Origin of the sequence: Nostoc sp. UHCC 0252, assembly GCF_034931145.1 — a bacterium.
GTDB lineage: Bacteria > Cyanobacteriota > Cyanobacteriia > Cyanobacteriales > Nostocaceae > Nostoc.
The window spans coordinates 1-44,175 of record NZ_JAYGHE010000003.1 but is presented as its reverse complement, the minus strand read 5'-3'; the positions used below and the strand labels follow the sequence as shown (position 1 = coordinate 44,175).

Sequence of the window (44,175 nt, the reverse complement as noted above, 5' to 3'; positions counted from 1 at the left end):
CCCCTGCTCCCTGCTCCCTGCCCCCTGCTCCCTGCTCCCTGCCCCCTGCTCCCTGCTCCCCCTCCATTCTACGGGCAACGAGGATGAATCCCCCCTTGAGTACAAATGTATGCTAATTGCTTGGGATCTAAATTTTTGGCTTGAGAAAAATCAACCCCTTGAACTACGGCAGATACTGAGCCTAAATCTGGAGTTTTGACAAATTGATCTGCTGGATCTTCTTTGCTAGGAGCGAGAATTGCCCCCTTAAAATCTGCTCCTGCTACATTTGCCCCCCGTAAATCTGCAAGACTTAGGTCAGCGTTTTGTAAGTTAACGTTTTCCATCTGGGCAGAACGCAAAACGGCACCAGCTAAACGAGTGGCGCTCAGGTTAGCATTGCTGAGATTAGCACGATCCAAATAGGCTCCTGATAAATCTGCTCCTTGCCAATCAGTGTTAGTTAAGTTGGCAAAGGATAATTGTGTTCCTATAGCAGTGACACGACCTAATCGGGCCGCGTACAGATTGGCTTCGTTCAATTTAGCATCGCCTAAATCAGCCCCAGTTAGGCTGGCTTTTTCCAAAACTGCGTTTCGCAGATCGGCTCCTACTAGTTGGGTGCTGTTGAGTTTAGCATCATATAGACGGGCGTTGGATAAGTTGGCTCTGTTGAGAGTGGCGCGGCTTAAATCGATCCGGTTCATCAAGACGCGACTAAGGTTAGCATCAGTCAGATTAGCTTGCTGCAACTGAGCTTGGCTTAAATCAGCCATCACATCGTCGTAGGTATCCCAGCGTCCATCTTCACCCACACCCCGAAAGCGGGTACCCTTAAAGCTGGCTTGGTTAAGATTTGCAGATTTAAACTTAACTCCTGATAAATCAAGGTTGTCTAGCACCAAGTTAAAGAATGAGCTTCCTGGAGTACCGCTTTGACCTAATTGGGTGCTACTAAGGTCAACGCCTTCCATTTTTCCGCTATACACAGAGAGAATTTTGTTGATCGTTCTCTGGTTTCTTTGTAGCCGCCCTTGTCGCAAATCCCGTTCTTGGGTTGCAGTGCTGCCCACAGATTCCAGTTCGCTAACCAAAAACTGATTCTTATTTTTTAATTCGGGGATGGCTTGAGGCCCGACAGTTGTCAAAGCTTGTTGAATCGTATCCAGGAGGCTGGGGTTGGTTTCACTAACCAATAAATCCGCCAGATATTTAATAGATTGTGGATCGTTAAGACCACCCATAGCCAAAATTGCACTTTGGCGTTGCTCATTAGTCGCCCCAGAGTTGGAATCCAATTGGTTGCGAAGTTCGCTGAACTGTTGGCTATTAATTTGCTTAGTTGCTCGCTGGGATTGTTGAATTTGGATATAAACTTGAGTACCGATTAAAGTTGCCAACACAGCAGTCATACTCGTAAGCCCTACCCCAAACAAAGTTAGGTTAGGATTTTGCTGTATCCGCCGCCACAGGTTGGGTGAATTGTTGGTTTCATCTACCGCTAATTCTTCTCCCTCTTGCCCTTCTGCTTCATCATCACCACCAGCAGATTGATTTAGTCTGTTGTTAGCTAAGAGCGAAGATGGTAAGGGGCGAGTCGCATCTATTGTATAAGTGCTTGCAAGTTGATCGTGTAGTGCGCGACGACCCCGACGCGACGGTAAGCCTATCCCTTCACCCACAATCATTAATAAAGACAAAAATGTGAATAATCCTAAATTTGGGAAAGCAAAGCTGTAGCGCCACAGCAGATAGGCGATGGAAATGGGTACAGTCCAACGTCCAACTCCTTCTCTAATGACAACTGCCCCCAATCCGGGCGGCTTCCCTTGCTCATTCACAACCCGCACTTTGAACCAACGTTTCGGAATTGTCCTACCAGTTTTAGCCAGTAAGTACAATTGCCACCACGAAAGGGTTACAGGCGCTAATAGGGCGATTGTCCACAAAATATTAGTCGGCCATGCTACGTTACGGATGCCATAGCTCACAGGCAGAGCTAGGGGTCTAGCGATCGCTCTTTCCGTAACTACTAGCACGGGGTTAAGGGGCACTCGGTTCAGATCGCTTCTAGAATTGGCATATACACCAATGCCGAAGGGAATCAACCCACTGGCAACCACTAGTGTGATTTCAGCCGCCCAAGCAGCAAAACGTCTACTTGCTAGCAACAACGAACTGGCTCTTTCCGGTTCTTTTGACTGACCAGATTGATTACTACTTCTCCTGACAATTGGTGATGTCATCGAATAATTCCCTTTGATATTATTTCTACGCCGCGATCGGCACAATTAAAATAGACTCAGCTAATCGGCAAAAAGAAAAGCATATTGAAATAGAATTTAGGAGTTATGAGTCAAAAACCTTTTGTATTATGGCTCCTGATTTTCATAACTCCGGGCAAATTGCCAAGTAATGCATATCAACTTATTGCTTACGTTGAAAGCTACTAGACACAAAAAATTTGTATCCAACATACACTAACGCTGCCAAAAGTGCCAGAGTTATTATAGATGCAACTAGTTTAAACACTGTTTGCAGCATCGCCAAGCCGACTAGCAGCGTCACACCCGAAACTACCAGCTTTTTTGTCCCAGATAAGCCGTTGAACCAAATCTTAAATCGCTCCAGTTGCAAGTTCAAGTTAGCAAAAACAGACTGAGGCATCTGTTTTTGTCCTTGTGGTTGAGAAACAACCCCAGGTGGTGAATTAATTTCTGCCTCTAGCTTATCGAGGCGACGCTGTAATTCTTCTTCTGGTTGAGGATTCATAAATCTTTATCTACCTCAGCTAGGTAACTTATTTAGACAACAAACCAACTAAATTCTATTTTTGATGGTTGTCTTAGGATTTTAGCTAATGTCTGTGTATGCAACACCTTTGTAACAGGTAAAAATTATGTTTTTTTGTTGTTTTCTACTAATAGATATTTTTTATGCGGGATTTTGACTACTTAAAGATGTAAATAATACTACTGTACTTAAGCTGATTTGTTAGATATGAAGTACAGAAAAAACTAAAATTGCAAAAGAAAGCACGTATAAAGCCAGGATAATTAGTGTGATTTACGTAAGTGAATTATCGAAACAGTGATGCTTCTAATACTTGCTAAAGATTTTGTTAGACAAGCGATCGCCAGCAATCATCATACATAAGTTAATTTGCATGACAGATGTAGAGTCTTTACTTGGCAACATATCTACATCTCGTCTTCACAAACAATTTTTAATTTGATGGTATCAGGTTATACGGTAGCTTTTGGAACCAATATCAATTTGTATCGTCAATTAAATTAGACCATATAACAATATTGCTCTAAAAATCTGGAGCATTAATTAAAATGAAAACGCTTCGGCTACTTGCAATTGTTCCCACAGCTTTGGTGATGAGCTTGTTTTTTGCTGAGGCTAATTTGGCAGAAACACCAAAAGTCCAAATAAATCGGGCTTTCCAACCAGATCCACTGGTTTTGAACGGAAAGTCTGGGGGAACTGTCAAAAGTAATTGTGGCAATATTACCACTGAACCCAGCCAAGTTATCCAAGTTACAGAGTCGCTACCTTATTTACGATTAACAGTAGAAAGTCAAGGGAAGCCAACGCTGTTGATCGACGGGCCGGGGGGACGTTTTTGTGTAATGGCAGATAGTTCCTCTGGAGGCAAGGCAGAGCTTCCTGGTTACTGGCAAGCAGGAAGATACACGGTGCATGTGGGCGAACTATCCCAGCAGCAGTTTAACTACACCCTCTCAATCTCGCAACAAAACAAATAGTCATTAGTCATTTGTCTTTTACTAATAACCAATGACTAATGACCAATGACTAATCTTCAAGTGATTTGGCTGGAACTTCGACAGCAGTGACATCAATTGTGCCTTCTGGTGTGAAGCGCTGAAAATGACTATTTTGTACTAACAGCGACTCACCGCAGTTAGGACACTGTAACTGACTGTTGTTTAAACCCGTAAATTCATAACTACAGACGGGACACTGATCGGCAACCAAGTTGCGTTGCAGCCACCAACGAAAACCAAAAAAAGCCACAACGGGTGCTAAAAAAAGCAACCCGACAATAATTAATAACGAATTAACCAACCAACCCAAGCCCAGTGATGCCAGCAACCAAGCAACTGCTAGCAGGGTGAGCCAAGGGCGGAGATTTAAAAGATTCAATTGAAATGACTTAAAGCTCATTTTTTAAATGTCGTCCTGCTCTCCTTCTAGGATAGCGATTTTAGTTATTGGTCATTTGTTATTTTGACTTAATGACTGAGGATAGGAGCATTTTTTGCAGGTGCTGTTGGAAGGCATCTATGCCAAACAGAGCGATCGCTTGTTCTCGCAACCACTCTCCATCACATCGTTGGTCATCCCCTTGAAGCATTTCTATACAAGCTGCTGCTACAGCATCAGGATTGCGGTGTGGTACTCGCCATCCTAGTTTACCATCCTGTAAGGGGTCAGCCGAGCCATCGTCATCACCGGATAAGACCGGCACTCCACAAGCCATTGCTTCTAGATAAACAATGCCAAAGCCTTCCTGTGAAGGCATGATATAGGCATCAGCAAGACGGTAATGTTCCATTAATTCTTCTGTGGCAACGAAACCAGCAAAGATGACGCGATCGCTCACACCTAAATCGTTTGCTAGCTGCGCTAATCGCGGTTGATCATCACCACGACCAATTACTAAATATTTCACTTCTGGGAAAACCTGAGCAATTTGTGGTAATGCCCGAATTGTGACATCTACACCTTTGTAAATATCCCCTGACCATAAGCGTGCTACTGTCATTAACACCTTAGAACCAGTTAAGCCATATTTTTGAACTAATTCTGGCTGCTTGGAACCTGGAGTAAATTTATCCCCATCAATTGCACAAGGCATCATCTCTACCATTTTGGGGTTTAGACCATTGGCAAGGCAAGCGCGATCGCGGCTGTAGCGGCTAATTGTCCAAATTCTATCTGCTGATTTCAGGGCGCGGTGTTCTTGATTTTTTAGAGGTTCCCAGACTTCTTTGCCGTAAGTTAGCACGGTGTAAGGAATTCCCAAGGGCTGGCAAAGAGTTTGGACTAATACTGCTAAGTTAATATGACCGCAAAAAACTTGCTGCGGACGATTTTGCAATAGACACTTAAGTAAAGCTGCTGCCATTTGCAGCCTCCCCAAATGAGGAGACTGATTTTTAAAGTAATGAAATTTTAAATTCTCAGCTTCAAACGGATTTAACCTATCAGGGCTATCTCGCAGCAAAAAAACTTCCGCCTTGTAAGCTTGGCTCAATCCCAGATAGGCGCGGAAAATATCTTTTATATATGATTGAATACCACCTTCGTGAGCAAAAATTTCTAAAAACACGAAGACATGGTTAGTTTTTTTGTTAACTTTATTACCTAACTTGAGGTTTTCCGTCACTGTACTGGTGTGCATATTAGGTTATGAGAAAAGGCAAGAGGCAAAGGAAAAGAAGTATGGATGAAACCCAGTTCCAAAAAGATACTGTTACGAGACACGTTATAACATGATACAAAGTGTTCACATTTTAACTCCCACTTCCATTTTTAAGCGTGAGTAATTCCTCTTGCCTTCTGTCTGCTGCCTTCTGCCTCTGCCTTCTCAATTACACTTGCGATAAGGGCGCGATCGCACCGCTTTGTAACCGCTCTAAATCTGTTTTTACCATTTTTTCTAAGAGTTCCGCAAAGCTTACTTGAGGTTCCCAGCCAAGATTCCTTTTAGCTTTACTGGGGTTAGCTACTAGTTGAAAATGCTCATCTTGTCTCAATAAACTAGTATTTAAAACTATATGATTCGTCCAATCCAATCCTACAGAGTCAAAAGCTGTGGCAACTAAATCTCTAACACTGTGCAGTTTCCCAGTACCAATCACATATTCTTCTGGCTCATCGACTTGCAACATGAGCCACATAGCTTCTACATAATCTCCTGCAAAGCCCCAATCGCGTTTGGCATCTAGATTACCCATTTCTAAGGTGTCAGTTAAACCCAATTTAATCGATGCGGCTGCTAAAGAAACTTTTCGGGTGACAAACTGAGGTGCGCGTAGGGGAGACTCATGGTTATATAAAATTCCACTACAGGCAAATAATCCATAGCGCTGTCTATGATGCACCATTGTCCAGTGGGCGTGCATCTTCGCCGCAGCATAGGGGTTTTTGGGACGAAAAGGCGTTTCTTCGTCTTGAGGCGAAATAAATACATCGCCAAACATTTCTGAACTGCTGGCTTGATAAAATCTAGTAGACAAACCAACCTGTCGTACTGCTTCCAAAAGTCTGGTAGCAGTACCAGTAATCAAATCTAGGGTTCCCAACGGATCGTTCCAAGAGTCGGGTACAAAACTGGGAGCCGCCAAATTGTAAATTTCTTGGGGACGCAGTTGTGCAACTGCGGTCAACAGTGCCGCACTATCCCTTAAGTCAACCGTAAAAATCTCTACCTGATTTGCCAGTGTCCCCAGCTTTGTCAAATTAGGTTGGCGATGGGGCGGCACTAATCCTACAACTCTGTAACCACGGTTGAGAAGCAAATGGCTGAGATAGTAGCCATCTTGACCAGTTATTCCTGTAATTAGGGCTGTTTTAGTCATATCTGTCCCCTATTCTCCCTATCTCTTTTAAGCACTAAATCACACTTGTTATGAGAACAAAAATTCAGGCTCTCAACGCTGCTGACAAATCTTAACAAGGGAGCTAGTGTAACTCGAATGCTATCTTTACTGTATTCACTAAATTCTTTTTATACAAAATTATTTTTTGATATTTTACAAAAAAATCATAATAACTAAGCAATTTCACCTAAAAAACACATTCCTTCACTTGAAATACTATTGAAGTAAAGTATACTTTTATCAATCAAGTAACTATATATTAGAGCAGAAACCCCTTCTGCTTATGCTTTTGTTTTAAAGTGAGTGGCTTAACTTCACTTTTACTTTTGTGCTTCTACAGAGTATTTAACAATGAGGAGGCAATTTCTACCATCTGCACCGCGTTCGTAGACAACACGATCTGCCAACCGTCGCAGGAGAAACCATCCATACCCGCCTACTTGTAGAGTACCTGGGGCTGGCTCTGCGATCGCATCGGGATTAAAAGGTTTTCCATAATCCCAAATTCTAATCTCTAGCCGATCAATCCACAGATCAACGTTAATGTCAATGGTTGTTTCTGGGGGTAAAGCATGATGAGCGTGGCGAACAGCGTTGGTAAAGCCTTCTGCTAATGCTAAATTGAGGCGATCGAGTTGAGTTTTTGACCAGCCAAGTTGAGACAAATGTTGCAGACAAAATTGCTCAAACCATTCTTGCACCTGGTTTAGGAGAGTGAGTTCGCTCTTAACCTTCAGATGGTCTTGCTGCACTATAGTAAACATTAACTGTGACTTAAATATAAATAAACCTAAGTTGCTAGTTATTAAATTTTGCACTATTCGCCAAACTTCTTTGATATAGAAAAATCTAAATTGGGATATTTTGTGTACCAAAATACAAAACGTTAACGATTTTGGCATTTCAGGGGTTGTAACTAGCAACTTACATTAATTAAGTAAAAAATGTTTATATTTGATGACTTTAGCATCAGTCATGAGGCGTTAGCCTTCCCATTAGATATTCTTAGTCGGAAACTAGGAACTCGTAGTCAAGAGACTGGGCTAAGTATAATGAATTTTATAATTGTTAAACGCGAAAATTGTCAATGCAATGAGGCTTAATCCCGGATTTCTCACCACACCTCGAATGGAGGAGTAATGAGTAGTGAGTAAGGAGTAATGAGTAAAATTCTTAACTTATTACTCATTACTTATTACTTATACGCAAAGCAGCTTGTGAGAAATGCGGGTTAATGTCCTATTGATTGAAGACTATTAATCCCCACCTGACAAAAAGTTGTTCGCGTCGCGTCTTGTCAAGAGGGTGGGGACTTCCGCAATCCCGTTAAAATTGACGCCTGTAGATTTTTTTCAAAAGCACATCATCATACACTCTTGAAACTTACAGGCGTCAAAGCACTTTGTGGTGACTAATTTAGAATAGTCCCAAGGTCAAAGATTTATCCAATGGCAAAGCAGCACCAACACCCAGCCAGATGGTGACAAGAGTACCAACGAGGAAGACTGTGGTTGCAACTGGACGGCGGAAGGGGTTTTGGAACTTGTTAACGTTCTCAATAAAAGGAACGAGAATTAGCCCAACTGGTACAGAACCCATTGCTAACACTCCTAAAAGTTTGTTAGGAAGCGATCGCAAAATTTGGAAGACTGGATATAAATACCACTCTGGTAAAATTTCCAATGGTGTGGCGAAAGGATTTGCTGGTTCACCGGTCATTGCGGGATCTAGCACAGCTAGAGCCACAATTGCAGCGAAGGAACCCATGATCACGATTGGAAAGACATAAAGTAAGTCATTAGGCCAAGCGGGTTCACCATAGTAATTGTGACCCATGCCTTTAGCGAGTTTAGCTCTTAACTGAGGATCGCTCAGGTCAGGTTTTTTTTGTGTTGCCATTTTGAAATGTGCTCTCCTGCTTAAGTTAAATTAAAGCATTTGTGAAGGCTATCAGCTACTAGGCAACCCTAGCAGGCGGGAAGCAACGTTTTGTTTTTCTACGGTCAGCCGCCTGGAGGGAATTTACAGCTTTAGACTTCAGATACAAGTGTTTGTTTGTTGAAACTTATGTGTGTGCAATTAAATTTATTGTGTTTCATAAGTTTAAAACAAACAACTTCATCTGAAAACAGACAAATCTTGCCTTTCGCTAATAACTGAAATTACAAAGGCCCGGAAATACCTTGCTTGCGGATCATCAAGAAGTGGAACAGCATGAAGACTGCAATTAACCAAGGCAGTACAAAGGTGTGTGCGCTGTAGTAACGAGTTAGTGTTGCTTGACCAACACTTGAACCGCCGCGCAGCAGGTCGGAGATCAGAACGCCAACTACAGGAATTGCTTCTGGTACGCCACTAACAATTTTTACAGCCCAGTAGCCAACTTGATCCCAAGGTAGGGAATAGCCGGTGACTCCAAAGGAAACTGTAATCACAGCCAGGATGACACCACTTATCCAGGTCAGTTCGCGGGGCTTTTTGAAACCACCAGTCAAATAAACGCGGAAGGTGTGCAAAATCATCATCAATACCATCATGCTGGCAGACCAGCGATGGATGGAGCGAATTAGCCAACCGAAGTTGACTTCATTCATGATGTACTCCACTGAAGAGAAAGCTTCAGTGACTGTTGGCCTGTAGTAAAACGTCATGGCAAATCCAGTGGCAAACTGGATGAGAAAGCAAACCAGGGTAATTCCACCCAGACAGTAGAAGATGTTGACGTGGGGAGGGACGTACTTACTAGTAACGTCTTCAGCGAGTGCCTGAATCTCCAGGCGTTCCTCAAACCAGTCGGAAACGTTGGCCATACAATCTCAAGTTCCTAAAAGTCGGTTGCGGTTGATAAATCCCGAAGTTCTAAATTGGCGACTAAAATTCTGCTGGTTCCCAGCCTCGGCATCCTGCGGGTTCGCCCAAGGGGTTGCCGCAGGCTAGGGTGACAACAGAATTGTCTAAGGACTTCTCATAAGCCGCCTCTTAATGACTTCTCTCCCAATTAGCAATTTTGGGATTTTAGTAAAGGCGAGTTTTTTCTTTTGCTTGTTAGCTTTCAGCGTGCGAAGAATCTTCAGAAACTTTACACTCTGTAAAGAAGGAATATATTGCGATCTCTTTACGCCCCTGCACAGAAAATGGTGGACACAAAGTAGATTTTATCCTTTCGTGAGTGGATACAACGCATCAGTTGACTGAACAACTTGATGAGAAGAATGCACCACTTCTATAAAAAAAGTAACATAATCGAGAGATAGATTTCATCAACAACAGGGCAACTGAGCATTTATAGGCAATTTCGGTTGAGGTGGAATTGATAATGGGGTTCATGAACAAACAAGTCTTTCGGGTTGGATTTTCATTGTTAATGGCGTTTTGGTTGGCGTTTGGTACGCTTACCCAGCCTGCGGCGGCTTTAACGGGCGAACAAAAGCTGGTTTCGGAAGTTTGGCGAATTGTTAATCGCACTTATCTAGATGAGACTTTTAATCATCAAAACTGGGCGGCTGTGCGGCAAAAGGTTCTAGAGAAGCCGCTCCCAGACTCAAATGCCAGTTATGCGGCAATTGGGAAGATGCTTAAGAGTCTTGATGACCCTTTTACCCGCTTTTTAGACCCGGAGCAGTACCGCAGCTTACAAGTCAATACTTCTGGGGAACTGACCGGGGTAGGATTGCAAATTGTCCTGAATCCTGAGAGTGGGAAGTTGGAAGTAGTGGCTCCCATAGCAGGTTCACCGGCAGATAAAGCGGGGATTAGACCACGCGATCGCATTCTCAAAATTGAAGGCGTTTCTACAAAAAATCTGACCCTAGATGAAGCTGCGACTAAAATGCGCGGCCCTAGTGGCAGCCTTGTTACTCTCCTGATTGAACGGGACGGAGAGCCAGAAACGGAAATTAGACTAACGCGCGATCGCATTGCTCTTAACCCCGTGGTTTCAGATTTGCGTGTTTCCACGGAGGGAACGCCCATTGGCTACCTACGTCTTACTCAATTTAATGCCAACGCTTCAACGGAATTGGCACACGCTATTTCTAGTCTAGAAAAAAAAGGCGCTGCTGCCTACATTCTCGATTTACGAAATAATCCTGGGGGGTTATTGCAATCAGGAATTGAAATTGCCCGTCTGTGGTTAGATTCTGGTACTATCGTCTACACTGTTAACCGACAAGGTATTCAGGGTAGTTTTGAAGCCTTTGGCCCAGCCCTAACGGACGATCCTCTGGTGATCTTGGTGAATCAAGGAACTGCCAGTGCTAGCGAAATTCTGGCAGGCGCACTCCAAGATAACGATCGCGCCCAGTTGGTAGGCGAAACGACCTTTGGAAAGGGTTTAATTCAATCCTTGTTTGAATTATCAGATGGTTCGGGCTTGGCAGTGACAATTGCTAAGTATGAAACTCCTGAACACCGAGATATTAACAAACTAGGTATTAAGCCGGATAAAGTTATTTCCCAACCAGCTATTAACCGCGAACAGATTGGCACCGAAGCGGATCTGCAATATCAAGCAGCAGTCGAACTTTTGGTGAAAAACTCGGTGGTGGCAGGAAAAGCATGAAGAGTGCTGAGTTCTGAGTGCTGAGTTCTGAGTGCTGAGTGCTGAGTAGGGAATCTCACTTATTACTCAGCATTCACAAAGGCATAGTTAGGGCAGCGACAATTTATTTTTATCCTAGAGTAACTGCGATTTTCTCGTTTATACCAACAATGGTAGCTGAATCACAAATTCTGCTCCTTCGCCAAGTTGAGAATTCACCTCGATCGCTCCGCCATGTTTTTCTACAATAATTTGACGGGCGATCGCTAACCCTAATCCTGTTCCTTTCCCAACAGCTTTTGTCGTAAATAAATGGTCAAATATTTGTGATTTGACTTGTTCAGTCATCCCTTTACCATTATCAGCAATGGCAATTTTAACTAGATTATTTTCGACTGAGGTTGTAATTGTAATGCAGTTAGGATGAGCTTTATTTTCTTCAAAAGAGCGTCCCTGATTAGATTCATCTAATGCATCAATAGCATTTGCAAGCAAGTTCATAAATACTTGATTTAATTGACCAGGAAAACATTCAACCTGGGGCAAATTACCGTAATTGGTGACAATTTCAATAGCGGGACGTTGTTCGTTAGCTTTTAGACGATGTTTGAGAATGAGAATGGTGCTATCAATGCCTTGATGGATGTTAAATGGTACTTTGTAATCTCGATCGGCACGAGAGAAAGTACGTAAACTGGTGCTGATGTTTTTCAGGCGATCGCACGCCATAGACATAGAATCAATCATCTTGGGAAAATCTTCTAAACTATAATCCAAGTCGATTGATTCGGCGTGGTCAATGATTTCATCATTTTTGTTGGGTAAACTTTCTTGATAAAGCTTTAAGTGTTCGATAATATCAGTAAACGTTGGTTTAGCTTGTTTTAAACTGGCAGCAATAAACCCAAGAGGATTATTCATTTCGTGAGCAACGCCAGCAACTAAGTTACCCAATGCAGACATTTTCTCGCTTTGCACCATTTGTAATTGAGCTTGTTGTAAATCTTGCAATGCTTGTTGCAAATCTTCTGATTTTTGCTGCGATTCGGCGAATGACTCCTCTAGCTGTTGGGCATAGTTCTGCGATCGCTCATACAATTGAGCATTTTCCAAAGAAATCGCCGCCTGAGCGCAAAGTAAATTGAGCAGTTCGACGCGATCGCTTGTAAATGCTCCCGTAACTAAACTATTTTCTAGGTACAACACCCCCAGCAACTTCCCTTGATGCAAAATCGGGCTACACAAGATACTCTTGGGCTGCTGACGCATGATATAGGGGTCATTGGCTAAGGTTGGATCGACTGTTGCATTAAGTAGCACAGTAGTCTGCCTGTTGTGCTTGACTTTGTAAATCAGCTTCAAAGGAATATCCTGACTTTCTTCAACCGGAAGGCGCTGCAACACGACTGGCTCTGACCCCAGGGTAATTGACCCTTTAATTAGCAGGCGATCGTCTCGCAACAGCATGAGTACGCATTTATTAGCCCCGGCATTTTTGATGACGATAGAAAGCAACGATGAAAGTAGTTTATCGAGTTCGATTTCACCGGAGATAGCTTGGGAAGCTTCGAGAATAGCTTTTAAATCTAGGGTATCCGAGACACTGCTAGAGGTAGATGTGACACTCTCCAATGCAAAGATAGTTTCCCTAGTGGAGAACAAAGAACGGGTTTGTTGTAATATGGGAGCAAGTAGTTGAGGATAGCGTCGTTCCAAGTCAGCAACCTTAGCTTTAGCACCCCAGCGAGAATATGCGTAATAAGCTTCAATCATGTAGTCCCCAGCTATGCGCTGTCTGCCCCAGTCGAGGTAAAATTTTGCTGCTAATTCGTTGGCTAAACCTTCTTCTTGAATATAGTCATTTTCTTTAGCACCTGCGATCGCGCGATCGTAGCTATCTCCTGCTTCATAATTCTTGCCTAAAACCCGATGTTGTTCAGCTTCTACTAGGTCGTATTTATGTTGAAAGTTCATCGGTGCGGAAACTGCACGATGGTGGAGTATGGCTTGATTTTTGGAAACCCGCTCCAGCAGTTCGGTTTTGTCTGTGGCTTCGGTATGGGTAGCCAGTGCTGTCAGGGAATCGTAAAAGTAAAAAACTAATTCGCTAATCCCGCTTCCTGCAACTGCTAGGGTTTGACGCACTTCTATTGCATCTTGAATTGCCTGTGGATATTGATTGAGGAGATAGGAAGTAGTCAGGCTATAGACCCAATAATAATGCAATCCAATTAAATCATTAGTAGCGGTGAGTTCGGCGTGTATTTGCTCTGTTTTATTTGTCAAAGTTGACTGGTTTTGACTATTTTGGAGCCGCTCAACTGCTTGTAAAACAATGTAAGAGTAGTTTAAAGATGTTTTGAGATTGAGCTTGGATAGGGTATTTAAATAAGGTTCTGTTTCTGTCACCAAAGTATTTAAATCCTTACCAGTTATATAAACGCACTGACACATATGGTGGACGTGATAGCCTGCAAACTCTGAATCGCCGACTTCCTGGGCTGTCTGGAAACCTTCCCTGTATAAAGCTAAACTGTTGCAAAAATGAGATTTATAATGGATAAAAAATGCGGCCAGGAGAAGATTAACTTTTGGCTGCATAAAACGTGCATTGAGTTTTGCCACTAATTGTGATGACATCTGAGCAAAGTCATAAGCTGTATCCAAATCCCCTAACATCTTGCTCAATAAAACCGCATAGTTAGTGTAACTAAAGGCTGATAGGGAGTTATTGCCTTTCTGAATCGCCAATATAACTTGAGTCAGAACAATAAATGAAAATAGTTGGGAAGCAGAAAGATAGGCTGCACCGGTAACACTAGAAAGTAACTGCATAATTGCCAATGCTTCTGGTTCTGTCATCACCGGCAAATCGAGTAAATCTTCAGCAGTTCTACCATTAAGCAATTCCGTTACCTTTTCTACAGCCGATGTTATATCTGTCGGTGTCGGTTGCTCTGGAAGATAAGTATTAAATTTGGTTAAAGCAGTCTGGGCAATCGCGATCGCCTCTTGAAATCTCCCCTGGGTTGTATAGGCTTGAATCTGGATTTCGTAGGCTTTGACGTATTCGGTCGCTTGGAGATTTGCAGCTAAAATTACCTTTACTCCCTGCTCAATTTGCTCGTAATTACCGCATAAATACGCCGCTTCTGTTGCTCCTTCCTGCAATCCTAATATCAGGCTGGTTTGGGTCTGCCAAGCACCATCAGACAGTAAATTTATACCTGTAGTGAAATATTTGAAAGCTGGTTCGTAAGCATTCGAGGCTTTAGCTTTGCGTCCAGCAATTAGATTAAGTTGGGCAAGATTATCTTTTTCCGATTGGTCAAGGATAATTGCGATCGCCCTGTTCCAATGGTTGACAATCTCGAAAATCTTGGCTTCTAGTTCGGTGTCTGGGGTGCTTTGTCGCAGCAACCGAGCGATCGCTAAATGAGTGGACTGTTGTTGATCTTCTGGAATCAAGGAATAGGCCGCTTGTTGAACGCGATCGTGTAAAAATTTATAGGTAACAGGTTGTTGATTTTCTTGTGTAACTACTTGGTTTTCTTGCCCAACATAAAACTTATAAACATCGCTAATTGGTAAAATCAACCCTTCTTGTAATGCTTTCCACAAAGCAGTAGCCGTTTCGGCTTGGCATTGTTGTGAAACAATTGCCAAAGTTGCTAAATCAAAAGAGTTGCCAATACAAGCAGATAACTGCAAGACATTTTGAGTTGATGGTGGCAGTTTTTGCAATTGAAAACTCATAAAAGCCACAACATCATCTGTAACCGATTGAGTCGTTACTTGTGCAATGTCACATTGCCAAAAACCTGAAGTAAAATCAAATTGAATGAGATTTTCTTGATGCAATGCTTTCAGAAACTGGGTTGCAAAAAACGGATTACCTTGAGTTTTTTGATATACCAGTTGAGAAAGAGTCCATGCCAAATGTTCTGGACATTTGAGTGTGTCAGCAACTAGCTGATTGACTTTTATTTGACTCAATGGTGCTAACGTAATTGTATTAATCGTTGCTTGGTTTTTTTGACTTTCATTCAAAGTCAACATTAATGGATGTCCCGGATCTACTTCATTATCACGGTACGCACCAATTAAGAAAAGATGATTTGTATGAGCCATTAATAGCTGGATTAACTTCAGTGATGCTGAATCTGCCCATTGCAAATCATCAAGGAACATTACTAAGGGATGTTCTGCACTGGTAAAGACTTGAGTAAATTTTTGAAATAATAAATTAAATCTATTTTGTGCTGCTGTTCCTGATAATTCTATGGCGGGTGGTTGTTCACCAATAATTTTTGATAATTCGGGGATGACTTCAATAATTACCTGTCCATTTTCGCCAACGGCTGATAATACTTTATTTTTCCATTCCAGAACTTGAACGTCACTTTCTGTTAGCAATTGCTCCATCAAATCCCGGAAGGCTTGGACAAATGCAGAGAAGGGAATATTGCGTTGAAATTGATCATATTTTCCTTTGATAAAATAACCGCGTTGCCGCACAATTGGTTTATGAACTTCGTTAACAACTGCTGTTTTTCCAATCCCTGAAAAACCAGCTACCAGAATCATTTCTGTTGCACCGAGACAAACTCTCTCAAAGGCTTGCAGTAGGGTTTCAACTTCGGTTTCTCGTCCATAGAGTTTATCAGGGATGATGAAGCGATCGCACACATCCCTTTGTGCAATTTCAAAAGCGTTTATTACACCATTAAGTTGTAGCTGATGTAAACAATTTTCTAAATCAAACTTCAGTCCCAACGCACTCTGATATCTATCTTCCGCATTCTTTGCCATCAATTTCATCACGATATCTGAAATCACCTGCGGTATCTCATCTCTGATAACTAAAGGAGGTTGTTTTGCAATATGAGAATGTACCAACTCCATTGGATCGTTTGATTGAAATGGCAAAACTCCAGTAAGTAACTCGTAGAAAGTCACACCCAGAGAATAAAAATCAGTTCGGTAATCAATCCCCCGATTCATTCTGCCCGTTTGTTCTGGGGAAATATAAGCAAGTGTCCCTTCTAAGACATTGGGGTTGATGAGTGTCTGCGTTTCTCGTGGTAGTAAGGAGGCGATACTAAAGTCGATTAATTTAACTTGTTTGGTTTCTGGATTAATTAAAATATTGGCAGGTTTGATGTCTTTATGAATAATTCGCTCCCGATACAATATATCTAAGGTGTTGCAGAGAGCGATCGCAATTCGCAAAAACTCTTCACTAGACGCGATATATAGCGTCTGGTCAGAGGTGAAATAATCTTTAAGAGAAATTCCCCCAAAGTCTTCCATCACCAGCGCATAGCCATTTTGGTACGCTTCCAGGCTATGAGTTTGAACGATCAGGGGTGAGTTAAGATTTTTGGCAATGGTGTACTGATTACGAAACGACAAGAGTTCAGAGAAGCTGGGATAAGGATTTTTCAGCAGTTTAATCACTACTGGTAATGAGTCAGTCTCTCGATACCCTCGATAAACTAGGGTTCTGGAACCATTGTAGAGTTCCTCGCTGATGCGATATCCGGGAATATTGACAAGAGTGCTAATCATGCTGCTAAATCTTTAAGACTTCCAGATTTAGTATTCCCAGATATCTGAAGTTGTTTACCAAAAATCACTAAAAATCATACCGGAATTTCAATGATAAATTCGGTTCCTTCACCCAAAACCGAGTTAAAATTCAATTTTCCGCAGTGGGTTTCTTCAACAATTTGACGCGCGATCGCCAATCCTAATCCTGTGCCTTTTCCGACAGCTTTTGTCGTAAATAAATGGTCAAATATTTTTTGTTTTACTTCTTGAGACATTCCCTTTCCATTGTCAGCAATTGTAATTTTTACACCTTTAATTTCTAGCCATGTTTTAATTATTATGCGGTTAGGATTAATCTGAATTTCCTCAAAGCTCCGATTTGTATTTGATTCATCCAATGCATCAATAGCATTTGCTAAAATATTCATAAATACTTGATTTAATTGTCCAGGATAACACTCAACTTGAGGTAAAGTGCTGTACTCAGTTATCACTTCAATTGCTGGACGTTGCTCGTTACCCTTGAGACGATGTTTCAAAATTAAAATCGTGCTGTCGATGCCTTGATGAATATTAAACGGCACTTTATAATCTTTGTCGGCACGGGAGAAAGTTCGTAAACTGGTGCTGATATTTTTTAGCCTGTCGCACGCCATAGTCATAGAATCAATCATCTTGGGTAAGTCTTCTAAGCTATAATCCAAGTCGATTTCTTCGGCGTGGTGAAGAATTTGATCATTTTTGTTGGGTAAACTTTTTTGATAAAGCTTTAAGTGTTCAAAAATATCAGCAACAGTGGGTTTAGCTTGCTTGAGACTAGCAGCTATAAAACCAAGGGGATTATTCATTTCGTGAGCCACACCAGCAACTAAATTCCCCAGCGCTGACATTTTTTCACTTTGGACAATTTGTAATTGGGCGTTTTGTAAATCGTTCAATGCTTGTTGCAAATCTTGTGATTTTTGCTGCAAGGCAAGTTCAGCTTGTTTGCGCTCGCTAATATCTCGCATTACAACCACCGCACCGGCTTTGTTACCCGCAGGATCGAAGATCGCTTGTCCACTAGCTAACAAAATTCTCGTAGAACCATGCTTTGGCGCAATTACCATTTCGGCATTTTCGACTATTTCCCCTTGCAAGGCGCGAAACAAAGGAATTTCGGTTTTTAATAGAGGTGTTTGACCATCAGGTTGATAAAGATCGAAGTATTCTGCCCATTCTTCTGCTGGTAATGATTCTAGTGGTAAGCCATGAAATTCACGAGTTGCTTTGTTAAATAGAGTCAATTTACCATTAGCATCGCAAACAACAATTCCATCTGTAATATTGTGAATAATGGCATTCAAAAACTCTCGTTCTTTGGCTAGAGATGCTTCCGCCTGTTTGCGTAAGCGCAGCTCGTTGTAGACATCGCTAATATCAATCATCACCCCATCCCAGACGATTGCGCCATCGACTTGTCGCTCTGGCCGAGCAAGAGATTGAATCCATTTGACGGTTCCTGAAGGCAGCATAATCCGACATTCTATGTCAAATGGTGTCAGATTTTGGGCAGAGTAGGCGATCGCTTGGGCAATAGCTCCTTGATCGTCAGGATGATTCATGTCGTAAAGGCTATGCGTCCCTGCCATCACCAACTCTGGCTCTAATCCATACAAGTCGAAACAGCCAGAGCTAACGTAGGGTGTTGAAGTTGAACCGTCGGCTGCCAGACGGAATTGGTACACCATCCCAGGAATATTATTCGTCAGATTTTGAAAGCGAATTTCACTAGCCTGTAATTTTGCTAGAGATTGTGTTAGCTGTTGAGCATAGTTCTGTGAATTTCGATAAAGTCGCGCATTTTCTAGAGAAATTGCAGCTTGGGCGCAAAGTAAGTTTAGCAGTTCGACGCGATCGCTTGTAAAGGCTCCAGTTGCTAAATTGTTTTCTAAGTACAAGATGCCAAGCAACTTACCCTGATGCAAAATCGGACTGCACAAGATACTCTTGGGCTTTTGTTGTTGAATGTAGGAATCATTGATTAATTGTGGATGCACAGTAGCATCAACAATCACTGCTGGTTGTAAGCTGCGTTTGACAGTATTAATTAAACCAACTGGCAGATCCTGAGAGTCTGCAACAGGCTCTGGGTTGAGCAACATTGAGTCAAAATTCACCTGGGCAATTTGGTTGTTTTTTACAGGACTAAAGGAAAGCTGTGCTAGCGCCTGAATCATTAAACGGCCTGACTCCAAAAGCATGAACACACACTTATCAGCCCCCGCATTTTCAATGACGATATGCAGCAATACCGAAAGCAGTTTTTCGAGTTCAATTTCGCCAGAAAGAGTTTGAGAAGCTTTGAGAATGGTAGCTAAATCTAAAGCAAGAGAGATGCTACTACTGCTGGAAGTGGCGGAACTGGTGGAGGTGACACTCTCCAAGGCGAAGATAGTTTCGTTAGTTGAGAGAGAAGAGGTTTGCTGGAGAATAGGGGCAAGTAATTGGGGATAGCGTTTTTCCAGATCGGCGACTTTGGCTTTTGCACCCCAGCGAGCATAGCCGTAGTAGGCTTGGGTCATATATTCCTGAGCAATCCGTTCTTTGCCCCAGTTGAGGTAAAATTTAGCGGCTAGCTCGTTGGCGAGTGCTTCTTCTTGGATGTAGCCGTGTTCTTTAGCAAGAGCGATCGCGCGATCGTACAAATCTATTGCCTCGCCTTTGTTGCCTTGCACTCGCTCTCGTTCCGCCTCCACTAGATGAAACTTGTGCAAGAAATTCATCGGCGCATGAGTTGCCCAGTATTTGAGTTTTTCTTGATTGGCAGCGATGCATTCTTTTATTTGCTGCTGTTCTGGGACTGAAAGTTGCTCAAACCATGCTAGGTGGGCTAAAGACTCATAAAAATGAAAGATTGGTACATAGAAAAAAGCTAGGACAGCATCCAAATACTGTTTTGCCTGCCCAGCTTCTTGTACAGCTTGTTCAAAATCGGAAAACAGATAAGATACAACCAGTTTGTTAATCCACAGCAATGCTAGTCCGGTGCGATCGCCTGCTGCTTCATGTAATGGAAGTTGATGCTGTTCATTGTAGGCTGCACCGTCCAACACCAACACGTTATCTGCATCGCCGATTAAATTGAGCAAAATTTGTCGAATCAACTGGGAATAAGTCAGACTTAGATTTTGCTTGAGGTGCTTGAGTGCTTCACAATATCCGGCAACTTCTGACTCCAGTTGTGTTAAGTTTTGTCCGGCAAAATAGGAGTAAAAACCGTAGTTATACGCAGAGTAAGCCGCGAAAGTCAAATCGCCCACATCTAAACAACTACAATAGGTAATCTGCAAGGGATTTAATATCTCACGCAGGTGCATTTTCCAATGTCTTGTGTACAAATAAACTAGTAATAAAATTTTCCCTTTCAATTCCGAATTTTGATAACGTGAAAGTAGGTCGAGGGCTAACTGACCGAATTCATAACCCAATTCAACGTTTCCGACCACACCACACATCAATATTCCATAAGAGGCATAGCTAAAGGTCGAGGTTGACTCATTGCCATACACGACAGACAGATAAACCTTTTTTAAAATTAGCAGTAAATACAGCAGTGGCACAGACACATAAGCGGCGGGTGCTACCGATGTCAAAATTCGAGCCGCCGCCACGATGTTCTCATCCCTTGCTTGGCTGAGGTTGAGTAACTCGGCAGGTAAGCGCTCTCCAATCGCATCTGAAACGATACTAAAGGCTGTTGCCACGTCATCCTGGGTTGGCGCTGTGGGCAGTTCCACTCCCAATTGCTTTAAAATGGTAAGTGCTGCTGCGATCGCCTGGGTAAATTGACCCTGGGCGGTAAATGCCTCAATCTTCACCTCATAAACGCTGATTTGATCTAAGGGAGTTTTGGCGTGGTTTAGAATTAGGTTAGCAAAGGCTAGCATCTCTTCTAAGTCACCGCTCAGATAGGCGGCTTCTGTAGCGACTTGATGGAGTGCTAGGGTCAAATCATACTGATGTTGCCAACTGTTTTGGGACAGTAACCCTATCCCTACCTGAGCGTATTTGCAAGCAGCAGCATAGGCGGTTGCAGCTTTTGCTTTGCGACTTGCCATCAAGTTAAATTGCGCCAATGCTTGACGTTCTGTAGGTTGGGCAATCAATTCAGCTGCAATGTTAAGTTGACTAACGATTTCAAAAATACGTTCTTCCCGATTGCTTTCGGGGATGTTACTCAAGAGTAACTGCCCAATTTTTAGGTGAGTTGCCTGTTTTTGCTCCTCTGCGATGAAGGAATAGGCAGCTTGCTGGACGCGATCGTGTAAAAATTTGTAAACGCAGGTATCAACCTTCTGTGTTGATGTTTGGACAGTGGTGGCTGATGTTTCAGTTTGATAAAACTTGTAGACTTCATTCGTTGGAATGATAAATCCTTCTTGCAATGCTTTCCACAAGTCGGAAGCGGTTTGAGTCTGCGACTTTTCAGAAACGATCGCCAATGTCGCCAAATCAAATTGATTGCCAATACAAGCCGCCAGTTTCAAAATATCTTGAGTGGTGTCGGGCAACTTCTGAAGTTGTTGGGTCATAAATTCCACTACATCATCGGTGACAAGCGATGTCTGACTACAAGCTGCTACGCGTCTACGCACTTCCCCGACATTACACTGCCAAAAACCCACCTCCCAATCAAAGGTAATCAGCCCATCTTCATGCAGCGCTTTCAGAAACTGAGTCGTGAAAAAGGGATTGCCTTTAGCTTTTTGATAAACCAACTCTGTCAACGGCAATGCTTGTTCAGTAGTGCAACTGAGGGAGTCGGCGATTAAATGGTTAACATCTGTTTGACTTAAGGGAACTAGGGTCAAAGTATTGACGCAGGAGGATGCTTTTTCAATTTCATCTATTGTCAACATCAGTGGATGAGCGGCAAACACCTCATTATTGCGGTATGCGCCAATAATGAATAGATAACCGCTATCACTCTGCATCAATAACTTCAGCAAATTCAGCGATGCCGAATCTGCCCACTGCAAATCATCGAGAAACATCACCAAGGGATGCTCTCTTGTTGTGAACACCTGAATAAACTTTTGGAACAGCAAATTGAAACGGTTCTGTGCTGAACCACCCGATAGTTCGGCAATGGTAGGCTGTTTGCCGATCATCTGTTCCAATTCTGGAATCACCTCGATCAAAACTTGTCCATTCTCTCCAACTGCCGCTAAAATCTTTTTTTGCCATTGCTCCAGTTGAGTATCGCTTTCACTAAGCAACTGTCCCATCAAGTCACGAAAGGCTTGCACAAAAGCAGATAGAGGAATGTTGCGGTTAAATTGGTCGTACTTGCCCTTAATAAAGTAGCCGTTCCACCGGACAATCGGCTTATGCACTTCATTAACAACTGCGGTTTTGCCAATGCCAGAGAAACCTGCCACCAGCATTAGTTGGGAGCCACCATTAGCAACATAGCCAAATGCCTCCAGTAACGTCCGTACTTCTGATTCCCGTCCGTAGAGTTTTTCGGGTATCAGAAAGCGATCGCTGATATCTCGCTGTCCCAATTCAAACCAGGTGTGCTTGCCTGTTTTTTGCCTCTGTTCAAAGCAAGTCACTAGGTCATGTTTAATTCCCATTGCACTTTGATAGCGATCTTCGGCATTCTTCGCCATCAGTTTGCGGACAATCTCTCCCAGCATTAAGGGCAAATCGGGGTTGAAATCGCAGAGAAAGGGTGGATGTTTTGCAATGTGGCAATGCACCAACTCCATCGGTTCATGGGAATCAAAGGGCAATTGTCCACTCAGTAGTTCAAAGAAAGTCACACCTAATGAATAAAAGTCGCTGCGGTAGTCAATGCCTCTGTTCATCCGTCCGGTTTGCTCCGGCGACAGATACGCTAGGGTTCCCTCCAATCCGTTGGGACTTTGGATATCCTGGGTTTCTCGTGGTAGGAGTGAGGCAATACTGAAGTCAATCAGTTTGATTTCTTTGGTATCAGGATGAATCAGGATGTTGCTTGGTTTAATATCTTTGTGAATGACACGCTGTTGATGTAACTGGTGTAAGGTGTCTAGTAGTTGCAGGGCAATAGCAAGGAATTGCTCTAAGGCTAGTGGTTGCCCTTGGGTAAATTGTCGCAAGGAAATGCCACCAAAGTCCTCCATTACCATGACATAGCCATTGTGATAAGGTTCTAAGTTGTAGGGTTTAATGATACCAGGAATATCTAGGTTATTGGCGATCGCATATTGGTTGCGAAACTGGATTAATTCGCTAAAACTCGGGTATTTTCGTTTTAAGAGCTTGATGACAACTGGTTGGCGATCGCATTCTCGTACTGCCCGATACACATAAGTTCGAGAACCTGAATAAAGTTGCTCTATGATTTGATAGCCAACAATTCTTAAAGTTTCATCAACTTTTGCGCTCATAATTTTGTCCCATAATTCCTTGTCTCAGGCTTAGAATTCCCCATAAAACATCCTGCTTAACAAGCATTAGATAAATTTATTTGTATTTTTATTTAGCATTGGGGAATGAAAAATTAGCCTTTGAGCTTCGTGAATGAGTCTTTATTGAAGAAAAATTCAGAAGTCAAAATTCAGGATTCAGAATTAAGGGCACAAGATAAAAGGGAGGAATTATTATGTCTGCCAAAAGAGTTTAGAGCAGGTAAATTTATTTATAAACAAAAACAAAAAAAAACAAGATACGTAGTAAAAGAAAAAAGACATCATTATTACTATTAAATCCCTTAATTGAAGAAGAATTCGGCTTTTCTGAATGGGCTAAACCTTAGCTATCCGCTAATAGGAGTCAGAATCAATCAGTCGAGGATTCAGACCGCGCAGGAATTGTTGCACCGCCAAATTTTCAATTTGCTGGGGGTTTTCAACCTGATTATTCATCCGCCAGTCATACAGAATACTCAACTGAATTCTGACGACTGATGCATGTATTCTGTTCGATAAATTTAGGGTGATTTCCCCTGAAGAACTCCAAAAAATAAATTCTCCAATTTTTGAACTTTTCTGAACTTCACTACAACCTTCCCTACCTCCTACAATTTGGTTAAAGTAAAGGCTGTGTTTGCAGTAAAGTTGATAAATCTAGAAATGTAAGCTGCTTATAAGCTTGATCTATGAAACGCTTACCTCTAAGAAAGCCTGTATTTGCCCCTGGACAAATATATTTGAGAGTTTCAGGTGTAAAACGTTCTAATAAAAACTGAAGACTCTTAATTTGTCGCCCCCAGTGAAAGGTTTTAGCTGTTCGTAATGGTATTGGTTCACCCTTCTGATTAGGAACTAAATGGCGACCAGAAAATAATATGCCTCCAAGCTCACTGCCAAGCTCACTGTAGTATAGGCAAGATGAGCCAGGGGAATGGCCTGGTGTCCAAATCACTTGTGTTGCAGCATCAAGAGTGAATTCCTGGCTAAAGGTAGTTACAGTTACACCCGGTAATAAATAAGCTTCTTGTTCTTGTATAAGTACCTCGCACTCAAAGGTTTGCGGGATTTCAGCAGCCTTGCCAATAGCGCCTCGATGGGTGAGAAATAACCAACGCACACCTCCATGCGCGGCTAAAAAATCTAGATTTGTTTGGTCTAAGGCAGGGCAATCTATGAGGATATTGCCTTCATTTCTTACAATAAAATAAGAGGTTCCTCCTAATGTGTCCCGATTGGGTGGAAAAGCAAAAATGCTCTCTGGTGCAAATTCCGATTGCAGAGAACTTCCGCTAGGAACTTCGTCAGTGAATACAGCCCGTGGTGGCTTAGTTGTATGACTCGGCTGCTGAGGTAAAGGGCACATAATAAAAGAACCGACTGAGGAGTTGTGGATAATCTAGTTACAGTGAAGAAATTCTCAAAAATTCTATAGCACTGTTAACCGTTCGGAAAAATTAGGGTTTGAGGTCTGCCTTGTAGTTAATGCTATGGTGCTAAAGCTACTGGTGGGGCGTTTTGTCAAAATTACTGAAGATAATATGGGATTTTGGTTTTTGTTTCTCCTCCTACTGGGGCTAGCTACTTATCTAATGGTGCAGCAAAGTGTCGCTAACATCACCCGCACACCAGTATGGTTGTTATGGCTAGTTTTAATGACACCAGCATTGCTGTTGAGTGGATGGACGCTACTCTATGGAACTAAGCTACCTCCACCACCGTCGCTGTTCATTTCGTCGTTATTTGTTTGCACACTGTTGTACTGGATCTTGTTCCAATGGGGACGGAGAGCGCCAACAAATACACAGACCGAAGCCCAAACCCAAGCCTCAGAATTACAGCCGACTATCCAACCCACCACAGAACCAACAGTGCGTCCGATTGAGCCAACAGAAGAAACCCAACTGCGAAATTGTTTCCCTTGGTCTGTATACTACGTTCAAAATATTGAGTATCGACCACAAGCTGTAATTTGCCGTGGTCAGTTGCGAACTCAAGCTAGCAACGCCTACCAGCAGATTAAGACTAATATTGAAGCACAATTTGGCGATCGCTTTGTGTTGATCTTTCAAGAAGGTTTTAACGGCAAACCTTTCTTTGTGTTAGTTCCAAACACTCAAGCTGCTAAAGAGAAAAATACACCACGGCACAACCAAGAACGCTTAACCCGACCAGGATTAGCACTACTACTACTATTAGCTACTTTGATAACTACTACCTTGGTAGGAGTGGAAATTGCCGGTGTTTCTCTTCCGCCTCTATGGGAAACTGGGTCTTTGTTAAAAGTTCTATCTGACCCAAATGTTCTATTCAAAGGATTACCTTATGCTTTAGGACTGATGACTATTTTGGGAATTCACGAACTTGGGCATTATTTGACAGCTAAATCCTACAAGATTCGCTCAACGTTGCCTTACTTTATTCCCATACCTTTCTTCTTGGGAACTTTTGGTGCATTTATTCAGATGCGTAGTCCCATTCCCAACCGTAAAGCTTTATTTGACATTAGTATTGCTGGGCCAATTGCAGGTTTTGTTGTTACCTTGCCATTACTAATATGGGGCTTGGCTCATTCTGATGTGGTTCCCCTGATTGAAGACAAAGCCCGATTTTTGAATCCTGATGCTCTTAATCCCAAATATTCAATATTACTAGCGTTTTTGTCAAAGTTAGCCTTGGGAAGTCAGTTAACGGCAAAATCAGCCCTTGATTTGCATCCGGTTGCAGTAGCTGGTTTTCTGGGACTAATTGTGACGGCCTTAAATTTAATGCCTGTGGGACAACTAGATGGAGGTCACATTGTCCATGCAATGTTTGGACAACGAACTGCGATCGCTATTGGTCAAATTGCTCGCGTCCTCTTGCTATTACTTTCGTTAGTTCGGGAAGAATTTTTGATGTGGGCGATTATCTTATTATTTATGCCCTTGATTGATGAGCCTGCACTAAATGATGTCACGGAATTGGATAACAAACGTGATGTTGGAGGATTATTAGCAATGGCTTTGTTGATTGTAATTATTTTGCCATTACCGCAGGCGATCGCTAACTTTTTGCAAATTTAAAAAGTCTCAAAATAGCCAGAGAAAAAATATCTCAATTTTCCCCAACTTGCGAGTCAAATCGGCAGAGGTTTTGGATTTATCTAGGTGCTGTAGCGATTATTGCCGCCGGATATGCAGATTTTCCTCTGATTACCTTTCATTTTCAAAAGCAAGAAATCGCTTCTGGACAAACAATTTCTCTGTTTTATGCTGTAGCAATGGGAGTAGATGCGATCGCAGCGCTAATATTTGGATATCTATATTGATTTAAAATTTGGAACTTACGCAAACAATAGCCCAAACCCTGATTATTATGTAGGGTATGTAGGGGCAATTCATGAATTGCTCCTACCGCGCGTAGTTTTGCGTAAGTCCTAGATAAATGGGAGAATCTGTTGTATTACAACTAACTCGATACTGAATTAGCCGCCTCGGAAGCCTTCGCAGCAGGTGGAAAACCACCCATGCGAATTTCAGAAGTGAAGGAAGTAATACTAAATCCACCAAAACTCTTGAGGACATTTACCCGCATTCGCAAATTGGGACTAGCAAACCACAGGCGTTCTTCTAACCAGATGTTTTCATCTTCTGTAGTTAGAATCAATGCACCATCACTATCAAATTTATAGTGTCCGGCAACTGGAGTTTTCTCAGCATCGAGTGTTTCCCGCAGTAACTTGCCTTGTGAAGGATTATCTGCATCAGGTACTGAAACTAACACAGTTGAACCACTGTGTTTTGATTGATCTTTTTCCATTGTGCCATTCCAGTTAATTTTCATAGCACAGGAAGCGGAACTAGGATTAATTTCGTACTGTTGACATACTTTGATCGCTTCTGGATGATCTACTGCTAGCGTCTCAATGATGATGTCTGACTTGCTATTCTCAGATTCATTAAAAGCTAAATGTTGACTAGTCCGATGAGAAAACCATTTACCAGTACTTAACTGAAAAAACTCTTCAATATTCATGAATGAAATTACCCTGCATTAAAATGCTAAAATTCCCACTTAATTATTAAAAGGTAGCAGGAGGTTCTAATATTATTAAGCTTGATTGTCTATTTCTTCAAGCTTTTTGAGGCCAATTCTGGCTGCCTCAGCAACGTTGAAATGGTTGTCTTTTTCTAAGTATTTTAAAGCTGAGACACTTTTGGGGGTGGGAAGATTTCCCAAAGCTTCTGCCAAACGCTGCCTGACTAACCAATCATCTGATTGAGCGAAGCGCAGAATTTGATCGACGGACTCAATATCTTTAATTTCTCCTAGCGCAGAAATTGCAGCTTGTTGCAACACTACTTCTTTGCTATCCAATGCCTGAAGAAGAACTTGACGGGCACGCGGGTCTTTAATGTTACCTAGAGAAACGGCTGCACTAAAGCGTACTAGCCAATCAGTATCTTCATAAAACGCCCGTGAAAGCGCTTCAAAGGCTCTGGCATCACCCAAATATCCTAAAGCACCGGCGGCATCAGCACGCATACCATAATCGGGGTCATTTACGAGAATGCTGACCAAAATTGAATAACATTCTGGTGTTGGCTTGATTCCAAGGGCAAAAATTGCCATCGATCGCAGTTGCAAAGATTCGTCGTCTAGTACCTTTTTAATTAAAGGGACTGCATCTTCGGGAGAAACATGACGCAGATTAGCAAGAGCTACCATGCGATCGCGTAAGTTCGGACTTTCTAACTGAGTAGAAATTTCTTGTAAGCTGAGAGCTGTCATGTAGTTCAAAGCATTTTGTTTACTTATCTTAATTTACCCGATCCGTTCATCAGGCCGTTGCCATAGTGAAGTAGGAGTTTGGCGACTTTACAAAATGGCTCAATTATGAGTAAAAAATAAATAAATGTTACAAGAGGAGGCAGGGGGGCAGGGGGCAGGGAGCAGTGGCCTACCAAGCTACGCCAGTTTCAGTTTTTAGCCTTATGCTGAATCACATTGGTTTTTACGATACCTTTTTTGCGGAACGCTAACCCACTTTCAAAGCAATTTTAGGAATATATTTCGCAATATCCCGCGACTTTATTTATTTAACCCGACTATTTGTAGAAGTCTGGTTCAAACTATATATATTTAGACTAGGTTTGAGAACGGAGAGGGGGGGATTCGAACCCCCGTTAAGTTTCCCTAAACAGACTTTCCAGGTCTGCGCCTTAAACCACTCGGCCACCTCTCCAGGTGCCACAAGTTACGATCATACTATAGAATCCCAGAAAATGCAAAGATAAAGAAAGATATTCTTAAATTGAATCTAAAAGTCCTAATTATACAATGCAAATCCAGATGTCTCGTACATACACAATTAAAGTTCGCGATCGCGCCACTGGCAAAACACACACCCTACAAGTCCCAGAAGACCGCTACATCCTGCACACTGGCGAAAAACAAGGGGTAGAACTACCGTTTTCCTGCCGCAACGGGGCTTGTACTGCTTGCGCTGTAAGGGTATTATCGGGAGAAATTTATCAACCAGAGGCGATCGGATTGTCGCCAGATTTACGTCAGCAAGGTTATGCCCTGTTGTGTGTGAGTTATCCCCGTTCTGACTTAGAGGTGGAGACACAAGACGAAGATGAAGTTTACGAACTCCAGTTTGGACGGTATTTTGCTAAGGGGAAAGTTAAAGCGGGTTTACCCTTAGATGAGGAATAAACAATTGGAGAAGGCAGAGGGCAGGGGGCAGGAGGCAGGGAGCAGGGAGCAGGGGGCAGGGGGAAAGAAGTTCTACTCACTACGTGCAGTAGCTACTATAGGAAAATTTGTGACGGTTGTGAGTCTTGGTAACTGGGTGCGAAAAATAGCCATTTTGGTTTGCTTATTGCTTTTGGTGAGTTGCAATAAAAACCAGTTGCCAAATAATGAGGCTCAGGTGAAAGTAGCGCGGGTAGCTAGTGGACAAAGTTTGGAAGTCTTAGGAATGGCTGAACAACCGAATTTGATTTCTCAAGTGCGGTTAATTGGCGTTGATGCACCAGATTTGCGACAGAAGCCTTGGGGAGAAGCGGCAAAAGAACAGTTAGAGAATTTAATTGGTGGTGCAGAAGAATTAGTAACCCTGGAGTTTGATTTAGAAGCAAAAGACAAATTCGAGCGAACTCTAGCTTATGTATGGAAAAATAAGGTGTTGTTAAATGAAGAATTAGTAAAACAAGGAAATGCAATGTTTGTTGGGCGATCGCCTAACCACAAATACGACCAGCGTTTAGAACGTGCCCAACAATGGGCTAGACTCATGGGCCAAGGAATGTGGAACCCAGAAAAACCGATGCGTCTCACTCCCGCAGAGTTTCGCCGCCAAAATCTTTGAAGGGTTGGGAATGGGGCAGGGGGCAGGGGGCAGGGAGCAGGGGGCAGGGAGCAGGGGGCAGGGGAAGAAAAAACTATTGGTTATTAGATCAATCCCCAATGAAAAATACTTCACGGCTCCGCTCAGTACAAGTAACAAATGACTAATAACAAATGACAAATATACAAATTTTTCTAGATATTGCGACAGAAGCGGCCTTAGCTGCTGGCGCTATTTTACAAGATTACTTGGGTAAGTTAGAAGATGCAATCGTTGAAAAAGGTCGCCCTGGTGATTTAGTCACGGCGGCTGATAAAGCCTCAGAAAAGTTGATTTTAGAAATTCTGCGTCGCCACTTTCCTCAGCACTCTATCCTCGCTGAAGAATCAGGCAAGTTAGGTAATCAAGAAAACCAATATCTCTGGGCAATAGATCCTCTAGATGGCACAACCAACTACGCCCATCAATACCCATTTTTTGCCGTTTCCATTGGGCTTTTAATTAATGGCGTTCCAGAAGTTGGTGTAATTTATGACCCATTTCATAATGAACTATTCAGTGCTGCTACTGGTTTAGGAGCAACACGGAACCGTCGTCCCATCAATGTTTCGGTAACATCTGAACTAAGTAAAAGCCTACTTGTGACCGGATTTGCCTACGATCGCCGCGAAACCTCTGATAACAACTACGCAGAATTTAGCCACCTCACCCACCTTACACAAGGAGTTAGACGTAGCGGTTCTGCATCGCTAGATTTGGCTTATGTTGCCTGTGGACGTGTCGATGGTTACTGGGAACGAGGGCTTTCTCCTTGGGATATTGCCGCCGGGATAATTTTGTTACAAGAGGCTGGGGGCAAAGTTACCGCCTACGATGGCACTCCTGCCAAAATTGAGTCAGGTAGAATCCTTGCTACAAATGGTTATATTCACGACTCACTCAGTAGCGAACTTTCACAAGTTCCACCACTGTCAGCCTGGGTATAAAGGGTGGGGGCTTTCCCTCCGACTTTGGGTAAACTAAAAGGAATCTAACGCTCCTTTGGTGCAAAAAGTCTATATGTCTTTCAAAATAGATCGTGGATTATTTAAATATGATTTCATAGATCATCACGCAATACTGTGCGTTCCAGTTGATGCGGATGTCAAAGAGATTCGGAAACGCTATCTTCAAATTGCCCGCCGCTTACACCCGGATAGTAAATTTGCTGAAAGTGATGAACAAAAACAGCTAGGGAACGAATTGTTATCAAAGCTGGTTAACCCAGCTTACGAAAAACTGTATAGTGATCGCACTCGTACAGAATATATTTTAATTTTGTCGCAAACTGGCAAGCGGCTAGTACAAGAGTCTACTTCGGTAACTCTTAATACCGACTTGGCTAAACAGTTAGCCCAATCACCTAATCTCGATCCATTCTATAGAAGTGTGATCGCTAAACTTGCTCAAAGCCAATATGATTCTTTAGAGCAAGTGCTACAAATCATTGCCCAAGTTAGTGAGTTGAATTTAGTCTATTTAATGCGGAGTGCGGGTAAATCATCCGCAACACCGCTACCTGCTCAACCCAAAGTCCAATCAGGTACGCCTCAGCCAATAAATACACCAAAAAATATACCACCAGAAGCAGCGCCACCAAAAGAAGACTCGGTTGCAGAACAGTATGTTCGTCGCGCTCAATCTTTGATTGACAAAAACCAATTTGCCCAAGCCAAAGTAGAGTTGCAGGATGCCCTGAAGCTAGAACCTAAAAATAGTCACTGTCATAGCTTAATTGCAATGGTGTATTTAAAGCAAAATCAGCTAAAAATGGCAAAAATCCACTTCGACAATGCTTTAAAATTAGACCCCAACGACGAAAGGGCATTGCAATGGAAACCTAAAATTGATAAAGCTCTCGGACAACAATCTAGCGATCATAAGGTGACTTCATCCGCCAATAATGGAGATAAGCAACCAGATAAATCTGGTAGTGGTGGTTTGTTCGGTGGTTTGTTTGGTGGGAAGAAAAAATAATGGTGTATCAACCAGCATCGGGAGCCAGGGATTTATTGCCCTTGGATGTGGAGAAAAAAAGCTGGATTGAAGATCGGTTACAGCAGGTGTTTCATCGTTGGGGATATCACAGGATTATCACCTCAACTTTAGAGCGCATGGATACCCTGATGGCAGGGGAAGCAATTCAGCGCCAGATGGTGATTCAAGTACAAGGCGAAGATGATGAATTAGGGCTACGTCCAGAATTAACAGCATCCATTGCTCGTACCGTTGTCACTCGTATGGCAAATACAACTTATCCGCAACGGTTATACTACAACGCTAATGTGTTTCGCCGCACTTGGGAAAGTAGACATAATCGCCAGCAAGAGTTTTATCAAGCTGGGGTGGAGTTGTTAGGGGCGGGCGGATTGCTGGCAAATGCAGAAGTATTGCTGTTAGTCGCAGATTGTTTAGCAGCACTGGGTTTGCAGCAATGGCATTTAATTCTAGGGGAAGCGGGAATTACGCGATCGCTCCTGAGTGCATTTCCTGCTAATTTACAGGATAAAGTTCGCAGTGCGATCGCTCATCTTGACCGCATTACCATAGATACTTTACCCCTAAGTGACAAACTGCGCGATCGCGCCAGAATCATGCTAGATTTGCGCGGCCCCAGTGCAGACGTGTTACAAAAAGTTAGTAGTTTGGATCTAGATGAAGAACAGCGAGAGGCAGTGAATAACCTCAAATCTCTAGTAGAATTACTGGAATCAGAGAAAAAACTGCCGTTAATCCTTGACCTCAGCCTTATCCAGACCATAAATTATTACACTGGTATCGTCTTTGAAGTCGTCAACGATACCGAATCTCAAGCCAGAGTTTTAGGGCGTGGTGGTCGTTATGACCAGCTTCTAGGGTTATATCATCCCCAAGGAGAAAATATCCCCGGAATTGGTTTTGGACTCAATATTGAAGATATATACCAAGTTTTGTTGTCTACTCAGCAATTACCGCAAGCAACCCCAGCGAGTAACTGGCTAGTAGTACCAGAGACGGAGAGTGCTAACGCCCCTGCCTTTGCCTACGCGCAAAAACTACGAGATTCCACCCATTTAGTACGGGTAGAAATTGATTTAGGGGGAAGGGATGCAGACGCTATTCGCCAACATGCACGCGATCGCAGCATAGCCCAAATTGCTTGGATCAAAGCTGATGGTTCCCCAAAAATCGAATCATTGCGTTAAGGGAATTGGGAATTGGGAATTGGGAATTGGGCAATTGGTATTTTTCCCCCTGCCCCCTGCTCCCCGCTCCCCGCCCCCTCCCCTGCTAGGCTAGAAATAGCCGATACAGAAAAAAGGGAATCGAGAACATGCCACACACAATTGTTACAGAAGTCTGTGAAGGCGTAGCTGACTGTGTAGATGCCTGTCCAGTAGCGTGTATTCATGATGGCCCAGGCAAAAATGCCAAGGGAACAGACTGGTACTGGATTGACTTTGCCACTTGCATCGACTGTGGTATATGTCTCCAAGTTTGCCCAGTGGAAGGGGCAATTCTGCCAGAAGAACGACCGGAGTTGCAAAAAACCCCGTAATAGTCCATAGTCAACAGTCAATAGTTATTTTTGACTGTTGACCAATGACAAATGACAAATGACAAATGACCAATGACAAATGACTATTTACTAGATGTTCAAAACGTCCACGCTGGATACATCAAAGATGTAGATATCCTGCAAGGAGTGAATTTTCAGGTTGCGCCAGGGGAATTGGTGACAGTGATCGGCCCCAATGGTGCGGGTAAATCTACTTTGGCAAAAGCAATTTTTGGGCTTTTGATCCCCCACACAGGCACAATTACCTTTAAAGGTGAAAATATTGTGGGGCTAAAGTCCAATCAAATTGTTCAGCGAGGAATGTGCTATATACCACAAATCGCCAATGTTTTCCCTTCTCTGAGTGTTGAAGAGAACTTGGAGATGGGTGCTTTTGTGCTTAACGTTCCTCTGAAGCCAATTAAAGATAAAATATTTACCATGTTTCCAAGATTAAGCGATCGCCGTCGTCAACGCGCTGGTACTCTCTCTGGAGGAGAACGCCAGATGCTAGCAATGGGCAAAGCTTTGATGTTGGAACCTAGCTTGCTGATTTTAGATGAACCATCTGCTGCTTTATCACCCATATTGGTGACACAAGTATTTGAGCAGATTAAAGAAATTAATCAGGCGGGAACTGCGATCGTATTAGTAGAACAAAATGCCCGTAAAGCCTTAGAGATGGCGAATCGCGGCTATGTACTGGAGTCGGGACGCGATGCAATCTCTGGCCTTGGTCAAGAACTGTTGAACGATCCTAAAGTAGGTGAACTATATCTGGGAGCAGGTAAAAGACATTAAAGCTCTTTAATCACTCTTGCCCCTATTCAACATAACACCACTTTAAATAAGGAAACTTCACGAGCCGATAGCGATGTCGAAGGCGGGCTGCGCCTACGCTATCTATAAACTAATACAAAAGCTATTGCAATTCCTGCCACTGCCGCGACCGTCGTTTTCGATGCTCAAAGAATTCTCCCCAATAATCCTTGCGTTTCTAATCACATCTACAGCGAGTAAAAAGGTAAAACAGGACATTCATTCATGAAAAAATGATAAAAATGCAAATTAATTGGATTTGCCAGAATCTTAATTGAACAAGAAGGTGTACTAAATTTTGTACTATATAAAGCTCTGCATCACTTTTTGATATACTCCTGAGTCATAACAATTCCTGCAAAGCTTCTCCAGAGAGAACCTGGGACATTTATTAATGGTATAAAAACGCCCATGTTTACCCCAATCAAAATTGATAGAGTGCTTTTGGCAATTTGGCATCCAAAATATTTCTCCTCCAGTTTTAATTGATATATCAGCAGGGTTACTGGGACATTGAGAAACTTCTACAAGGGAATCTATTCCCGTCTCAAAAATCCCACCCAATGGCCAGTTGTTGACGCTCACGCTCTGTAAACTACCTGAAAAGGTGGATGCAGTAAACAAGCACAAGCGTCATCGCTTCACCACAACTGGCTAGAAATCAAACAGAAAACACATAGTACAAATGGACTGATACCATGAAATCCTGATATGGATATAGGGATGTAAATCTGTACGCCCCTACAGCCGATCAATTATGTTGCAGGGGATATCATGCTTATAGTTTCAATTAAAAAATAAAAATAACTTGGAGTTTTAACTCTTTATTCTCAACAGTAATCTCAATTTGCCTGATAAATTCTCGAAAGTAAAATCGTCGCTCTGTTTCTGACAAATCTAACCAAAATTGTGGTATAGAAACAGCTTGAGCAACAGAACGCAAGTTAACTGGGGGAAGAGTCGCCAACTTTGCTTCGAGTGCAGAAATTTCTGTGCGGAGTTTGTAAGCCCTTAACTTTGCTGTTTCAATATCTAAAATTCCAGTTTCGATTAAAGCGGGTAACTGAGCGAGTATTTCTTGCTGACGAGCGATCGCTTGCCCTAAACTATTCTTGATTGCATCCAACTGCGGAAAATTCACCCCCGCTACAGCTAAGGGTAAGTCACGGCAAACGGTTTCAATTGTATGTTCTAAAACCTCTTGGTAGGGAATAGCTTTACACTTGGGGCGTTGAGGACAGCTAGTAGAACGTAAATAAAGATACTCTTTATCTTGATTGCGTTGGGTGACACGAGTAACTGTCAGATGTGATTGACACTCAGCACAGACAACCAACCCAGCTAAAGAACGCCTAGCACTAGCGGTTCGGGATGGTAAACGGCTGTTACGGCGTAAAAGTCGGTCAATTTGGGCAGCTTCTTCTTTAGAAATTATTGGAATATGGGTATTAGAGATAATTTCACCATTTTGGTAAGCTGTATTGCCGCGATAAACTGGATTAGTTAGCCAGCGTCTTCCTGTGGTTACAGAGATTTTTTTGCCGTATTTTTTCGCCAAGTAACGAACTGAACCCCGCAGAGAACCATAGAGTAAAAAGTGTTCAAAAAAATCTTTGACTACTGGTGAAGTACTGCGATCGATAGTATATTGTGCCTTACCTCTGCGATAACCGTAGGGAACTTTGCCCGGTGGTGGTGCGACTTCAAGACGATTACGGGCGTGTCCTTGACGGATGCGACGACTACGTTGTTGACGTTGGATTGCATTTAGTAAATTCAGTAAGTCAGCGCCGAGAGGGTAATTTTCGGAAGTGTAGGGTTGTTCAGTGGCGATAATCGCTACTCCCATCGCTTCGAGTTGATGTAAGCGATCGCTAATTTCCTCTACAGTATCCCCTAATTCTTCCAGCCGCCGAATCAAAAGATAATCTGCTGATTCAGTTTCGCAATCGGTAAATAATTGTTGTAATTGCGTTCGCGTAGCGTGTCCGTAGGACTCTCGCGTACCCTGTGCAGAAGAATCTGGCTTACCCAAATCTTCATAAACCCGATCCACCTCCCATCCCCAATCAGCTTGATCGGGAGCAGATTCTAGTAGCGGATTGGTGTAAGAGTAGGCAATGATTTTCATTGGTCATTGGTCATTAGTCATTGGTCATTAGTCATTCTCCTTGTCCCCCTGTCCCCTTGTCCCCCTGTCCCCTTATCCCCTTCACTGTTGACTCAACTCGATAATATTTCCATCAGGATCTTGAATGAATAAAGCAGGGCGACCGGAAGCGCTGGGTTGAATGGGATAATTATGATTGAGCAACTCTTGTTTGGCAGCGTCCAAGTTAGCGACTGAGAAAGCGACGTGGGGGTTGCGTCCCCATTTTTCGTTGGGGTTTTCGGTGGGGACAGTAGGTGCAACTATTAAATGAATTTGATAGTTGCCGACTTGATACCATGCACCAGCGTATTTTAGAGAACGATCTATTTTGGATAATCCCAATACTTTGCCATAAAAGTGTTCAGAGCGTTCTAAGTCAGTCACAAGAATTGCTGTATGGAGACTTTGGGTAATCTGCATTGTCGGTTAGTGCGATCGCATTTATCTAAATTCTGACGCAGTTTTGGCATATACTTTGACCTCACTTCCGTTCCTCTCTCCTAAAAGGCTACAGTGTACACGCAAATCTTGCCGCAGCCATATCATTAATAAATCTCGCACTGCGTTTCTGTTCCGCTTCGGAATGAATTCCGAATCTCAGTGAGCTAGAAAATATGACGCTATTGTAACGGTGGCTTTAGTTGACGTTGCAAAAGTTTACATTTAGAATGGAATCGGCAAAATTCGATAAGTATTTATTCTTGTTTATCCTGATAATTTGGAATTCGATGAGTATATATTCTTATCTATGCCAAAAATTTAATATTCTATGGTTAAGGAATGTTTACAAAAGTATAGATTCCTTAATATAATGAAACCAAAAGCGATAAGGCAAATTGATTGTCAGAAGTGATGAATGCTATTGAATTTCCCTGGCTAACAGCCATAATCCTCTTACCCTTGGTGGCTGCCTTAGCCATTCCCCTAATCCCAGACAAAGAAGGTAGAACTGTGCGGTGGTATGGTCTGGGAGTTGCGATCGCTGACTTTGCACTGATGATTTATGCCTTTTGGTACAAGTACGACTTCCAAAGTTCCACACTCCAACTTGTAGAAAACTATCCTTGGATACCGCAGCTAGGTTTGCATTGGGCTGTAGGGGTTGATGGTTTATCGATGCCCTTACTGCTTCTAACAGGCTTAATAAATACCCTCGCAATATTCGCGGCTTGGAAAGTTACCACCAAGCCGCGATTATTTTATGGTTTGATGTTAGCGATGTACAGCGCCCAACTTGGCGTATTTGTCGCCCAAGATTTGCTGCTGTTCTTCCTGATGTGGGAAATCGAGTTAGTGCCGGTTTACCTGCTGATTTCCATTTGGGGAGGACAAAATCGCCGTTATGCGGCTACCAAATTTATTCTTTACACCGCCGCCGCATCAATATTTATCTTGATTGCCGGTTTTGCAATGGCATTCTCTGGAGATACCGTCACTTTCGACATGGCGACTCTGGGAATGAAAGAATACCCCAAAACCTTGGAATTGTTGATTTATGCAGGTTTCTTAATTGCCTTCGGTGTAAAATTACCGATTTTCCCTTTACACACTTGGCTACCTGATGCCCACGGTGAAGCATCAGCACCCGGTTCAATGATTTTGGCAGGTGTGTTGTTAAAAATGGGTGGTTATGCTCTGATCCGCTTCAATGTGGAAATGTTGCCCAATGCCCATGTGACTTTTGCCCCAGTGCTGGCAATTTTGGGTGTAGTGAATATTGTCTATGGTGCTTGCTGTGCCTTCGCTCAAACCAATCTCAAACGCCGCTTGGCTTACTCTTCAATTGCCCACATGGGGTTTGTGCTGATTGGGATTGCCTCTTACACAGAACTGGGTATAAGCGGTGCAGTATTACAAATGGTATCTCACGGCTTGATTGCTGCTAGCTTATTCTTCCTGTCTGGCGTGACTTACGATCGCACCCACACCTTGATGATGGATAAAATGGGCGGTATGGCCAAGGTAATGCCCAAAACCTTTGCTTTATTTACCATTGGTTCGATGGCTTCTCTCGCCTTACCCGGAATGAGTGGTTTTGTCGGTGAGTTGATGGTATTTCTCGGTATCGCCACCAGTGATGTTTACAGTTCCAGCTTCAAAATTGTAGTCGTGCTGCTGTCAGCAGTTGGCGTGATTTTGACACCAATTTATTTACTGTCGATGCTGCGTCAAGTGTTCTACGGTGAGCAAAGTCAAGAGTTGCACTTGGATGCTGTAATATCTGATGTCAAACCCCGCGAAATATTTATTACCGCTTGTTTGTTGCTTCCTATCATCGGTATCGGGTTTTATCCCAAATTAGCAACGCAGACTTATGATGTGAAAGCAGTAGAATTAGCCGCCCATGCTCGTGAAGTTCTACCAGTCGTTGCTCATCAACAACCATCAAGTCTGTACTCGCGGATTTTCTCTGCACCAACATTGGCTACTTCTCAAGTTGAAAGTTCGATTAACATTTCTGAGTAAATTAACTTCCCATTAAGGGATCTGCAAGTAAATTCTAAATTATTAGGGCAATAAAGGGGTGGTTACTTAGATAACTACCCCTAACATTTTGGCTTTTTGGAGGGGCGTAGGCGTAGCCCGCCATAGGTATCGTTTGTACTTCCCGACCGAGAAATAAAACTAAATAGCAGAAGAATAGGCTTCATCCACCTTCAAAGTTGTGCCTGTAATAAACTTGGCATCATCAGAAATCAGAAAAGCAATTATTTTAGCAAACTCTGCATAGGTAGTAGGACGACCAAGCATCAAATCCGAAGGCACATTCCATCCCTCTAACTCTGCCATTGAATCTGCCACAAAAAAAGGCGCTACGGAAACCATGCGAATTCTATCTGCTTTGTAACGCTTGGCATAAAGTTTTGTAAACCCTTCCATTGCGGCTCGGAGTGTACCGCTAAAGGGTGTCCCTAATTCTGGTTCATGGGAGTCACACGCGGAAATATTCACGATGACACCGCCTCCTGAATATCGCATTTTTTCTGTAACTAGTTTGGCGATGCGGACAACACTCAAAAACAGCATTTCAAAGTTTTCTATCCACATTTCATCAGAAATAGATAGCAAATCTGGTCGGGGTGGATCTCCAAAACTATTTACTACTGCATCAATACGACCGAATTGAGTTAAAGTTGTCTCTACTAATCGCTGTAAGTCTTGAAAATTTGTAATTGATCCTTGAGTAGCAATACCGCCCAATTCATCTGCTAAATCCAGAATATCAGGCGATCGCGCCATCAGTGAAACCCTATAACCCTGCGCTGCTAACTCTCGCGCACAACCTGCGCCAATCCCTCGACTAGCAGCCGTAATAATTGCTACTTTTTGTGAATCCATATAAGTAATTTCAATTCCTAAACTTTTCGTGATTTAGGATATAGCCAAAAGCTAAACAAACGGCTAACTCTAGGCATGACAATATATGTCAATAGCAAAACCATTATAATCGTAACGATCAACGAAATAATTAAGGGAGGTAAACCACGAAGTAGGGGGACTATAAACGTACTCAACAAATTAATCAACACATATACGGCTCCCCAAGTTAGCAATGCTGTTTTATAGCGCGGTGGAGTTTTCAGTGGTTGACCGGGAAGAGAAAACCAAGCTTCTAATCCACTGATTTGTTGAACATCAGGATCAGATTCCACCAAATGCTTACCTTGATTCAGCCAATGTTCGCGATCGCGCGATGTCATCCACACTTTTAAATTTTCATAACCGTCAAACCTAAAGATGATCACATATTCATTTCGCACGCCAAGTTGGGGACGAATTACATTTGTCCCCATGTGACCAATATAGGTTCTGGCAACACTAGTAATATCTTTTAACCAAATTTCGTAAGCATTTTCACATCCTGGTTTGACAAGTTGTGTAATGACCACGGTTACAAATTGCTCGTCCTGTTCCATCTCCATTAGTTATGTCGCCATCAAGTAGTTGTAAGTTTTTGCAACCGTAGCATGGTTGAGTCATTCTCAAATTAAAGAATACCCAGTTTTTCCAACTTCAAGCCGAACAACATTAGCAGGAACAACCCCTGTGGGTGGAGGTAAAAACATTCCACCATTAGTTACAACATAAATTGCAGTGCGTTCGCCCTCACTTTGACCAAAAGCCACTGCTGTGCTACCAATTACACCTGACTCAGCTTGAGCAATGATAGTAGTACTGCGATCGCTTGCAATTCTTACCACACTATTGTAAATGTGCGTTGCTCCATAAAGGTTGCCTTCCACATCAAAGGCAAAGTCATCAATATTAGTTTGCTCAACAAAAATTTCCGGCTCACCTGGTTTATTAGTGCTATTGATGGGAATCCGCAACAGCAACATTTTTTCCGTATTTGAAACGTAGAGGAAATCACCAAAACGCTTCAAGCCATTTGCAGCCGGAAACGCGCTTTCCGAATTGCTACGAGCAAGCATTGGATGTTCTAGCCAAATTGATCCACTGGGTTGAGCAACATCAATCAGCCAGATTGCACCACGATAGGAATCTGCTGTCAAATACTGAGTGTCAGAAAGTGGGGTGATGCCATTGAGAAATATTGCGTCTGGCAGTGTCAGCAACGTTTCCACCGTGCCATCACTTTTAACTAGAGAAACCGCAGGTATAGAATCAGCATTCCATCCTGTTGCCACCAGATCGCCGTTGGTAGTAAAAGCAAGACCACTTACTTTGCCCTCAACAGTGGCATGAATTTGCTGATTGCCATCTGGGGTAATGCGAAGAATCTCGCCAACTTCGTGATTGGTTACAAAAATTGTGCCATCTGGTGCGAGCGCTAGATTTTCCAAAAAAGTATTAACTGGGAACGAGGCAATAACTTTAGCAGGTGCTAATTCAATCGGCTTATCTGCGTAAATAGGCGGTAAACCTGCGGAATTTCCCATATCAACCTACCATTGTACTTGAATAGGGCCACCAAACTTTCGCATCTCTGCAAAAAACAGTCCTTGCGCTCCTCCATCAGGAAGTGTTGCTAAATAGACAGCAGTTTCGGCTCCTTCTTCCGCCGTAAACGGCGCATCATCTCCCCCCATATCTGTCTTCATCCAACCCGGAGAATAGGCATTTACGAGAATATTAGTACCTTGGAGTTCTTTGGCGAGAAGCACGGTTAGTCCATTTACTCCTACCTTTGAGAGTCGATAGGATGGTGCTAAAGGGTAATAGTCAGTGGGAACTGATGTTAGAGATGCCATTTCCGTTGAGATATTGACAATGCGGCCGTAATTTTGCACCTTCATCAACGGAATTAATGCTTGAGAAATTCTGAGTACTGCTAGAACATTAGTTTCAAAGGTTGATCGCATCGTTTCCAGTTGCACAGTTAGTAAGCTAGACTCCTCCGGCTTAGTTGTGGGATTTACGCCTGCATTATTGACCAGAATATCTATCTTGCCGTAAGTTTCACGCAGCCACTCTGTAAACTCTTGCACACTTCCATTATTAGTGACATCTAGGGTGTGATAGTCAACATCAAACCCTTCATTGGTAAGCTGCCTTTTAGCAGCAAGACCATCTGTTTCATTACGACTCGTCAGAATTACGCGGTTGCCAATTTTTGATAATTGACGGGAAATAGCATATCCTAGCCCTCGATTGCTGCCTGTTACCACAGCAATCCTTTTTTCAGTTGTCATTTTTATGACCTTGTAACTGCTTGTGATTTTACTGTATTGAGATGCGGTGAATTAAGCAAGTTGACTGCAATGATATGTTCAATCAATGAGATTACTGACGTTTAATTCAAACTCGAAGCTTGCTGTCCACTTAAGCGTTGTCCTCTTTACATTGGCAATAATTCTAATCTTCATGAGTTAACCCTGGTTTAACCGTAGATTGTGAAAAGATTATAGTTAAAGCAGGTGAAGTAGCCACAAAGCAATTATGACCACCAACTTAGCTGTAGCCACAGAGATTATACCAATCGTTTTGCAATTGCAACCTGCGATCGCCATGACCAACGATCAATGCCTAATGGTGCGGTGCGATCGCCAGATGCAGCGTGGATAAAACGCGATCGCTGGGAGGCGATACCACCAGAACTGCGAAAAAAATTTGCACCGATTTGTCCTGAGTTTGTGATTGAATTGCGTTCTGAGAGCGATCGCTTACAAGTTTTGCAAGACAAGATGCAAGAGTACATTGATAATGGCACACAACTTGGTTGGTTAATTGATAGAAAACAACGCCGAGTTTTTATTTATCGTCCTAATACTACGGTTGAGGAATTAGATGATCCTAAGACACTTTATGGTGAACCGTTGCTACCTGGGTTTGTTTTAGATTTAAGTCAGGTTTGGTAAGGAATAAATTCAAGAATTTAATCGTGTTTAACAGTTAAAGAGCAGTAATTTTGCTCAAATTTCAGTTGGTGGATGCCAGCCAGCAGACACCCAAGCTTGCCTAACGGTTACAGCATAAGGATTATTCAGTTGCAGAGCTAATACAGTTGCACGGCCACAAACAGTTAAACCTGTAATTTGAGTGCCGTTGTTTGCCCAACTGAAATGACGTGACCATTTTTGTTGACGAGGGTTGAAAAGTTTGACTTTACGTTTCGTTACTGGATCTTTGGCATGAGTCTGAATACCTTTGTAGGCATTGCATAACCTACAGGCAAGCCACAGATTCTCCTCATCGTCAGTACCGCCTGCTGCTTTAGGAATGATGTGTTCAATTTCTAAAATTCCCAAAACATACTTTTGGAGACTAAGGCAATAACCACACTGGTGATTCGCTTGTATGCGTATCTGCGCCCGGACTTTTTCAGGAATCTGGTTCACTAGCTTAAGGGTTCAATCAACCCACGTTTGACAGCTTCGCTTAAAGCAGTGGCTTTTCTTAAAAGTCCTTCTTGATAGACCTGCATCAGGGTTTGTAACTCTGAGCGATCGCCTTCACTAAGAGTACCTGATTGCTGGCGATCAAGCAGTTCGCTTAACCGGGCATCCTGTTCTGGTTCCATTTGCAGTTCGGTCAGCACCAGGACTTGTTCATCAGAAAGGACAGAGACAGGCTCAAGATCGCTAATGTCCCCACTGACGGGCGGAATTGAAAGTTGAATGGTATCTACTAAAATGCTGGCGACATCACGATTTGCCAACCGTGCAAAGCGTTCTACACGTTGGTAAATATCGTCTGGTAGGGTAATGATGATTTGGGTACTCATAACTCTTGTAAATACTCCTCTCTATTCTCACTTGCAATTAGTAATTATGTGTTTCAGGGTGACAAAAACTGAATGACGTAATCTAAAATGCTATAAAATTAAGCATTATTACTTAGACTAGTTTAGATTTAAGTCAAGTTTGGTAGTAAAAATTTTAAGGCATGAGAGTTTGAAGCAGACATTATGGGCAAACTAACCTAGTGGCCAAATTGTTATCACCAGGTAAAAAACGAATCGGAAAACACCATAATGTACAAATCTATCAATCTTGATCAATTAAGAGATCAATCTGCTAACCACTACTCTAAAACACCCTTCCAGCATCAAATTGAGGCATTTGAAGCCCTGAGTAAAACATTTAAATTTGACAATGAAAAACCGGGTAGTGGAATTTTAGTACTTCCTACAGGTGCTGGCAAGACATTTACGGCTGTAAGATGGTTATCTGACCATGTAATCCCTAAAAATATTAAGATTCTTTGGTTAGCTCCTTCATTTTACCTATTGGATCAAGCATCTGATACCTTTTTTAAAGCTGCTAAGGATATTCCAGAGCCAAAGAAAACGTTAAATATTCGGTGCGTTTCTAGTAATCCTTCTCATGCCAAAGCCTCATCTATACAACTAACTGATGATATTGTCATTATGACAATACAAACAGCTATCAATAATTTACATACTGATGCTATAGACAGGATGGGTAACAAATTTGAGATAGGTTTCAGAAAATTTATTGATAGTTGTAAAGAAACAGGACTTTTTGTAGTAGTTGATGAAGCTCATCACTCACCAGCTTATGGTTGCAGAAACTTATTAATTGGTGAAAAAGATTCTGCTTTAGGACTTCGAGGTTTACTCCCAAAATTACATCTGCTAGGTCTAACAGCTACACCAACTTATAATGATAAGGCTAGAAGGGGTTGGCTTTGGAAAATATTTGAGAATGAAATTATTTAT

The 44,175-nt window shown here is 42.5% G+C and carries 35 protein-coding genes, 1 tRNA gene and 1 pseudogene; 15 read left to right on the top strand and 22 right to left on the bottom strand.

Going from position 1 to position 44,175, the window contains the following annotated elements; all coding sequences use genetic code 11:
• Positions 1-68: 68 nt before the first annotated feature.
• Both VB732_RS02375 and VB732_RS02370 read right to left on the bottom strand, forming a co-directional pair.
• Positions 69-2,225 (bottom strand): pentapeptide repeat-containing protein, encoded by a 2,157-nt coding sequence (locus VB732_RS02375; protein WP_323229208.1) that lies wholly within the window; start codon positions 2,223-2,225, stop codon positions 69-71.
• Between the two features lie 181 nt (positions 2,226-2,406).
• Positions 2,407-2,751, bottom strand: coding sequence for a hypothetical protein (locus tag VB732_RS02370; RefSeq protein ID WP_323229206.1), 345 nt, complete (start codon positions 2,749-2,751; stop codon positions 2,407-2,409).
• Positions 2,752-3,320: 569 nt separating this feature from the next.
• Here VB732_RS02370 and VB732_RS02365 point away from each other — a divergent pair.
• Complete coding sequence (locus VB732_RS02365) at positions 3,321-3,752, top strand: hypothetical protein (protein ID WP_323229205.1); 432 nt, start codon at positions 3,321-3,323, stop codon at positions 3,750-3,752.
• Positions 3,753-3,801: 49 nt separating this feature from the next.
• On the opposite strand, the gene VB732_RS02360 is transcribed toward VB732_RS02365, so the two are convergent.
• From VB732_RS02360 to petB, 6 genes are all read right to left on the bottom strand, one after another.
• Positions 3,802-4,173: a hypothetical protein gene (locus VB732_RS02360; RefSeq protein WP_323229204.1), complete on the bottom strand. Its 372-nt coding sequence runs from the start codon at positions 4,171-4,173 to the stop codon at positions 3,802-3,804.
• Between the two features lie 58 nt (positions 4,174-4,231).
• The gene (locus VB732_RS02355) at positions 4,232-5,413 is read right to left on the bottom strand and encodes a glycosyltransferase family 4 protein (RefSeq protein ID WP_323229203.1); all 1,182 of its coding nucleotides are present in this window, start codon (positions 5,411-5,413) and stop codon (positions 4,232-4,234) included.
• A gap of 190 nt (positions 5,414-5,603) precedes the next feature.
• Positions 5,604-6,593, bottom strand: a complete 990-nt coding sequence (locus VB732_RS02350; RefSeq protein WP_323229201.1) for a GDP-mannose 4,6-dehydratase — start codon at positions 6,591-6,593, stop codon at positions 5,604-5,606.
• Positions 6,594-6,934: 341 nt separating this feature from the next.
• Entirely contained in the window at positions 6,935-7,378 is a 444-nt protein-coding gene (locus VB732_RS02345; protein WP_323229199.1) for an anti-sigma regulatory factor, read from the bottom strand.
• Positions 7,379-8,030: 652 nt separating this feature from the next.
• Positions 8,031-8,513, bottom strand: a complete 483-nt coding sequence (gene petD / locus VB732_RS02340; protein WP_323229198.1) for a cytochrome b6-f complex subunit IV — start codon at positions 8,511-8,513, stop codon at positions 8,031-8,033.
• A gap of 263 nt (positions 8,514-8,776) precedes the next feature.
• Positions 8,777-9,424: a cytochrome b6 gene (gene petB, locus VB732_RS02335; protein WP_094332660.1), complete on the bottom strand. Its 648-nt coding sequence runs from the start codon at positions 9,422-9,424 to the stop codon at positions 8,777-8,779.
• Positions 9,425-9,930: 506 nt separating this feature from the next.
• Between petB and ctpA the strand changes: the two genes are divergently transcribed.
• A complete protein-coding gene (gene ctpA / locus VB732_RS02330) occupies positions 9,931-11,175 on the top strand; it encodes a carboxyl-terminal processing protease CtpA (protein ID WP_323229197.1) in 1,245 nt (414 codons plus the stop codon).
• 138 nt (positions 11,176-11,313) lie between these two features.
• On the opposite strand, the gene VB732_RS02325 is transcribed toward ctpA, so the two are convergent.
• The 3 genes from VB732_RS02325 to VB732_RS02315 form a co-directional block, all read right to left on the bottom strand.
• Positions 11,314-16,725, bottom strand: coding sequence for an AAA family ATPase (locus tag VB732_RS02325; RefSeq protein ID WP_323229196.1), 5,412 nt, complete (start codon positions 16,723-16,725; stop codon positions 11,314-11,316).
• A 74-nt stretch (positions 16,726-16,799) separates the two neighbouring features.
• Positions 16,800-23,126 carry an AAA family ATPase gene (locus VB732_RS02320; protein ID WP_323229195.1) on the bottom strand — a complete coding sequence of 2,109 codons (6,327 nt, stop codon included), beginning with the start codon at positions 23,124-23,126 and terminating at the stop codon, positions 16,800-16,802.
• Between the two features lie 640 nt (positions 23,127-23,766).
• On the bottom strand, positions 23,767-24,513 hold the full coding sequence (locus VB732_RS02315; protein WP_323229194.1) for an MBL fold metallo-hydrolase: 747 nt from the start codon (positions 24,511-24,513) through the stop codon (positions 23,767-23,769).
• Positions 24,514-24,688: 175 nt separating this feature from the next.
• Between VB732_RS02315 and VB732_RS02310 the strand changes: the two genes are divergently transcribed.
• Positions 24,689-26,212, top strand: coding sequence for a site-2 protease family protein (locus VB732_RS02310; RefSeq protein WP_323229398.1), 1,524 nt, complete (start codon positions 24,689-24,691; stop codon positions 26,210-26,212).
• Between the two features lie 65 nt (positions 26,213-26,277).
• Positions 26,278-26,454: pseudogene (locus tag VB732_RS02305) on the top strand (MFS transporter); the annotation flags it as partial.
• A 143-nt stretch (positions 26,455-26,597) separates the two neighbouring features.
• Here the strand turns inward: VB732_RS02305 and VB732_RS02300 are convergent.
• The 3 genes from VB732_RS02300 to VB732_RS02290 form a co-directional block, all read right to left on the bottom strand.
• Positions 26,598-27,164, bottom strand: coding sequence for a phycobiliprotein lyase (locus VB732_RS02300; protein WP_323229193.1), 567 nt, complete (start codon positions 27,162-27,164; stop codon positions 26,598-26,600).
• 75 nt (positions 27,165-27,239) lie between these two features.
• Complete coding sequence (locus VB732_RS02295) at positions 27,240-27,920, bottom strand: HEAT repeat domain-containing protein (protein ID WP_323229192.1); 681 nt, start codon at positions 27,918-27,920, stop codon at positions 27,240-27,242.
• Positions 27,921-28,289: 369 nt separating this feature from the next.
• Positions 28,290-28,374: transfer RNA gene (locus VB732_RS02290), tRNA-Ser, on the bottom strand.
• Positions 28,375-28,481: 107 nt separating this feature from the next.
• Between VB732_RS02290 and VB732_RS02285 the strand changes: the two genes are divergently transcribed.
• From VB732_RS02285 to VB732_RS02255, 7 genes are all read left to right on the top strand, one after another.
• The gene (locus tag VB732_RS02285; protein ID WP_323229191.1) at positions 28,482-28,850 is read left to right on the top strand and encodes a 2Fe-2S iron-sulfur cluster-binding protein; all 369 of its coding nucleotides are present in this window, start codon (positions 28,482-28,484) and stop codon (positions 28,848-28,850) included.
• Positions 28,840-29,505: a thermonuclease family protein gene (locus VB732_RS02280; protein ID WP_323229190.1), complete on the top strand. Its 666-nt coding sequence runs from the start codon at positions 28,840-28,842 to the stop codon at positions 29,503-29,505. The genes VB732_RS02285 and VB732_RS02280 overlap by 11 nt, the downstream gene beginning before the upstream one ends.
• Before the next feature lie 152 nt (positions 29,506-29,657).
• Positions 29,658-30,470, top strand: a complete 813-nt coding sequence (locus VB732_RS02275; RefSeq protein WP_323229189.1) for an inositol monophosphatase family protein — start codon at positions 29,658-29,660, stop codon at positions 30,468-30,470.
• A gap of 73 nt (positions 30,471-30,543) precedes the next feature.
• The gene (locus tag VB732_RS02270; RefSeq protein ID WP_323229188.1) at positions 30,544-31,500 is read left to right on the top strand and encodes a J domain-containing protein; all 957 of its coding nucleotides are present in this window, start codon (positions 30,544-30,546) and stop codon (positions 31,498-31,500) included.
• Complete coding sequence (locus VB732_RS02265) at positions 31,500-32,708, top strand: ATP phosphoribosyltransferase regulatory subunit (protein ID WP_323229187.1); 1,209 nt, start codon at positions 31,500-31,502, stop codon at positions 32,706-32,708. The genes VB732_RS02270 and VB732_RS02265 overlap by 1 nt, the downstream gene beginning before the upstream one ends.
• A 128-nt stretch (positions 32,709-32,836) precedes the next feature.
• Positions 32,837-33,061, top strand: coding sequence for an indolepyruvate ferredoxin oxidoreductase subunit alpha (locus VB732_RS02260; RefSeq protein ID WP_104907250.1), 225 nt, complete (start codon positions 32,837-32,839; stop codon positions 33,059-33,061).
• A 72-nt stretch (positions 33,062-33,133) separates the two neighbouring features.
• Entirely contained in the window at positions 33,134-33,862 is a 729-nt protein-coding gene (locus VB732_RS02255; RefSeq protein WP_323229186.1) for an ABC transporter ATP-binding protein, read from the top strand.
• An 808-nt stretch (positions 33,863-34,670) separates the two neighbouring features.
• On the opposite strand, the gene VB732_RS02250 is transcribed toward VB732_RS02255, so the two are convergent.
• A complete protein-coding gene (locus tag VB732_RS02250; RefSeq protein ID WP_323229185.1) occupies positions 34,671-36,011 on the bottom strand; it encodes a recombinase family protein in 1,341 nt (446 codons plus the stop codon).
• Positions 36,012-36,092: 81 nt separating this feature from the next.
• Positions 36,093-36,452, bottom strand: coding sequence for a VOC family protein (locus tag VB732_RS02245; RefSeq protein ID WP_322649955.1), 360 nt, complete (start codon positions 36,450-36,452; stop codon positions 36,093-36,095).
• Between the two features lie 432 nt (positions 36,453-36,884).
• Here VB732_RS02245 and VB732_RS02240 point away from each other — a divergent pair, with 432 nt between their 5' ends.
• Positions 36,885-38,498, top strand: a complete 1,614-nt coding sequence (locus VB732_RS02240) for an NAD(P)H-quinone oxidoreductase subunit 4 (RefSeq protein ID WP_323229184.1) — start codon at positions 36,885-36,887, stop codon at positions 38,496-38,498.
• Between the two features lie 159 nt (positions 38,499-38,657).
• Here the strand turns inward: VB732_RS02240 and VB732_RS02235 are convergent, their stop codons facing one another.
• The 4 genes from VB732_RS02235 to VB732_RS02220 all read right to left on the bottom strand — a co-directional run bounded on the left by VB732_RS02235 (position 38,658) and on the right by VB732_RS02220 (position 41,686).
• Positions 38,658-39,371, bottom strand: a complete 714-nt coding sequence (locus tag VB732_RS02235; RefSeq protein ID WP_323229183.1) for an SDR family oxidoreductase — start codon at positions 39,369-39,371, stop codon at positions 38,658-38,660.
• 17 nt (positions 39,372-39,388) lie between these two features.
• Positions 39,389-39,949, bottom strand: a complete 561-nt coding sequence (locus tag VB732_RS02230) for an antibiotic biosynthesis monooxygenase (RefSeq protein WP_323229397.1) — start codon at positions 39,947-39,949, stop codon at positions 39,389-39,391.
• A 66-nt stretch (positions 39,950-40,015) separates the two neighbouring features.
• Positions 40,016-40,933 carry a gluconolactonase gene (locus tag VB732_RS02225; protein ID WP_323229182.1) on the bottom strand — a complete coding sequence of 306 codons (918 nt, stop codon included), beginning with the start codon at positions 40,931-40,933 and terminating at the stop codon, positions 40,016-40,018.
• Positions 40,934-40,939: 6 nt separating this feature from the next.
• Entirely contained in the window at positions 40,940-41,686 is a 747-nt protein-coding gene (locus VB732_RS02220) for an SDR family oxidoreductase (protein ID WP_323229181.1), read from the bottom strand.
• 247 nt (positions 41,687-41,933) lie between these two features.
• Between VB732_RS02220 and VB732_RS02215 the strand changes: the two genes are divergently transcribed.
• The gene (locus tag VB732_RS02215; protein WP_323229180.1) at positions 41,934-42,059 is read left to right on the top strand and encodes a hypothetical protein; all 126 of its coding nucleotides are present in this window, start codon (positions 41,934-41,936) and stop codon (positions 42,057-42,059) included.
• Positions 42,017-42,352, top strand: coding sequence for a Uma2 family endonuclease (locus tag VB732_RS02210; RefSeq protein WP_323229179.1), 336 nt, complete (start codon positions 42,017-42,019; stop codon positions 42,350-42,352). The genes VB732_RS02215 and VB732_RS02210 overlap by 43 nt, the downstream gene beginning before the upstream one ends.
• A 54-nt stretch (positions 42,353-42,406) precedes the next feature.
• On the opposite strand, the gene VB732_RS02205 is transcribed toward VB732_RS02210, so the two are convergent.
• Together VB732_RS02205 and VB732_RS02200 are read right to left on the bottom strand one after the other, a co-directional pair.
• Positions 42,407-42,832, bottom strand: a complete 426-nt coding sequence (locus VB732_RS02205) for an HNH endonuclease (protein ID WP_323229178.1) — start codon at positions 42,830-42,832, stop codon at positions 42,407-42,409.
• On the bottom strand, positions 42,832-43,218 hold the full coding sequence (locus VB732_RS02200) for a hypothetical protein (protein WP_323229177.1): 387 nt from the start codon (positions 43,216-43,218) through the stop codon (positions 42,832-42,834). The genes VB732_RS02205 and VB732_RS02200 overlap by 1 nt, the downstream gene beginning before the upstream one ends.
• 249 nt (positions 43,219-43,467) lie before the next feature.
• Between VB732_RS02200 and VB732_RS02195 the strand changes: the two genes are divergently transcribed.
• Positions 43,468-44,175, top strand: a 708-nt coding sequence (locus tag VB732_RS02195) for a DEAD/DEAH box helicase (protein WP_323229176.1), incomplete at its 3' end; no start/stop codon positions are given.

Excerpts from the sequence above, each read along its gene's own strand:
- VB732_RS02295 (WP_323229192.1), bottom strand. The coding sequence starts at position 27,920 with ATGACAGCTCTCAGCTTACAAGAAATTTCTACTCAGTTAGAAAGTCCG.
- VB732_RS02245 (WP_322649955.1), bottom strand. The coding sequence starts at position 36,452 with ATGCAGATTACCCAAAGTCTCCATACAGCAATTCTTGTGACTGACTTA.
- VB732_RS02285 (WP_323229191.1), top strand. The coding sequence starts at position 28,482 with ATGTCTCGTACATACACAATTAAAGTTCGCGATCGCGCCACTGGCAAA.
- VB732_RS02200 (WP_323229177.1), bottom strand. The coding sequence starts at position 43,218 with ATGAGTACCCAAATCATCATTACCCTACCAGACGATATTTACCAACGT.
- VB732_RS02225 (WP_323229182.1), bottom strand. The coding sequence starts at position 40,933 with ATGGGAAATTCCGCAGGTTTACCGCCTATTTACGCAGATAAGCCGATT.
- ctpA (WP_323229197.1), top strand. The coding sequence starts at position 9,931 with ATGGGGTTCATGAACAAACAAGTCTTTCGGGTTGGATTTTCATTGTTA.
- VB732_RS02300 (WP_323229193.1), bottom strand. The coding sequence starts at position 27,164 with ATGAATATTGAAGAGTTTTTTCAGTTAAGTACTGGTAAATGGTTTTCT.
- petB (WP_094332660.1), bottom strand. The coding sequence starts at position 9,424 with ATGGCCAACGTTTCCGACTGGTTTGAGGAACGCCTGGAGATTCAGGCA.
- VB732_RS02275 (WP_323229189.1), top strand. The coding sequence starts at position 29,658 with ATGACAAATATACAAATTTTTCTAGATATTGCGACAGAAGCGGCCTTA.
- VB732_RS02350 (WP_323229201.1), bottom strand. The coding sequence starts at position 6,593 with ATGACTAAAACAGCCCTAATTACAGGAATAACTGGTCAAGATGGCTAC.
- VB732_RS02255 (WP_323229186.1), top strand. The coding sequence starts at position 33,134 with ATGACAAATGACTATTTACTAGATGTTCAAAACGTCCACGCTGGATAC.
- VB732_RS02360 (WP_323229204.1), bottom strand. The coding sequence starts at position 4,173 with ATGAGCTTTAAGTCATTTCAATTGAATCTTTTAAATCTCCGCCCTTGG.
- VB732_RS02315 (WP_323229194.1), bottom strand. The coding sequence starts at position 24,513 with ATGTGCCCTTTACCTCAGCAGCCGAGTCATACAACTAAGCCACCACGG.
- VB732_RS02325 (WP_323229196.1), bottom strand. The coding sequence starts at position 16,725 with ATGATTAGCACTCTTGTCAATATTCCCGGATATCGCATCAGCGAGGAA.
- VB732_RS02280 (WP_323229190.1), top strand. The coding sequence starts at position 28,840 with ATGAGGAATAAACAATTGGAGAAGGCAGAGGGCAGGGGGCAGGAGGCA.
- VB732_RS02355 (WP_323229203.1), bottom strand. The coding sequence starts at position 5,413 with ATGCACACCAGTACAGTGACGGAAAACCTCAAGTTAGGTAATAAAGTT.
- VB732_RS02220 (WP_323229181.1), bottom strand. The coding sequence starts at position 41,686 with ATGACAACTGAAAAAAGGATTGCTGTGGTAACAGGCAGCAATCGAGGG.
- VB732_RS02240 (WP_323229184.1), top strand. The coding sequence starts at position 36,885 with ATGAATGCTATTGAATTTCCCTGGCTAACAGCCATAATCCTCTTACCC.
- VB732_RS02265 (WP_323229187.1), top strand. The coding sequence starts at position 31,500 with ATGGTGTATCAACCAGCATCGGGAGCCAGGGATTTATTGCCCTTGGAT.
- VB732_RS02210 (WP_323229179.1), top strand. The coding sequence starts at position 42,017 with ATGCCTAATGGTGCGGTGCGATCGCCAGATGCAGCGTGGATAAAACGC.
- VB732_RS02260 (WP_104907250.1), top strand. The coding sequence starts at position 32,837 with ATGCCACACACAATTGTTACAGAAGTCTGTGAAGGCGTAGCTGACTGT.
- VB732_RS02365 (WP_323229205.1), top strand. The coding sequence starts at position 3,321 with ATGAAAACGCTTCGGCTACTTGCAATTGTTCCCACAGCTTTGGTGATG.
- VB732_RS02370 (WP_323229206.1), bottom strand. The coding sequence starts at position 2,751 with ATGAATCCTCAACCAGAAGAAGAATTACAGCGTCGCCTCGATAAGCTA.
- VB732_RS02375 (WP_323229208.1), bottom strand. The coding sequence starts at position 2,225 with ATGACATCACCAATTGTCAGGAGAAGTAGTAATCAATCTGGTCAGTCA.
- VB732_RS02235 (WP_323229183.1), bottom strand. The coding sequence starts at position 39,371 with ATGGATTCACAAAAAGTAGCAATTATTACGGCTGCTAGTCGAGGGATT.
- VB732_RS02270 (WP_323229188.1), top strand. The coding sequence starts at position 30,544 with ATGTCTTTCAAAATAGATCGTGGATTATTTAAATATGATTTCATAGAT.
- VB732_RS02250 (WP_323229185.1), bottom strand. The coding sequence starts at position 36,011 with ATGAAAATCATTGCCTACTCTTACACCAATCCGCTACTAGAATCTGCT.
- petD (WP_323229198.1), bottom strand. The coding sequence starts at position 8,513 with ATGGCAACACAAAAAAAACCTGACCTGAGCGATCCTCAGTTAAGAGCT.
- VB732_RS02310 (WP_323229398.1), top strand. The coding sequence starts at position 24,689 with ATGGGATTTTGGTTTTTGTTTCTCCTCCTACTGGGGCTAGCTACTTAT.
- VB732_RS02320 (WP_323229195.1), bottom strand. The coding sequence starts at position 23,126 with ATGAGCGCAAAAGTTGATGAAACTTTAAGAATTGTTGGCTATCAAATC.
- VB732_RS02230 (WP_323229397.1), bottom strand. The coding sequence starts at position 39,949 with ATGGAACAGGACGAGCAATTTGTAACCGTGGTCATTACACAACTTGTC.
- VB732_RS02345 (WP_323229199.1), bottom strand. The coding sequence starts at position 7,378 with ATGTTTACTATAGTGCAGCAAGACCATCTGAAGGTTAAGAGCGAACTC.
- VB732_RS02215 (WP_323229180.1), top strand. The coding sequence starts at position 41,934 with ATGACCACCAACTTAGCTGTAGCCACAGAGATTATACCAATCGTTTTG.